This window comes from Isoptericola sp. Y541 (genome assembly GCF_059445465.1).
Genome location: NZ_JCAIUJ010000005.1, coordinates 277,129 through 326,522, shown reverse-complemented (window position 1 = coordinate 326,522; position 49,394 = coordinate 277,129). Strand labels below are relative to the sequence as shown.

Below are 49,394 nucleotides of genomic sequence, written 5' to 3'. Positions count from 1 at the left end.
TACGACTACAGCGCCCTGGAGCCGCACATCAGCGGCAAGATCATGGAGCTGCACCACGACAAGCACCACGCCGCCTACGTGGCGGGCGCGAACACGGCCCTGGACAAGCTCGCCGAGGCCCGCGAGTCCGGCGACCTCGCCGCCGTGAACCTGCACGAGAAGAACCTCGCGTTCAACCTCGGCGGCCACACCAACCACACCGTGTTCTGGAACAACCTCTCCCCCACCGGCGGCGGAGAGCCCGACGGCGAGCTCGCCGCGGCCATCACCGACCAGTTCGGCTCCTTCGCCGCGTTCCAGGCCCACTTCACCGCCACCGCCACCGGCATCCAGGGCTCCGGCTGGTCCGTGCTCGGCTGGGACTCCATCGGCTCCCGCCTCGCGATCTTCCAGCTCTTCGACCAGCAGGCCAACGTGCCCGTCGGCATCACGCCCCTGCTCATGCTCGACATGTGGGAGCACGCCTTCTACCTCGACTACCTCAACGTCAAGGCCGACTACGTCAAGGCGTTCTGGAACATCGCCAACTGGCAGGACGTCGCCGCCCGCCTCGAGCGCGCCCGCACCCAGACCGCCGGACTCATCATCCCCGCCTGACCCGATCCGGGCCCGTCGGTCGAGCCTGTCGAGACCACGATCGTGGTTTCGACAGGCTCAACCAGCGAGGTTTCGACAGGCTCAACCAGCGAGCTGCGTCTGCTGGTAGAGCGCCAGGCGCGGCTCGCAGTCGACGACGACGTAGCTGCTCGCCATGAGCGCGACGAACGGCGCGTCGTCCCCCCGCACCGCTCGGGCGCGGTAGACGAGCGCCGTGGCGCCGCGGTCCAGCACCGATCCGTCGACGAGGACCATGACTGCGTCCGCCGTCATCAGGGCACCGTAGAACGTGCCACCGCGACCTTCGCAGAGCGACGTCCACCCCTCGTGCTCCACGGACAGCAGACGGTCGAGCGTGACCTCATGCATCGTCCCAGGCTAGGGACCTCCCCGGCGGCCGCGCACCCGCGGATTCATCAGAGGAATCGGTGCGCCGCGCCCGGAACTGGGCCATACTCACGGCATGTCCCGCACGGAAGAGGTCGTCGACGGCGTCCGCCGCATGATCGTGGACGGGGAGCTCGGACCGGGCGACCGGCTGCCCGTGGAGAAGGACCTGGCCGAGCGGCTCGGCGTCTCGCGAGGCTCGCTCCGCGAGGGCGTGCGCGCGCTGACGGTGCTGGGCGTCATCGACACCCGCCAGGGCGACGGCACCTACGTGACCAGCCTCGACCCGGCGCGGCTGATGTCGTCGCTGCAGTTCGTCGTGGACCTGCAGGGAGACACGAGCGCCCGGCCGTTCCACGCCGTCCGGCGCGTGCTGGAGGTCGAGGCGGCGGGGCTCGCCGCGCACCGCATCAGCCCCGAGGCCGTCGCCGAGCTGCGCGCCGTGCTGGATCGCGTGACCGCCGTCGTCGCCGACGAGCCGGTGGACCACGAGGCCTTCATGGCCGCCGACGTCGCGTTCCACCGTCTCATCGCCGCGCAGGCCGGCAACCCCGTGCTCGAGGCGCTCGTCGAGGCGCTCGGGGGACGCACCGTGCGCGAGCGATGCTGGCGCAGCCGCCACGAGGCGGGCGTCGAGGCCCGCACCCTGCGCGACCACGAGGCCGTCTGGCGCGCCCTCGCCGCCGGCGACGCCGAGGCCGCGCGCGTGCGCATGGCCGCGCACCTGCTCGACGTCGAGGAGTCCCTCCCCGGCCCGGACGTCGAGCCCTGACCGCCGACCCCCGGACGGCACGCCACGTCGCTGGTTGAGCTTGTCGAAGGTCCCCGGGCTTCGACGAGCTCAACCAGCGGGGCTGGACCTGACGCCCGGGGGGAGCAGCAGGTTCGCGTACACCCGCTCGTCGCCGGTGGCGACGGGGACGGCGTCGAGCAGCACCTCGAGCACCTGGTCCACGCTCAGCAGGCCCGGGCGCAGGTTGAGGTGCACGCGCTCGGCGCCCGGACGGGCGCCCGTGGAGTGCGGGTAGTTCGCGTCCGCGAGGAGCACGCGCGAACCGTGACCGGCCGCCGCGAGCGCCCCGATGAGGCCGGGGTGCAGCAGCTCCTAACGCAGCACGGTCAGCTCGCCACGGCCGCGGGCACGGCGGCGAAGGCGTGCCGCTGGCGTCCCAGGCCCTCGATCTCCAGCTCCACGACGTCGCCGTCGGCCAGGTACGGGAACCGCCCGGACAGCGCGACGCCCTCGGGGGTGCCGGTGCAGATCAGGTCGCCCGGCTCGAGCGCCATGTACTGCGACAGGTGGTGGACGATCGCTGCGACGTCGAAGATCATGTCCGCCGTGGACGAGTCCTGGCGGGGCTCGCCGTTGACGAACGACCGCAGCCGCAGGCCGCCCGGGTCGACCTCCTCGGCGGGCACGAGCGCCGGACCGGTGGGCAGGAAGCCCGGGCCGCACTTGCCCTTGGACCACTGCCCGAGGGAGTCGTCGAGCTGCCAGGTGCGCTCGCTCACGTCGTCCACCACGGTGTACCCGGCGACGTGCTCGCGGGCCGCCTCGACCGACGGCAGGTAGCTGGCGCGCCTCCCGACGACGATCGCGAGCTCGACCTCCCAGTCGACCTTCTCCGCGCCGGGCGGCAGCGGCACGGTGTCGTCCGGCCCGACGACGGTGTTGGGGTGCTTGAGGAAGATGATCGGCAGGTGCGGCGGCTCGGCGCCGGACTCGCGCGCGTGCGCGGCGTAGTTCTGGCCCACGCATACGACGGCGGTGGGCCGCGCGATGGCGGCCCCGCGGCGCAGCGCGTCGGCGCCGTCGAGCACGGGCAGCTCGCCCGCGGCCAGCGCGGCCCGGGCGCGCGCCACGCCGTCGGCAGCGAGGAACCCGCCGTCCACGTCGGCGGTGAGGGTGCGTAGGTCGTAGGTGACGCCGTCAGTCGTGACGGCGGGGATCTCCTGGCCCACGGGGCCCAGGCGGAGCAGCTGCATCAGTGTCCTCGTTCTCTCGGGTGGCAGGTGAGGCGAAGGCGTCGGGGTGGGCGTCCGGGGCGAGCAGGCCGGCCTCGACGAGGGCGGTCCACAGGTCGGGCGGCACGACGGTGTTGTGCCGGGCAGCGGCCTGCCACACCTGGTCGGCGGTGCGCAGCCCCACCACGCTGCTCGCCACCGCGGGGTGCGTCCGCACGTAGGCGAGCGCCGCCTCGGGCAGCGTGACGCCGCGCGCGGCGCACACCTCGGCGACGCGGCGGGTGCGCGCCAGCAGCGTGGCGGGCGCGGGCGCGTAGTCGTAGGTGGCGTCGTCGGGCACGACGTCGTGGGCCAGCAACCCCGAGTTGTACACCCCGGCCACGACGACGGCGACGCCGCGCTCGGCCGCCAGCGGCAGGAGGTCCGCGAGCGCCGGCTGCTCCAGGAGGGTGAACCGCCCGGCGCACATGACGACGTCGACGTCGCCGTCGCGCACGAACCGCGTCAGCATCGCCGACTGGTTCATGCCCGCGCCGATCGCGCCGACCACGCCCTGCTCGCGCAGCTCCACGAGAGCCGGGAGCGCCTCGGCGAACGCCTGCTCCTCGTGCTCGTCCGGGTCGTGCAGGTAGACCACGTCGAACCGGTCCAGCCCGGTGCGCTCCAGGCTCGACTCGAGAGACCGCAGGATCCCGTCGCGGGAGAAGTCCCACACCCTGCGCACGTCCGCGGGCACGTCGAACATGTCGGGATCCTTCTCGCCCGCCGTCTCCGGCGACGGCACCAGCAGGCGGCCCGCCTTCGTCGACACGACGTACTCCTCGCGCGGGCGAGAACCGAGGCACGCCCCGAGCCGACGCTCCGAGAGCCCGAGGCCGTAGTGCGGCGCGGTGTCGAAGTACCGGATCCCGGCCGCCCACGCGGTGTCGAACGCCTCGGCCGTCTCCGCGTCGGTCGTCGCCCGGTACAGGTTGCCCGCCTGCGCCGCCCCGTACCCCAGGCTCGTCAGGTGCACCCCGGTCGACCGCACCTCCCGCGAGGTCAGACCCCACACGCCGTCCGGCACCGTCATGTCCGGCGTCGTCACGGCTGCTCGGGCGCGCGCACCCGCAGCTCGTGCATGCCGCCGTCGACGGCGAGCGCCGTGCCCGTGGTCGCCGTCGCGAGCGGGCTCGCGAGGTAGCAGACGGCGTGCGCCACGGCCTCCGGGCTGACCAGCCTGCCGGTGGGCTGGCGCGCCTCGAGCGCGGCGCGCTCCGCCGCCGGGTCGTCCGCGGCATCCAGCAGCCGACCCACCCACGGCGTGTCCACCGTGCCCGGGTTCACGCACGTCACCCGGATCCCCTCGCGCACGTGGTCGGCCGCCATCGCCAGGGTGAGTGCCTGCACCGCGCCCTTGCTCGCGGAGTACAACGCCCGCTGCGGCAGCCCCGACCACGACGCGATCGACGCCGTGTTCACCACCGCGCCATGCTCCGACGCCCGCAGGTGCGGCAACGCAGCCCGCGTCACCCGCACGATGCCCAGCACGTTCACGTCCAGCACCCGCAGCCACTCCGCGTCGTCGTTGTCCGCGACCGTGCCCTGCGCGCCGATCCCGGCGTTGTTGACCACGACGTCGATGCCGCCCATCGCGGCAGCGGCCCCCTCGACCGCCGCGCGCACCGCCGCATCGTCCGTGACGTCGGCGACCTGGGCGCCCGCGCCCTCTGGCACGCCCTCACGCGACCGGTCGATCGCCACGACATGCGCACCGCGCGCCAGCAGCGCCGTCACGACAGCAGCGCCGATACCCGACGCTCCCCCCGTCACGACCGCGCGGATGCCGGCGAACTCCGGCAGAGACTCGGTGGGGCTGCTCACGGGTGCTCCTTCTGGCTGGGGACGAGGTAGGGCCCGGGCGCCGCGCCGACGTCGAGCCCGTAGGTGGTCACGGCGGTGCGCCCGCGCACGGCGGCCCGCTCGGTGGCGGTGAGCGGCGCGAGGAGCTGGTCGACGGCGTCGAGCCAGCGGCCGTAGTCGGAGGCGAGCAGGCAGACGGGCCAGTCGCTGCCGAGCAGGAGGCGGTCGGGGCCGAGGACGTCGAGCGCGTGGTCGACGACGGGGCTCAGGTCGGCGACGGTCCACGCGTCCCACCGCGCCTCCGTGACCAGGCCGGACAGCTTGGCGACGACGTGGGGGCGGGCTGCGAGCGCGGCCAGGTCGCGGCGCCAGGCGTCGAGGGCGGCGGGGTCGCCGGCGCGCCCGTCGTGCGGCATGGTCGCCGCGATCGGCGGCTTGCCGAGGTGGTCGAGTACCAAATGCACGTCGGGCAGGGCCGCGGCGAGGCGGGTGCAGGCGGCGAGCTGGTCGTGCCGGACGACGAGGTCGAACGGGAGGCCCGCGGCGCCGACGCCGGCGATGCCCACCCGCACGTCGGGCCGGTCGAGGTAGCCGGGGTCGGTCTCGGACTGGACCATCGTGCGGATCCCGACGAGGCGGTCGCCGCCCGTCCCGGCGCGCAGCTCCTCGAGCCGCCGTGCGAGGTCGGGGTCCAGGAGGTCCGCCCATCCGACGACGCCCGCGAGGCCGGCGGCGCGTCCCTCGGGCGACGCGGCGGTGGCGAGCAGGTCGGCGGTCTCGTCCCAGCGGCTCGCGGTCTGCACGACGACGGTCGCGTCCACGCCGTGCGCGCGGGCGGGCAGGTCGCGGGGGGCGAAGTCGGCGTCGATGGCCGCCATGGTCACGGGGTCGACCCAGTCCTGCGGCGTCCGCGCACGGACCCACAGGTGGTGGTGCGCGTCGACGACGACTGGCATGTGTGTGCTCCCTTGCGCAATTCATCCAATCTATAGCAGCATCGGTGCCGCTCGGTCCAGACTCAAGGGGACGATTTCCTCGATACATCGGACCTTAGCGCTGGTTCCCGCCCGCTCGACGAGGAGTGATCCGCCCATGACTACCGCCCCGCAGCTCCGCCCGGAGCAGGCCTGGTTCACCGAGGCCAGGTTCGGCCTGTTCGTGCACTTCGGCCTCTACTCCGCCGCCGCCCGGCACGAGTGGGTGATGAGCACCGAGCGCCTGACCGCCGAGCAGTACGCACGCTACGCCGAGGTGTTCGACCCGGATCTGTTCGACGCGCGCGCGATCGCCCGGGTGGCCAAGGACGCCGGGATGAAGTACGTGGTGCTGACCACCAAGCACCACGACGGCTTCGCTCTGTGGGACTCCGCCGTCAGCGACTACAGCATCGCCCGCACGCGCGGGCGCGACCTCGTGGCGGAGCTCGCCGAGGCGGTCCACGCCGAGGGCCTGCACCTCGGGCTGTACCACTCGCTCATCGACTGGCACCACCCCGACTTCACCGTGGACCACGTGCACCCGCGTCGCGACGACCCGGACGCCCACGCGCTCAACGAGGGCCGCGACATGACCCGGTACCGCGAGTACCTGCACGCCCAGGTGCGGGAGCTGCTCACCGGATACGGGCCGGTGGACTACGTCTTCTTCGACTTCACGTTCGCCGAGGACAAGGGCGGCTGGCGCGGCAAGTACCCCGAGGACTGGGAGGCCGAGACACTGCTCGCCCTGGTCCGCGAGCTGCAGCCGCAGGCCGTGGTCAACGACCGCCTCGGCATCCCCGGCGACCTCGTGACGCCCGAGCAGTACCAGCCGGACGAGCCGATGCGCGACAGCTCCGGCGCCCTGGTGCCGTGGGAGGCCTGCCAGACCCTCAACGGGAGCTGGGGTTACGACCGCGACAACTCGAGCTTCAAGGACCCCGACCTGCTGGTGCGCATGCTCGTGGACACCGTGTCCAAGGGCGGCAACCTGCTGCTCAACATCGGCCCCGACGGCCGGGGCGCGATCCCCGCCCGCGACGCCGGCACGCTCGCCGCGCTCGGGGCGTGGACGCGCCTGCACGGCCGGTCGATCGTCGGCGCCGGGCCCGCCGACCCCGACCTCGCCGCCGCCGTCGCGCCGGGCCTGCCGCCCGGCGTCGTCCTCACGCAGCGCGACGACCGGCTGTACCTGCACCTGTTCGCCTGGCCCTTCGGGCACGTGCACCTGCGCGGGCTCGCCGACCGCGTCCGGTACGTGCAGCTGCTGCACGACGGCTCCGAGCTGCGCTCCACCCGCAGCGAACCCGACCAGAAGGCGTGGAACACCAACCCGGGGGGCCAGCCGCCCGGCACGCTCACGCTGCACCTGCCCACGGCGCGGCCCGACGTCGCGGTGCCGGTGATCGAGCTGTTCCTCGACTCCGCGAGGTAGTTCCACATCCCGCGAGGCAGTTCCACATCCCGCGAGGTAGTTCCACGATCGTGCAACCACCTCGCGGTGCGGCGGGCGCCGTCGGTCAGGGGCGGGACACGGGCTCCACGCCCGGCGCGAGCAGGTGGGGCCCGAGCTCGGCGACCGAGCCGGCGCCCAGCAGCTGCATCGTGGTGCGCACCTCCTGGGCCAGGATCTCCAGCGCGCGGTCGACGCCCCGCCGCCCGCCCGCCATGAGGCCGTAGAGGTAGGCCCGGCCGACGAGCGTGAAGTCGGCGCCCGCACAGAGGGCGACCACGACGTCGGCGCCGGACAGGATGCCCGAGTCCAGCACCAGCTCGACGTCCGGCCCGACGGCGGCACGCACGGCCGGCAGCACCCGCAGGGGCGCCGGCGTGCGGTCGAGCTGGCGCCCGCCGTGGCTCGACACCACGATCCCGTCCGCCCCGAGGTCCACGGCCCGCACGGCGTCGGCGGGGGCGAGCACCCCCTTGACGAGGAGCCGCCCGGACCACACGGTGCGGATCCACGCGAGGTCCTCCCAGTCGAGGGTCGGGTCGAACATCCCGTTGATGAGCGTGGGTAGGTCGGTCGCCGAGCCCGAGAGGGACGCGAAGGCGAGGGTCTCGGTGGTGAGGAAGTTGAACCACCACGCCGGGCGGTAGGACGCATCGAGAACGGTGCGAACGGTGAGCCGCGGCGGGATCGTCATGCCGTTGCGCACATCGCGCAGCCGCTGGCCGGCCACCGGGGTGTCCACCGTGACGAGGAGCGTGTCGTACCCGGCGGCCGCGGCCCGGTCGACGAGCCGCCGGGAGGCCTCGCGGTCCTTCCACAGGTAGAGCTGGAACCAGCGCCGGCCGTCCGGCGCCGCCTCCGCGACCTCCTCCACCGAGCGGGTGCCCATCGTGGAGAGCGTGAACGGGACGCCCGCGGCCCGTGCCGCCGTCACCCCCGCGATCTCACCCTCGGCCTGCATGAACCGGGTGAACCCCGTCGGCGCGATGCCGAGCGGCAGGGCGGAGCGCCGCCCCGTCACGGTCACCGACGTATCGACCGCCGCCCGGCCGCTCAGCACGCGCGGGACCAGCTCCGCGCCCTGGAACGCCGCCCGCGCACGCCGGTAACCGATCTCGTCGAGCGCCGCGCCGTCGACGTAGTCGAAAGCCGCACGGGGGGTCCGACGCCGGGCGATCGCCCGCAGGTCGGAGATGGCGGCGGCGCGGGCGAGCCGGGTGCCCGTGCGGTCGAGGCTCGGGGCCTCGACCCGCAGCAGGCCGGCGAGCTCACGGAGGTCCGGGAGCTGTCGTCTCATGGGTCTCCTCGGATTCGGTAGGGCGGCCGGTCAGGCAGCGGCGGCAGCAGGGCCGCGTCGCGGGGCGCCGAGCACGGCCACCAGCGCGACCCCGCAGCACACGACGAGGTACAGCGACACGTACAGAGTCCCGCCGTCGGCGGCCTGGATCAGCGCGACAGCGACGAGCGGGGTGAAGCCCGCGACGACGGCGCCGTTCAGCTCACGGGTCAAAGCGACCCCGCTGTAGCGTCTCTCGGCCGGGAAGAGTCCCGTGAGGAACGCGCCCTGGGCGCCGGAGGTCGCCGACATCACGAGGCCGAACCCGCACAGCAGCGCTGTGGTGGTCGGCCAGAAGCTGCCGCTGGACAGCGCCTGGAACAAGGGGAACGCCAGCAAGGCCCCCAGCACGCTTCCCCAGACCATCAGGACGCGCGCCCCGACGCGATCGGCCACGACCCCCGCCACGGGGGTGAGGGCGACGGCCGAGAGGGAGGAGACCGTCACGGCGAGGAGCGCCTGCGTGGGGCTGAGTCCGACGGCGTCGGACGAGAGGTACCCGACGGCGAACACCGCCATGACGTAGTTCAGCGCGTTGTGCCCGGTGATGGACAGGAATCCCGTGACGAGCGCACGCCTGTCGTGCCGGAAGAGCTCGGCCAGCGGCACCTTGCGCCGCCGCGGGTCGTGCTCGGCGCGGGCCAGCGCCTGCCGGTACTCGGGCGTCTCCTCGAGGTTGTTGCGGATGTAGAGCGCGACGACGAAGAGGACGGCCGAGGCCAGGAACGGGATGCGCCACGCCCAGCCGAGCAGCGCCTGCTCGCCGAGCGACGCCACACCCAGGAACGCGAAGGTGGCGAGGGCGATGCCCGCGGGCGGGCAAGCCAGCGGCAGCGAGGTGAGCAGGCCGCGGCGCCCGGGCGGGGCGTACTCGGCCACCAGCGTCATCGCGCCGGCCAGCTCTGCCCCCGCCCCGAAGCCTTGCACCAGGCGGAACAGGACGAGCAGCACCGGCGCCAGGAGCCCGACGGACCCGTAGGTGGGCAGCAGGCCGACGGCGACGGTTGCCGCGCCCATGAGCAGCACGGTGAACAGCAGCGCCGGTCGCCGGCCGAGCCGGTCGCCCACGTGGCCGATGATCACGCCGCCGACCGGACGGGCGACGAAGCCCACCGCGAAGGTCGCGAAGGCCGCGACGGACGTCGCGGAGGCGTCGCCGACGAAGAACAGCGGACCGATGACCAGTCCCGCGGCGGCGCCGTACAGCGCGTAGTCGTACCACTCGATGACCGTGCCGGTGATGGCCGCGACCACCGCCTTGCGCGCGCCCGGGGGCCAACCTGTGCCGGTACGCACCGCACGGGCGTCGTTGCCCGTGTCCACTCCTGTCATGGGTGCTCCTCCTTGAACACTCTGATCCAGCACTGAAATCTGTGAAATATATCTCTAGTGCATCTATCGTCTGTCTGGCAAGGGTCGGCTGCACCCGACCCTGAGCGCCCGTCCATCCCAGGAGGCCACGAATGCGACGGTCGATGACCGACCGGATCCTCGAACGCCTGCGCGAGCAGATCCTCGAGGGCGGGTTCGCGCCCGGCCAGGTCGTCATCGAGGGTTCGCTGGCGCAGGACTTCGAGGTCTCCAAGACACCGGTGCGCGAGGCCCTGCGCCAGCTCACCAGCGAAGGCCTGCTCACGGTGCTGCCACAGAAGGGCTATCTGGTGCGCGGCCTGGGCCTCAACGACCTGCGCGAGGTGCTGGATCTGCGGATGCTCCTCGAACCGCACGCCGCCGGCGCCTCGGCACAGCTCGTCGACGACCCGCTTCTGGGCGACATGCGCGCGGCCATCGAGCACCAGTCGTCGGCCGGGGCCGAGGGGATCGAGGCGATGCGCGCAGCGCGCCAGTTCCACCGCGCCGTGGCGCGCGGTGCCCGCAACGGCCGGCTCGCCGAGGCGCTCGACCGCTGCTTCGTCGACATGTCACGGGCACACCACCTGCACGTGGGCCTGCAGTCGTCCCTCGCCTCGTCCGACGACGTCACCGAGCACGAGGCCATCTTCACCGCGGTGGCGGCGGGCGACCCGGAGGCGGCCGAGCAGTCGATGCGGGCCCATCTGAGATCCGTCCGGCGCACCACGATGGAGCAGCTCCAGGAGGCCGGCCGACTCTGGTCGGAGTGAGGCCCGGCGCGTGGGCTATGCTCCCCGGGTCGAGGCGGACACGCGCCGCCTGCGCTCGAAAAAGGGGCGCGCGGCGGGCTCCCGGATGCCGACCAGCCACCGGGCCCGCAAGGGACACATACGGACCGCACCACTCATCCGTCACTGTTCCCTGGAGTCCCCGTGCCCACCGTCTCCGCTCATGTCGCCCGCACCCTCGCCCAGCACGTCGACCACGTCTTCGGCGTCATGGGCAACGGCAACGCCTGGTTCCTCGACGCCGTCGAGCGCACCACGACCACCCGGTTCACCGCCGTCCGGCACGAGGCCGGCGGGGTGGTCGCCGCCGACGCCTACTTCCGCGCGTCGGGCCGGATCGCCGCCGCGACCGTCACCTACGGCGCGGGCTTCACCAACACGCTCACCGCGCTCGCCGAGGCCGCGCAGGCGCGCGTGCCGCTGGTGCTGCTCGCGGGCGACGAGCCGACGTCCGGCCCCCGCCCGTGGGACGTGGACCAGATCGCCCTCGCGGCCGCCGTCGGCGCCCGCACCTACACCGTGGGCCGCGCGGACGCCGCCGCGACCACCGTCATCGCGATCGAGCACTCCCTCACCTATCGCGTGCCCGTGGTGCTGGCCATCCCCTACGACGTCGCGGCGCTCGAGGCCGGGCCCGTCCCCGAGGCGCCGGAGCCCGCGCTGCCCGGGCCGCTGGCCCCGGCGGGCCCGTTCGACGCGGCCGCCATCGCGGACCTCGCGCGCGCCCTCGCCGGCGCCGAGCGGCCGGTGCTGCTCGCGGGTCGCGGCGCCTGGCTCGCCGGTGCGGGCCCCGCGCTCGGCGAGCTCGCCGACGCGACCGGCGCCCTGACCGCGACGACCGCGCTGGGCCGCGGGGTCTTCCCCGACGGCCGGTACGACCTCGGCGTCGCGGGCGGCTTCGGGGCCGAGGGCGCGATGGCGCTGGTGCGGGAGGCGGACGTCGCCGTCGTGCTGGGCGCGTCGCTCAACCAGTTCACGATGCGCTTCGGCGAGCTGTTCGCGCCGGGCACGCGCGTGGTCCAGGTGGACATCGCGCCGGCCGCGACGCACCGGCACGTGGGCGGATTCGTGCGCGGCGACGCCGCGCTGGTGGCCCGCGCCCTCGTGGACGAGCTCCGCGACCTGGGCGCGGAGCCGTCCGGGTGGCGCGAGTCGGTGGACGTCGCCGCGGCCCGCGCGTACGAGACGGGGCCCGAGGACGGCCTCGCGCCCGACGGCCGGCTCGACCCGCGCACCGTGGCCCACCGGCTGGGCGGGGCGCTGCCCGCCGACCGGGTGGTCGTCTCCGACGGCGGGCACTTCATCGGCTGGGCCAACATGTACTGGCCCGTCGCCTCGCCCGACCGGATGATGATGGTCGGCACGGCCTTCCAGTCCATCGGGCTCGGCTTCCCCAGCGTCGCGGGGGCCGCCGCCGCCCGCGCGGGCTCCGCCGTCGTGCTCACCACCGGCGACGGCGGCGGCCTCATGGCGCTCGCCGACCTCGAGACCGCCGTGCGCACCGCCGGCGGGCGCGGCATCGCCGTCGTGTGGAACGACGCCGCCTACGGCGCCGAGGTGCACGTGTACGGACGGCAGGGCATCACCGAGGAGCCGATGCGCATCCCCGAGACAAACTTCGCCGCCCTCGCCGCCGCCGTCGGCGCGGAGGGTGTGGTCGTGCGCAACCTCGCCGACCTCGACCGCGTCGCGTCGTGGGCCGCCGAGCCGGTCGCCGATCGGCGCTTCCTCGTGCTCGACTGCCGCGTCTCGCCCACCGTCGTCGCGCCCTACCAGGAGGAGATCCTGCGGGCGAACCGCTCGAGGTAGCGGGGCGTCAGAGCCGCTTGCTCATCTTGATCGCGGCAGTCTCGTAGCCCAGCGACTCGTACAGGCCGCGCGCGACGGCGTTGAAGCCGAAGACGTTGAGCCCCAGCGTGTGCGCCCCCTGCCCCCGCGCGTACTCCTCGCCGAGGAGCATGGCCGTCCGCCCCAGGCCGCGGCCCCGCTCGTCCGCGTCGATCTCGATGTCCCAGACCCACCAGGCGCCCGCGTCGTCGCTCGTGTGCGGCCCGATCCAGAGGTTGCCGACGGCGTGCCCGGCGTCGTCGACCACGTCGAAGACCGCGTGGCCCGGGGTCGGGACCCCTCCGGGGAAGGCCCGCGCCATGCTGGCCTCCGCCTGCCGGGCGGCGTCCTCGGGGGTCTGCCCCATCGCGACGAGGTCGTCCGCGTACGCGGCGCGGCTGCGCTCGAGGTAGGCCGGGAGGTTCTGGGCGTCCACGGGGCGCAGGGTGACGGGCACCTGGGCAGCCTCCCACATCGCCGCCCCCCGGGTGCTCAGGCGGTAGACCCCGTATCCGGCGGCCCGTCGAGCACCGTCGGCGCGTATTCGAGCAGGGTCAGCCGGCCGTCGAGGGTCCGGCTCTCGAGGAGCTCCAGCCGGACGTCGGGCCAGCCGTCGTAGAGGCGGTCACCGCCGGTCGCGCCGTTGACCACCGGGAACACCACGACGCGCACGCGGTCCACGAGGCCCGCGACGAGCAGGGAGCGGGCGAGGCTGGGGCTGCCGATCGTCCGGAGCGGGACGTCGCCCTGCTTCATCGCGCGTACGGCCTCGACGGCGTCGCCCGCGACCAGCGTCGTGTTCGCCCACTCCAGCGGCTCGGTCAAGGTGCGGGAGAACACGGCCTTCGGCCGGGCCGTGACCTCGGCCATCTCTTCCTCGCCGGACTCGGCGAACCCCGCGAAGAGGCGGTAGGTCGTGGCGCCCAGGAGGGTCGTGTACTCCTCCTTGCCGTCCTCCTCGAGGAACGCGAAGTACTCCGGGCCGCCCATGCCCCACAGGCCGGGCCACCCCTCGGCGGAGCCGAAGCCGTCGAGCGAGGTGATGTAGTCGATCATCAGGTCAGCCATCGCGGATCCTCCCAGGCGGGCGCCCGCGGCGCCGCCTCAGATCCAGTATCCGCAGAGGTCGGGGACGCGCACGACGGCGGCGAGGGTGCAGACGCCCGATTCACACACGGTGCGGCAGTTTCGGTTCGGTGCGGCAGTTCGAACTGCCGCACCGAACCGAACCTGCCGCACCGTCGCCGTTCAGCGGCCGAGCGCCCCGGCGAAGAACTCGCCGAGCTCGTCGGTGGCCGTCAGCGGCAGCACGTGCGCCACGTACTGGTCGGGGCGCACGACGACGACCACGCCGCCGCGGTCGAGCCCCCGGGCGTCGAAGATGTCGTCCGGGACGTCGTCCGATGCGCCGGCGGCGTAGACCTTCTCGTAGTCGACCAGCGCGAACGGGCCGACGCGGGGCAGGAACACCTCGGGCACGCGGCCGATGTCGATCGCCGTGTGGTCCTGCTGGTAGACCACCTTGACGTCGAACCAGGCGTCGGGGTCGACCCCCTCGGGGGTGCGGGCCAGGGGCGACGACGGCGACGCCGCGAGCCAGTCAGCCCACGTCGCCAGCGCCGACGGCTCGCCCGGCGCCGGTGCGTCGGCGAACGCGTAGAGGCGCCAGCGCCCGTCGGCGCGGTGGTGGTGGCCCAGGTGGACCGGGTTGGTGTCCGCCAGGCGCACCACGGGCGCCGACCGGAACCGCTTGCCGACCGGGAAGCCGGCCGCGAGGGCCTGGTGCGACCGCTCCCCGACGATCATCGACGGCTGGTACTCGGTCATGAAGCCCGCCGGGAACTCGGCGGTGCGCACGTAGAAGTCCTCGAGCTCGGACGGGGAGTCGAACTCCTCCGGCTTCTTCGCCATCATCGTCGACCACTCGCGGTCGAAGTCGATGAGGTCCTTCGCCACCACGTGCCGCTCGGCGTTGTACGTGGCCAGCAGCTCCGCGGGCGCGCGGCCGTCGAGCACGTGCCCGAGCTTCCACCCGATGTTGAAGCCGTCCTGCATGGACACGTTCATCCCCTGGCCGGCCTTGGCGCTGTGCGTGTGGCAGGCGTCGCCGGTGATGAAGACGCGCGGCGTGCGCGTGCCGGCCTCCTCGACCGGCACGTCGTCGAAGCGGTCCGTCAGCCGGTGGCCCACCTCGTAGACGCTGTGCCACGCGACGTCCTTCACGTCCAGCGTGTAGGGCGTGAGGATCTCGTTTGCCCTGGCGATGATCTGGTCGATCGTCGTGGCGCGCACCGCGCGGCGGTCGCCCTCGGCAACCTCCCCCAGGTCCACGTACATGCGGAACAGGTAGCCGCCCTCGCGGGGGATCAGCAGGATGTTGCCCGCCTCGGACTGGATCGAGCACTTGGTGCGGATGTCGGGGAAGTCGGTGACGGCCAGCACGTCCATCACGCCCCAGGCGTGGTTGGCCGGGCTGCCCATGTGCTGCGCGCCGATCGCGTCGCGCACCCCGCTGCGGGCGCCGTCGGCGCCGACGACGTACCGGGCGCGCACGGTGCGGCGGACGCCGTCATGCTCCCCCGCGCAGCCCTGGAGCGTCACGACGACCGGGTGCTCGCCCTCGTCCTCCACCCGCAGGTCGACGAACTCCCACCCGTAGTCGGGCGTCGAGCGCGTGGGCGCGTTCGCGGCGACCTCGGCGAAGTAGTCGAGCACGCGCGCCTGGTTGACGATGAGGTGCGGGAACTCGCTGACGCCGGTCGGGTCGTCCACCGGCCGCGCCGCGCGCACGATGTGGTCGACGTTCGCCGGGTCCGGCTTCCAGAACGCCATCTCCGTGATGCGGTACGCCTCGGCGACGATGCGTTCGGCGAAGCCGAAGGCCTGGAACGTCTCGACGCTGCGGGCCTGGATGCCGTCCGCCTGGCCGATCTCCAGCCGGCCGGGGCGGCGCTCGACGAGGCGCGTCGTGATGTCCGGAAACTGCGCCAGCTGCGCCGCGGTGACGATGCCGGCCGGTCCGGACCCGACGACGAGCACGTCGACCTCGTCGGGCAGCTCGTCGGGACGGTCCACGCCGGTGCCGGCGGGCGGCAGCACCCGCGGGTCGCCGGACACGTAGCCGTGGTGGTGGAACTGCACGGACTCTCCTCATCGTCATCGATGCGCCGACTTCGCCGTCGGGCCTTGCACTGCGGCCAAGGTCTTGCACCGCGTCGTCGCTCGTTCTATATTCGAACGCGGCGTTCTACTATTGAATGCAGGCTAGCCCACGGGCGTCACGCGGCTCAATCCCCCCGGAAGCCCCAGAGAGGCCCCAGAGACTGGACGACGGCGACCGGAGGACGACGATGACCGAGCAGCCCCGCGGCGGGGCCGCCTCGCAGACGCTGAGCCGCGGCATCCGGATCCTGGAGATCCTCGCCGACGCGCGCGAGCCCCTGACGATCGACGGCCTCGCACAGCGCCTCGAGGTGCACCGCTCCAACGCCTACCGGCTGCTGCGCACGCTGGAGCACCACGGGCTCGTGGTGCGCGACGCGAACGGCCACGTGTCGCTCGGCGCCCGGATGGCCGCCCTTGCCGCGGGCGTCGCCCACGACCTGCAGGCCGAGGCACTGCCCGAGCTCACCGCCGTCGCGAACGAGCTGGGGATGACGTGCTTCGTCGCCGTGCTCGACCACGACGAGTGCGTCACCCTCGTCAGCGTGGAGCCGCGGCACGCCGTCGCGCCCGTGGCGCAGCGCCCCGGCACCCGGCACCCCGTCACCGCCGGCGCCCCGGGCAAGGCGATCCTCACGCTGCTGCCGGAGGCCCAGTGGCCGTCGGGCGCGTCCGACGCCCTGCACCGGACCGTGGCGGAGGCCGCCCGGCGCGGGTACGCCACCAGCCACGACGAGGTCATCCCCAGCCTGGAGTCCGTCGCCGTGCCGCTCGCGCTGCGCGGGCGCGGGCCGGCGGCAGTCGCCGTCGTGCACGTCGCGAGCCCGCTCGACCACGCGCACGTCGCCGCCCGGCTCACCGCGTCGGCGAGCGCGGTCCGCGACGCCCTCGGCGGCTGAGCCCTCCCCGTAGCGTGTCCGCCACCGGCACCTGGGGCCGCGCCACCGAGCGCACCTACAAGAGCCTGCGCAAGAAGCTGCGAGGCCGGGCGCCGGGCGTGCCCCGCGGCTCCTCAGGCCCGCGACAACCCGTAGATCGGGCTGGCCGCCTGCTCGTCCTCGTGCTCCGGCCCGAGCGGGATGCCGGTGCGGTCGCGCAGCAGCAGCGTGGCGGCGAACGCGACGACCATGACCCCGGCGATGTAGAACGCGACGGACGTGGCCGTGCCCGTGCTCTGCACCAGCCAGGCCGCGATCGTCGGGGCGAACGCGCCGCCGAGGATCGCGCCGAACGCGTACGTGATCGACACCCCCGAGTAGCGGATCGACGCCGGGAACAGCTCCGCGAAGTACGCCGCCTGCTGCCCGTAGGTGAACCCGTTGCCGATGGCGAACAGCGACACCCCCAGGAACAGCAGCCACGGGTTGCCGGTGTTCACCAGCGGGAAGAGCAGGAAGACGGTGGCGAGGAAGGCGATCCAGCCGATGATGTAGGTGTTCCGCCGGCCGATCCGGTCGGACACCGCCCCCGCGGCGAAGGTGCACGCCAGCCAGACGACGGAAGCGCCGGCCACGGCGAGCAGCACCGGGGTGCGGTCCATGCCCACGAGGCCGCCGTCGGCGAGCGGCGTGGTCGCGTAGTTCTGCAGGTAGCCGCCCGTGGTCATGTACCCGGCGGCGTTGTTGCCCGCGAACGTGAGCGCGGCGAGCAGCACGAGCAGCCAGTGCTTGCGGAACAGCGTGAGGATCGGCGTCTTCGCGGCCGCCTTCTTCTCCGCGATCTCCAGGAAGACGGGGCTCTCCTCCACCGAGCGCCGCACCACGAACCCGACCGCGATCAGCACCACGCTCAGCAGGAACGGGACGCGCCATCCCCAGGCGACGAAGGCGTCCCCCGGCGAGATGACGCCGGTCATGAGGGCGAGCATGCCGGAGGCCAGCAGGAGCCCGATCGGGACGCCGATCTGCGGGAAGGCGCCCATCCGGCCGCGCTGACCGGCCGGGGCGTGCTCGACGGCCATCAGCACCGCCCCGCCCCACTCGCCGCCGGTGGACAGGCCCTGCAGGATGCGCAGCAGGACGAGCAGCACCGGGGCCAGGATGCCGATCTGGTCGTAGGTGGGCAGCAGCCCGATGAGGGTGGTGGCGGCGCCCATCAGGACCAGGGTGACGACGAGCATGGACTTGCGGCCGATCCGGTCGCCGAAGTGCCCGGCCAGGAAGGCGCCGAGCGGCCGGAACAGGAAGCTGATGCCGACGGTCGCGAACGCGAGAAGCGTCCCGATCGACGACCCGGCCGGCTCGAAGAAGAGCGCCCCGAAGACGAGCCCGGCGGCGCTGGCGTAGAGGAAGAAGTCGTACCACTCGATCGTGGTGCCGATGACGGTCGCGAACGCGACGCGTCGCAGCTCGCGGCGCCGGGCGCCGTCGGCGGTGGTGGTCAGGGCGTCGGTGCCCGAAGTCATGGCGGTGACCTCTCTGTCGGTCCGCGGCGTTTCGAGGCATCGTATACGATGCGTGATACGACACGACGTGTTCGACACGACGAAGGGGTCCCCGTGGTCATCGACGACCAGCCCGGCAAGATCATCGCCGTCCACCTGAACTACCCCTCGCGCGCCGCGCAGCGGGGCCGGACGCCGAGCCAGCCGTCCTACTTCCTCAAGCCCGCCTCGTCACTCTCCGCGACGGGCGGCACGATCGAGCGCCCGCTCGGCACCGAGCTGCTCGCGTTCGAGGGCGAGGTCGCGGTCCGCATCGGGACGCCGGCGCGCTGGGTCTCCCCCGCCGACGGCTGGTCGCACGTCGACGCCGTCACCGCGGCCAACGACTTCGGCCTGTACGACCTGCGCGCCGCCGACAAGGGCTCCAACCTGCGCAACAAGGGCGGCGACGGGTTCACGCCGCTCGGGCCGCGGTGGATCCCGGCGGCCGACGTCGACCCCGCGGGCCTGCGGGTGCGTACGTGGGTGGACGGCGAGCTGGTGCAGGACGACTCGACGGGCACGCTGCTCTTCGACGTCGGGCGCCTCGTCGCCGACCTCTCGCAGCACCTCACGCTCGAGGCCGGCGACGTCATCCTCACCGGCACCCCCGCCGGCTCGTCGGTGGTGGAGCCCGGTCAGGTCGTGGAGGTCGAGGTGGACGCCCCGGACGCGCCCGGCGCCCCGACCAGCGGCCGCCTGGTCACCACCGTCATCGCCGGCACCCGCGAGTTCGGCGACTACGGCTCGAAGCCCGCCGTCGACGAGAAGCAGCGCGCCGAGGCCTGGGGCGCCCCGCCGCCGGTCGAGCCTGTCGAGACCACCGACGGGGTCTCGACAGGCTCAACCAGCGGGGTGCTCACCGACGCGATGCGCGAGCGGTTCGTCGGCGTCGCCGTCGCGACGCTGTCGGCCGTGCTGCGCAAGCGCGGGTACACCGACGTCTTCGTCGAGGGCGTGCACGGCAACCACGGGGGCGACCGGTTCGTCGGCACCGCCCGCACGCTGCGGCTGATCCCGTTCCGCCCCGACCTGTTCGCGTCGCACGGCGGCGGGTTCAACGCGCAGAAGCGCGCGTTCGACGCCGTCGAGCCGGGCGAGGTGATCGTGATCGAGGCCCGCGGCGAGCGCGGCACCGGCACCGTGGGCGACGTGCTCGCCCTGCGCGCCCACGTGCGCGGCGCCGCGGCGATCGTCACGGACGGCGGTGTGCGCGACGCCGACGCCGTGGCCGACATCGGCATCCCGGTGTTCTCCCAGGGCCCGCACCCGTCCGTCCTCGGTCGCAAGCACGTGCCGTGGGAGACCGACGTGACCGTCGCCTGCGGCGGGGCCGCGGTGCAGCCGGGCGACGTCGTGGTGGGCGACGGCGACGGCGTGCTCGTCATCCCGCCCGCCCTCGTCGCCGACGTGCTCGCCGAGGCCGAGGCGCAGGAGGCGGCCGACGCCTGGGTGGCGCAGCAGGTCGCCGGTGGCGCCCCCGTGGACGGGCTGTTCCCCATGAACGCCGAGTGGCGGGCCCGGTTCGAGCGCGAGACGGGCGCCGGGGGTGCCGGATGACGGTGACGGCCGCCCAGAGCAAGTCGCAGCGCGCCTACGCGTTCCTGCGCGAGCGGATCGAGGGCGGCACCTACGTGCCCGGCTACCGGCTCGTGCTGGCGCAGCTCGCGAGCGAGCTGGACATGTCGGTGGTGCCGGTGCGGGAGGCGATCCGCCGCCTCGAGGCGGAGGGCCTGGTGACGTTCGAGCGCAACGTCGGCGCCCAGGTCGCCCTGATCAAGGAGACCGAGTACCAGCACACGATGGAGACGCTGGCGCTGGTCGAGGGGTTCGCCACCGCGCTCTCCGCCCCGCACCTGACGCCCGCGCAGCTCGACGCCGCCCGGGCGGTCAACAAGCGGATGCGCGGGTGCCTCGACGACTTCGACCCGCACCGCTTCACCGAGCTCAACCTCGAGTTCCACGCGGTGCTGTTCGAGCCGTGCCCCAACCCGCACGTGCTCGACCTCGTGCACCGCGGCTGGCGGCGCATGACCGTGCTGCGCGACTCGTCGTTCTCGTTCGTGCCCGGCCGGGCGCGCGAGTCGGTCACCGAGCACGACCAGATCCTCGACCTGATCACCGACTTCCAGGCGGGGGGCCGGGACGCCATCGACGTCGAGCTCGCCGCCCGCCGCCACCGCACCCACACGCTCGACGCGGTGCTGGCGTACCAGGCCGAGCACCGTCCGCGCAGCGCCGTCGAACAGCCTGAGGAGAACTGATGACCGAGCAGAACTCGCCGCAGATCCAGCGTCCTGCCGACCTGCCGACCACCGTCCAGCACTACATCGGCGGCCGCTTCGTCGACTCGGCCGACGGCGCCACGTTCGACGTGCTGGACCCGGTCTCCAACGAGACGTACCTGCAGGCCGCCGCCGGCAAGCAGGCCGACGTCGACGCCGCCGTCGCCGCCGCCCGCCGCGCTTTCGCCGAGGGTCCGTGGCCGCGGATGCTGCCGCGCGAGCGCTCGCGCGTGCTGCACAAGATCGCCGAGATCGTGGACTCGCGCGACGCCCGACTTGCCGAGCTGGAGAGCTTCGACTCGGGCCTGCCGATCACCCAGGCGCTGGGCCAGGCGCGCCGCGCGGCCGAGAACTTCCGCTTCTTCGCGGACCTGATCGTGGCGCAGGCCGACGACACCTACAAGGTGCCGGGGCGGCAGATCAACTACGTGAACCGCAAGCCGATCGGCGTCGCCGGGCTCATCACGCCGTGGAACACGCCGTTCATGCTCGAGTCCTGGAAGCTCGCGCCCGCGATCGCCACCGGCAACACCGTCGTCCTCAAGCCCGCCGAGTTCACGCCCCTCTCCGCTTCCCTGTGGGCCGGGATCTTCGAGGAGGCGGGGCTGCCCCGCGGCGTGTTCAACCTCGTCAACGGGCTCGGCGAGGAGGCCGGCGACGCGCTCGTCAAGCACCCCGACGTCCCGCTCATCTCCTTCACCGGCGAGAGCAGCACGGGGCAGCTGATCTTCGCCAATGCCGCCCCGCACCTCAAGGGCCTGTCGATGGAGCTGGGCGGCAAGTCGCCCGCGATCGTCTTCGCCGACGCCGACCTGGACGCCGCGATCGACGCGACGATCTTCGGCGTCTTCTCCCTCAACGGCGAGCGCTGCACCGCCGGCAGCCGCATCCTCGTGGAGCGGTCCGTCTACGACGAGTTCGTGGAGCGCTACGCGGCGCAGGCGGAGCGGGTGCGCGTCGGCTACCCGCACGACCCGGCCACCGAGGTGGGCGCCCTCGTGCACCCGGAGCACTTTGCGAAGGTCATGAGCTACGTCGAGCTCGGCAAGGCCGAGGGCCGGCTGGTGGCCGGCGGTGGCCGCCCCGAGGGCTTCGAGACCGGCAATTTCGTGGCGCCCACGGTGTTCGCCGACGTCAAGCCCGACGCCCGGATCTTCCAGGAGGAGATCTTCGGGCCCGTCGTCGCCATCACGCCGTTCGACACCGAGGCCGAGGCGCTCGAGCTCGCCAACGGCGTGAAGTACGGCCTCGCCGCGTACGTGTGGACCAACGACCTCAAGCGGGCGCACAACTTCTCGCAGGCCGTCGAGGCCGGGATGGTGTGGCTGAACTCGAACAACGTGCGCGACCTGCGCACCCCGTTCGGCGGCGTCAAGGCCTCCGGCCTCGGGCACGAGGGCGGCTACCGGTCCATCGACTTCTACACCGACCAGCAGGCCGTGCACATCACGCTCGGCAAGGTGCACAACCCGACCTTCGGCAAGAGCTGACCCCACCGATCCGGCAAGGACGCCTGACATGACTCATCTCGAGGACCGCACCCTGACCTCCTCCGGCTTCTACGTCTCGCAGGAGGCCCCCATCCGCTGCGACAACCCGGTCGCGACGCCGCAGGCGGAGCCCCCGGACATCCTGCGCTGCGCGTCCATGGAGCTGGTCGTCACCGACCTCGCCGCCTCCCGCCAGTTCTACGTGGACGTGCTCGGCCTGGTCGTGACCGAGGAGGACGAGGACGCCGTCTACCTCCGCTCGATGGAGGAGTTCATCCACCACAACCTCGTGCTGCGCCGGGGCCCGGTCGCCGCGGTCGCCGCGTTCAGCTACCGGGTGCGCACGCCCGAGGACCTCGACAAGGCCGTCGCCTTCTTCACCGAGCTCGGGTGCCGCGTGGAGCGCCGGGGCGGGGGGTGGACCCGCGGCATCGGCGACTCGGTCCGCGTCACCGACCCGCTCGGCTTCCCGTACGAGTTCTTCCACGACGTCGAGCACGTGGAGCGCCTCGCCTGGCGCTACGACCTGTACACGCCCGGCGCCCTCGTCCGCCTGGACCACTTCAACCAGGTGACGCCCGACATCCCGCGCGCGGTGAGGTACATGCAGGACCTGGGCTTCCGCGTCACGGAGGACATCCAGGACGCCGAGGGGACCGTCTACGCTGCCTGGATGCGGCGCAAGCCCACCGTGCACGACACGGCCATGACCGGCGGCGACGGCCCGCGCATGCACCACGTGGCGTTCTCGACGCACGAGAAGCACAACATCCTCGCGATCTGCGACAAGCTCGGCGCCCTCCGACGGTCGGACTGCATCGAGCGCGGCCCGGGGCGGCACGGCGTGTCGAACGCGTTCTACCTGTACCTGCGCGACCCGGACGGGCACCGCGTCGAGATCTACACGCAGGACTACTACACGGGGGACCCGGACAACCCGGTGGTCACCTGGGACGTGCACGACAACCAGCGGCGCGACTGGTGGGGCAACCCCGTGGTGCCGAGCTGGTACACCGAGGCGTCGCTCGTGCTCGACCTCGACGGCAACCCACAGCCACTGGTGGCCCGCACCGAGGACTCCGAGATGGAGGTGACCGTCGGCGCCGACGGCTTCTCGTACACGCGCCGGGACGAGGACGGCGACGGGGCGCAGGGCTTCAAGCTGGGGGCGACGCTGTGAGCGGCGCACCCTCCGCCGACGGCGAGCGCACGCTCGACGACGCCGCCGTCGTCGCGATCGCGGACGAGCTCGCTGAGGCCGACCGCACCCGCACCCCGGTGCCCCTGCTCACCGCGCGCCACAACGGTATGACGGTGACCGACGCATACGCCGTGCAGCGCACCTGGCGCGACCGGGGCGTCGCGCGCGGCCGGCGCGTCGTCGGACACAAGATCGGGCTGACGTCGAAGGCGATGCAGGCCGCCACGGGCATCACCGAGCCGGACTACGGCGTCATCTTCGACGACATGGTGCTGGAGTCCGGCGGCGTCGTGGAGCACGCGGCGTTCTCCAACGTGCGCGTCGAGGTGGAGCTGGCATTCGTGCTCGCAGCGCCGTTGCAAGGCCCCGGCGTCACCGCGACGGACGTGCTGCGAGCGACCGACCGCGTCGTGCCCGCGCTGGAGATCCTCGACGCGCGCGTCGAGATGGCCGGCCGCACCATCGTCGACACCATCAGCGACAACGCCGCGATGGGCGCCATGGTGCTCGGCGGCCGGCCCGTGCGGGTCGACGACGTCGACCTGCGCTGGGTCTCTGCCCTGCTGTACCGGAACGAGACCATCGAGGAGACCGGCGTCGCCGCGGGCGTGCTGGGGCACCCCGCCACCGGGGTCGCGTGGCTGGCGAACAAGCTCGCCGCGCACGGCGATACGCTCGCCGCCGGGGAGACCATCCTGTCCGGGTCGTTCACCCGCCCCACGTGGGTGCAGCCGGGCGACACCGTGCACGCCGACTACGGGACCCTGGGGGCCGTGACATGCCGCTTCGCGTGACGACCGACGGACCGACCACCGACCGCTCGCTCGCCCAGATCCTGGCCGCCGCGGACGGGCGTCCGGTGGTGGGTGCCTGGTCCAGCCTGGGCAGCCCCCTGGCGGCGGAGATCCTGGCCGGCAGCGGCCTCGACGTCGTGCTGGTGGACGGCGAACACGGGCCCAACGACCTCACCACCGTGCTCGCGCAGCTCCAGGCGACGGCCGCGTACCCCGTCGCGACGCTCGTGCGGGTGCCGTCCGGCGACCCGGTCGGGCTCAAACGGGTGCTCGACCTGGGCGCCATGAACGTGCTGGTGCCCATGGTGGACTCGGCCGCCCAGGCCGCCGACGCCGTGCGCGCGGTGCGGTACCCGCCGGCAGGCGTGCGCGGCGTGGGCAGCGCGCTGGCCCGGTCGTCACGGTGGAGCCGGGTGCCGGGCTACCTGGGCGGAGCGGACGACGGCATCACGCTGGTCGTGCAGCTCGAGACCCGCGCCGCGATCGAGGACGCCGAGGCGATCGCCGGCACGCCCGGCGTCGGCGCGGTCCTGATCGGCCCCGCCGACCTCGCCGCGTCGCTCGGGCACCTGGGGAAGCAGGACCACCCCGAGGTGGTCGACGCCGTGCTCGGCGCGATCGCCGCGTGCGGACGCGCGGGCACGCCCGTCGGCGTCAACGCCTTCGACCCCGCGATGGCCGACCGCTACCTGGACGCCGGCGCGGCCTACGTCGTCGTCGGCGCCGACGTCACCCTGATCGCGCGCGGGGCCGAGCAGCTCGCGGCCCGCGTCGCCTCCCGCACACCAGCAACGACACGGCCGAAGGACGGTGGAACCCGATGACGACGGTTTCGACAGGATCGGTTTCGACAGGCTCAACCAGCGAGCGGCGCGAGCGTGCGGCGGCGTTGCTGCCCTCGACCCCGACCGGCCTGCTGATCGACGGTGCCTGGCGCGACGCGTCCGACGGCGGCACGTTCGCCGTGGAGAACCCCGCCACCGGCGACACGCTGACCCAGGTCGCCTCGGCGACCAGCGACGACGCCCGCGCCGCGCTCGACGCCGCCGCGGCGGCGCAGGGTGCGTGGGGCGCGACCCCGGCGCGCGAGCGGGCCGAGATCCTGCGCCGGGCGTTCGCCCTCGTGCAGGACCGGCGCGAGGACCTCGCACTGCTCATGACGCTCGAGATGGGCAAGCCGCTCGCCGAGGCGCGCGGCGAGGTCACCTACGGCGGCGAGTTCCTGCGCTGGTTCGCCGAGCAGGCGACGCACGACGAGGGTCGGTACGCGCACACGCCCGAGGGGTCGCTGCGCATGCTGGTGCAGCGCCGCCCGGTGGGCCCGTGCCTGCTCATCACGCCGTGGAACTTCCCCCTGGCGATGGCGACCCGCAAGGTGGCGCCCGCCGTCGCGGCCGGCTGCACCATGGTGCTCAAGCCGGCCCGGCTCACGCCGCTCACGTCGCTGCTGTTCGCACAGCTCATGGTCGAGGCCGGCCTGCCCCACGGCGTGCTCAACGTGGTGCCGTCGGCGTCGGCGTCCGCGGTGAGCGAGCCGCTCCTGGCCGACCCCCGGCTGCGCAAGATCTCCTTCACGGGGTCCACGCCGGTGGGCCAGAGCCTGCTGAAGTCGGCCGCGGACAACGTGCTGCGCACGTCCATGGAGCTCGGCGGCAACGCCCCGCTCGTGGTCTTCGAGGACGCCGACCTCGACGTCGCCGTCGACGGCGCGATGGCCGCCAAGCTGCGCAACGGCGGCGAGGCCTGCACGGCCGCCAACCGCTTCTACGTGCACGAGTCCGTGGCCGACGAGTTCGTGGCCCGGCTGGCCGAGCGCATGCGCGCCGTCGTCGTCGGGGACGGCCTGGACGACGGCACCACGCTCGGCCCGCTCGTCGAGGCGAAGGCCGTGGACTCCGTCGCCGCCCTCGTGGACGACGCCGTGTCCCGCGGCGCGCACGTCGTCGTCGGCGGCTCGCGCGTCGACGGCCCGGGCCACTTCTTCCAGCCCACGCTGCTGCGCGACGTCCCCGTCGACGCCCGCTGCATGCGCGAGGAGATCTTCGGCCCCGTCGCACCGGTCGCGACGTTCCGCACCGAGGACGAGGCCGCGGAGCTCGCCAACTCCACCGAGTACGGGCTGGCGTCGTACGTCTTCACGAAGGACGTGCGCCGCGGGCTGGCGTTCGCCGAGCGGCTGGAGTTCGGGCTGCTGGGCCTCAACGCCGGCGTCATCTCCAACGCCGCTGCGCCGTTCGGCGGGATGAAGCAGTCCGGCACCGGCCGCGAGGGCGGGTTCGAGGGCATCGCCGAGTACCAGGAGACCCAGTACGTCGGCATGCCGCTCTGACCCTCCGCGAGGTAGTTCCAGATCCCGCGAGGTAGTTCGAAAATCCGCGAGGTAGTTCCAAAAACGACGAGGTAGTTCGAAACCGGCCGAGGTTGTCCATCACCTTGCGCAGATTCGAACTACCTCGTCGTTTTTGGAACTACCTCGCGGATTTTCGAACTACCTCGCGGGATCTGGGACTACCTCGCGGGTGCTGCTCAGCCCCAGACGAGCCCGTGGGCGGGGTCCTCGAGCACCCTGGCGACGTCGGACAGGAAGCGGGCGCCGAGCTCGCCGTCGACCAGGCGGTGGTCGAAGGACAGCGAGAGCTGGGTGACCCACCGCGCCTTGATCTTGCCCTTGTGCACCCACGGCTGCTTCCGGATCGCTCCGAACGCGAGGATGCCGGCCTCGCCGGGGTTGAGGATCGGGGTGCCCGTGTCGGTGCCGAAGATGCCGACGTTCGTGATGGTGATCGAGCCGCCCGACATGTCCGACGGCGAGGTGCGGCCGGCGCGCGCCGTCGCGGTCAGGTCGGCGATCGCCTTCGCGAGCCCGAGCAGGTCGAGGGTGTGCGCGTCCTTGATGTTCGGCACGACGAGGCCGCGCGGGGTCGCGGCGGCAATCCCCAGGTTGACGTAGTGCTTGTAGACGATCTCCTGCGCGGCGTCGTCCCAGCTCGCGTTGATCTCCGGGTGCCGGTTGACGGCGAGCACCATCGCCTTGGCCGCGACGAGCAGCGGCGTGACGCGCACGTCGGCGAAGTCGCGGTCCTCCTTGAGCCTGGCGACGAGCTTCATCGTCTTCGTGACGTCGATCGTCTGGAAGACCGTGACGTGCGGGGCGGTGAACGCGCTGGCCACCATCGCCTCGGCCGTGCGCTTGCGCACCGACTTCACGGGCACGCGCGTCTGTCGCCCGTCGTGTGTGACGGCGCCCGAGGCGAGCCACGGCCGGTCGTCGTCGGGGTACGTGGCCAGGGCCTTGGGCGCCGCGCCCTCGGCGTGCGCGACGACGTCCTCCCGCGTGACGATCCCGCCCGGGCCGCTGGGGTGCACCGACGTGAGGTCGACGCCCAGGTCCTTGGCGAGCTTGCGCACCGGCGGCTTCGCGAGCACCCGCGCGCCGGGGGCCGACGACGCGGGCACGCTCGCCATCGCCCGCTCGATCCCCCCGCTGGTTGAGCTTGTCGAAACCCGACTCTTCTTGGTCTCGACAGGCTCGACCGACGAGGTGGTCTCGACAGGCTCGACCGGCGGGGTGGTCTCGACAGGCTCGACCGACGAGGTGGTCTCGACAGGCTCGACCGGCGAGCGGGTCTCGACAGGCTCGACCGACGGGGTGGAGGCTCGCCGCCGGCGCCGCCGACCGGAGCCGGTGTCGCCGCCGGTGCCGTACCCGACGAGCACGGCACCCGAGCCCTCGCCCGACCCGTAGTACACAGCCTCGTCGGAGGAGCCCCCCGAGGACCCGGGGGCGTCCGCGGGCGCGTCGGCACCGGTGCTGACCTCGATGATGGGCGTGCCGACGTCGACCGTGGTGCCCTCCTCGGCGAGCAGCGCCGTGACGGTGCCGGCCCACGGCGACGGCAGCTCGACGAGCGACTTGGCGCTCTCGATCTCCACGAACACCTGGTTGACCGCGACGGTGTCGCCGACGGCGACGCGCCACTCGACGATCTCGGCCTCCGTCAGGCCCTCACCGACGTCGGGCAGGGGGAAACGCTGCGTGGTCATCGGTCTCCTCAGAACGCCAGGGCGCGGTCGACGGCGTCCACGACGCGGTCGACGCTCGGCAGGTAGTCGTGCTCGATCTTCGCCACCGGGTACGGGGCGTGGAATCCGCCCACGCGCAGCACCGGCGCCTCGAGCACGTAGAAGCACTCCTCGGAGACCCGCGCCGCGACCTCGGAGCCCGCCCCGAGGAAGGACGGCGCCTCGTGCACGACCACGCAGCGCCCGGTCCGTCGGACCGACTCGGTCACCGTGGGGACGTCGAGCGGCGAGATCGTGCGGAGGTCCACGACCTCGGCGCTCGTGCCCTCGGCGGCCAGGGCGTCGGCGGCCTTGAGGGCCGTCGCGACCGTCGGTCCGTATGCGACCAGCGTGACGTCGGTGCCGGGCCGGGCGATGCGCGCACGGTTCAGCACGTCGGCCGCGCCGGCGGCCTCGGTGGCCGGGTAGGGGCCGGTCTCGACGTCGCCCTTGGACCAGTAGCGGGCCTTGGGCTCGAAGAACAGCACCGGGTCGGGCGAGCCGACCGCCGCGCGGATCATGTCGTACGCGTCCTGCGGGGTGGACGGCGAGACGACGCGCAGGCCCGGCGTGTGCGCGAACAGCGCCTCCGGGCTCTCCGAGTGGTGCTCGATCCCGCCGATACCGCCGCCGTAGGGGATGCGGATGACGACGGGCACCTGCAGGCGGCCGCTCGAGCGGTAGTGCAGCTTGGCGAGCTGGGTGGTGATCTGGTCGTAGGCGGGGAAGACGAACCCGTCGAACTGGATCTCGCACACCGGCCGGTAGCCGCGCAGGGCCAGCCCGATCGCCGTGCCGACGATGCCGGACTCCGCGAGCGGCGTGTCGACCACGCGGTCCTCGCCGAAGTCCTTCTGCAGCCCGTCCGTGACGCGGAAGACGCCGCCGAGCCGGCCGACGTCCTCCCCCATGACCAGGACCTTCTCGTCGGACTCCAGCGCGGAGCGCAGGCCCTCGGTGATGGCGCGGGCGAAGGTGAGGGTCTCGCTCATCGGGCCGCCTCCGTGCTCGTCTCGCTCTCGTACTGCTCGAACCACGCGCGCTCGGTCGCGACCTGCGCGTGCTCCGTCGCGTACACGTGGTCGAACATCGCGGTGGCCGGCGGGGCGCCGAGCTCGCGCACCTCGGCGCGCAGGCGCTCACTGAGCGCGTCCGCGTCGCGGTCGATCTGGGCGGCCCAGTCGTCGTCCCAGCTGTCCTCCGCCCGCAGCAGCGCGGCGAGCCGGTCGATCGGGTCGCGCTGGCGCCAGTACTCCTCCTCGGCCCGCTCGCGGTACCGGGTGGGGTCGTCGGAGGTGGTGTGCGCGCCCATCCGGTACGTGTACGCCTCGATGAACGTGGGCCCGCCGCCGGCGTGCGCGCGCTCGATCGCCTCGGCCGTCACGGCCCAGCAGGCGAGGACGTCGTTGCCGTCGACGCGCACGCTCGGGATGCCGAAGCCCTCGCCGCGCCGGTACAGCGGCACGCGCGACTGGCGCGTCGTGGGCTCGGAGATAGCCCACTGGTTGTTCTGGCAGAAGAACACCACGGGGGCGTTGTTGACGGCCGCGAAGACGAGCGCCTCGCTGACGTCGCCCTGGCTGGTGGCGCCGTCGCCGAAGTACGTGACGACGGCGGCGTCGCGCGCGGGGTCCCCGGTGCCGACCGCGCCGTCGCGCTGCACGCCCATCGCGTAGCCCGTCGCGTGCAGCACGTGGGAGCCGATGACGAGCGTGTACAGGTTCACGTTGAACTCGGCCGGGTCCCAGCCGCCGTGGTCCACGCCGCGGTACAGGCGCAGGCGGTCGACCGGGTCGACGCCGCGCACGTGCAGCACGCCGTGCTCGCGGTAGGAGGGGAAGACGTAGTCCTGCGGGGCCAGCGCGTACGCGGACCCGACCTGGGCTGCCTCCTGGCCACGGCCCTGCGCGTACAGCGCGAGCTCGCCCTGGCGCTGCAGGGCCGTGGCCTCGTCGTCGAACCGTCGCGTCAGCACCATGTCGCGGTACAGGGCGCGCAGATCCTCGGAGGTGAGGTGATCGACACGCGAGCGGTAGGTCGCGTTGTCGGGTTCGACGACACGCTCGCCGGTGGGCGAGACGAGCTGGACGAGGGGTGTGGCGTCGGCGGGCACGACGTCAGGCTCGTGGGTCACCTCGTCGGGTGTGGTGTGCGGCACGCGTTCTCCTTCGCTGGCGGCCCCGGGCGGGGCGGGCTGCACCGGCACGGACAAGGTCCCGACGGTCGCACCCGCCGGAACCTACGCCTACGTAGCCTACGCCAGCGTAGGTTGCTGCCCAGGGGGCGCACCCCCCGATATCGGTGCCAACGTCCCCCCGGTCATTTTGGAGGTTTTCTCCAAAACGGCGGGGTTCCGCCCGCTCGCCCGTGGCCCGTCGCGACAGCTCCCCCGTGGCCCGTCGCGGCAGGTCGGCGCAAGGGTTGGCGCGAGGGTTGGCGCGAGGTCAGCGCGCAGGTCAGCGCGGCGGGATCTGCCCGTCCCGCAACGCGTCCCGCTCACGCAGCACTGGCCAGCGCGAGAACGCGAAGACGAGGAACATCACGATGTTGAGGATCGGCACGATGCCGACGAGCACCCACCATCCCGAGTACCCGGCCTTCTGGATGATCCGGATGCAGGCGATCAGGATCACCACCAGGAAGGCGATGTACACGACGATGGCCGCCCCGCCGAACAGCCATCCGTAGTCCTCGGTGAGCTGGTCGTAGTCCCAGTTGTCCATGGTCAGAGAGTCTTCCGTGCCCCCGGACGGTCGCAACCCGAGGGCGTGTCGGTGGCGGGCGGGACGCTCGGCACACACCTCGACGAAGGGACCCGCCATGGCGACGCCGACGCCCGTCAACCCGCCGCAGCTGCACCAGAACCCCGCGTTCGCGTGGGGCATGATCCTGCCCGCCGGGCGCACGCTCTATGTGGGCGGGCAGAACGGCACCGACCCCGACGGCGCACTCGTCGACGGGGGCCTCGGGCCGCAGACCGAGCAGGCGCTGCGCAACGTCCTCGCCGTGCTCGCGGAGGCCGGCACCGATGCCGAGCACGTCGCGAAGCTGACCATCTACCTCGACCCGTCCGTCGACCCGAACGACGGCTACGCCGCCTCGGCGAAGGTCTGGCGGGCGCGCACGGCCGTCACCGTCCTGGCCCTTGCGCCCGCGCGGCCCGGCGCGCTCGTCGAGGTCGAGGCGGTCGCCTCGATCCCCGAAGACTGACGCGGGCGCGCCCTAGGGTGGGCCCGTGCCCATGAGACGTCGCCACCAGGTCGCCCGGTGGCTCGCAGTCGTCGCGCTGTGCCTCGCCGTCGCCGACGGGTTCCGGTGGGGCAACCGCTGGTACGTCTCGACGATGTTCGACGGCCCCGGCGAGGCGGGCCTGTCCGCCGACTTCCTGGCGAAGGCGCACGGCGCGCTCCTCCACGGCCTGGGCTGGCTCGCCCTCGCGATCCTCGCGGCCGGCGTCGGCTGGCGGCTCCAGGTCGTCCGGCGTCCCGCCGCCTGACTTCGCCGACGGGTGATGGGGGACAACCGACGCGCGTCCGGTGGGCCTGCGTCCCTGTGCGCCGCCTTCCGTCTGCGTGAAGACGACGCGCAGGGACGTTGGCCGAGGACTGCGCATGACTTCCGTCCCTGGACGTCGCCTTCCGCCGGCCGAAGACGACGTCCAGGGTCGTGGGTCGGCCACGCCGGCGGGCCGCCGCCACCTCGATCGGGTTCGACCGCACCGTGAGCGCGGGCTCGGCCGGCGGCGGGGACCGTGGCAGGCTCGTCGGGTGCCTGTCACCTCCGGCCGCAGCGACGCCGCTGTTCGGTCACTTCGGGATCGAGTGGGACCTCACGCGCGCGACGCCCGAGCAGCGTTGCGCGGCCTCGACCCGGACCGGCGCTACCGCGTCACGCCGCTGCCGCTGAGCCGCGAGGTGTTCGGCGTCTGGACGACCCCGCCGTGGTTCCGCCCTGCCGTCGACGACTGAGAGAGCACACACCGTGAAGATCACCAGGCTCGAGACCTTCCTCGTTCCGCCCCGCTGGCTGTTCCTGCGCATCGAGACCGACGAGGGCGTGGTCGGCTGGGGCGAGCCCGTCATCGAGGGCCGCGCGCACACCGTCGCCGCCGCCGTCGACGAGCTGGCCGACCACCTGATCGGCGCCGACCCGCTGCGCATCGAGGACCACTGGCAGGTCATGACCAAGGGCGGCTTCTACCGCGGCGGCCCGGTGCTCTCCAGCGCGGTCGCCGGGATCGACCAGGCGCTGTGGGACATCGCCGGCAAGGTGCGCGGCGCCCCCGTGCACGAGCTGCTGGGCGGCCCGGTGCGCGACCGCGTGCGGGCGTACTCGTGGATCGGCGGAGACGACCCGTCCCAGGCCGCCGAGCACGCCCAGGCGCGGCGCGAGCAGGGGTTCACCGCTGTGAAGATGAACGCCACCGGGCCGCAGGGCGCCCACCTCACCACGAGCGACATCGACGGCGTGCTTGAGCGGGTCGCTGCCGCGCAGGCCGCCCTCGGCCCCGACGGCGGGGTCGCGGTGGACGCGCACGGGCGCCTCACGCCCGCCGCGGCACGCACGCTGTGCCGCGAGCTGGAGCCGCTGCGGCCGATGTTCGTCGAGGAGCCGGTGGTGCCCGAGCTGTCGTTCGAGCTGCCCCGGCTGTGCGACTCCACGAGCGTGCCCATCGCCACCGGCGAGCGGCTGTACTCCCGGTGGGACTTCCGCGAGGTGCTTGGCTCCGGCATCGCGGTGGCGCAGCCAGACCTCTCGCACGCGGGCGGCATCTCGGAGTCGCGGCGCATCGCCGCGATGGCGGAGGTGTACGGCGTGCAGGTCGCGCCGCACTGCCCCCTCGGCCCGGTCGCCCTGGCCGCGTGCCTGCAGCTCGACCTCGCGACCCCGAACACCCTCATCCAGGAGATGTCGATCGGCATCCACTACAACCAGGGCGCCGACCTCCTCGACTACCTGGTGGATCCCGAGCCGCTCACGCCGCGCGACGGGTACCTGCCCCGGCTCACCGGGCCCGGGCTCGGCGTCGAGGTGGACGAGGACGCGATCCGCGCCGCCGCCAAGGTCGGCCACCGCTGGCGCAACCCCGTCTGGCGCGACGACCAGGGCGCGTTCACCGAGTGGTGAGACCGACGACCACCACGAGCGGAGGGGACGACATGACCGAGGCACCTCGAGGGCCCCGGGCGCTGTGCGTGGGCGAGACGATGGCGATGCTCGCCCCGGACGGCCCGCTGCGCGGGGCGGGCGTGTTCACGCTGGCGCACGCGGGCGCCGAGTCCAACGTGGCCCAGCACCTGACGGACCTCGGCGTGCCGACGGCGTGGGCCGGCCGGCTCGGGTCGGACGCCCTCGGCGACCGCGTGCTCGACGCGCTCTCCGCCCTCGACACCCGCTGGGTGGCACGCGACCCGCAGGCCCCCACCGGCCTCATGGTCAAGGACCCGGCGCCCGGCGGCACGCGGGTGGCGTACTACCGCGCGGGCTCCGCGGCGTCCCGCCTCGCGCCCGACGACGTCGCGGCGTGGCCGCTCGACGACGTGGAGCTCGTGCACGTCTCGGGCGTCACGGCGGCGCTGTCCGACTCGGCGCTGGCCATGGTGCGCCGCCTGGTCCGCGACGCGCGCGCCCGCGGCGCGCTCGTGTCCTTCGACGTCAACCACCGGCCGCGCCTGTGGGAGTGCGAGAACCCCGCCCGCTCGGCGACCGCGGGCGACGCGCCCGCGATCCTCGCCGAGCTGGCCGACGCCGCCGACGTCGTGCTGGTCGGCCTCGACGAGGCGCAGCGGCTCTGGCCGGTCACGACGGCGCTCGACGTCGCCGCGCACCTCCCGTCGCCCGGCCGGGTCGTCGTCAAGGACGGTGCCCACGAGGCGGTGGAGATCGACCGGACCGGCGGCGAGGCCGTGGTGCACCGCGGCCCGGCCCGAGCCGTCGCCGAGATCGTCGAGCCGGTCGGCGCCGGGGACGCGTTCGCCGGCGGCTACCTGGCCGCGCTGCTGCGCGGCGACGACGCCGACCGCCGCCTCGCGCTCGGCCACTCGCTCGCCGCCTGGACCCTCGGCAGCGCCCTCGACCACCGGCCCGGGCACGGCCCCGACGTCCGGCCGCACGACAGCACACCAAGCACACCAAGCACTGGAGCCCCCGCATGACCCCCGCCGACAGCCAGCCCGACCTCGACCGCCTCCTCGGCGCCCAGCGCGTCATGGTGGTGCTGCGCGGCCACGGCACGGACCGCACCCTCGAGCTCGCGCACCAGGCGTGGGACCTGGGCATCCGGTCCGTCGAGGTGCCGATCGGCCGCCCGGAGGACGTGCCCGTCCTGGCCGAGGTGGTGCGCGCGGGCGCCGCGCGCGACCTCGCCGTGGGCGCGGGCACGGTGATCACGACCGGCCAGGTGGACGCCGCTGCCGGCGCGGGCGCCGCCTACACGCTGGCCCCCGGCCTGGACCTCGACGTCCTCGCCGCGAGCGTCGCCGCCGGTCTGCCGCACGTGCCGGGCGTCAGCACGCCCAGCGAGCTGCAGCAGCTCGTGGTGCGCGGCGTGCGCTGGGCCAAGGCGTTCCCCGCGTCCGCCCTCGGCCCGGCGTGGCTGTCGTCGATGCGCGGCCCGTTCCCCGGCCTCGCGCTGGTGGCGATGGGCGGCCTCGACGCCAAGAGCGCCGGCGACTACCTGCGGGCCGGCGCCCGCGTCGTCGCGCTCGGCAGCGCGCTGTCCGACGCCGCCCAGCTCCCCGCCCTCGCCGAGCTGCTCGCGCCGAACCGCCCCGCCTGAGCCGCGCTGGAGACCTCTGATGCTGCCCGCCTCCCTACGACGCCTGGTTCCCCGACAGCGAGCTCGACGGGACGTACGGGTATGGCGTGACGCGCTGCTCGCCGTCCTGCCCGCCGACGTCGTCCTGGACGAGCAGACCGCGCGGCGCGGCGTGGGCTGGTCCGGGTCGCTCAGTTCCAGTCGTCGATCTTCACGTCGCCGGGCGACGGCGCGCCCGCACCGTCCTCCACCAGCGCCTTGAGGCTCAGCAGGAACGTGGCCCACTTGGTGCTGCAGTGGTGCATGAATTCCACCGGCTCGCGCCAGCCGCGGTGCGCGAACAGCAGGATCGTCCAGGCGCCGTCCTGGCGCAGCTCCCACTCGATCGTCGTCCCGATCCACTCGTCGGCGCCGCCGACCACCCGCCACACCACCCGCTGCTGCGGCCGCAGCTCGACGACCTCCATGTCGAACCCGCCAGCCGGGAATCGGAACTCGAGCGTGCCCCCGAGGCCGGCGTCCCCCGTCGTCTTCTCGGTCCACCAGCCGGCGAGGCCCTCGACCGTCGTCAGCGCTTCGTACACCTTCTCCGGCGTCGGGGTCGTGACCCCGATCCTGTGCAGGATGTCCACCATCGTTCCGCTCCTTGTCTCGTGGGCCGACGGACGTCAGCCCCGGTCCCGGTCCTGCCGGGTGCTTTCGATCGCCTCGGCGAACCCCTTGATGCGCTGCATTCGCGCGTCCCACGCCCTACCGACCGACGCGAGCTGGTCCGCGGCCTTCGCGAGCTGGGCGGCGTCCACCTGGCACTGCTTCGCCGGCCCCACCGCCGTCGAGCGCACGAGACCCGCGCGGTCGAGCACGTCCAGGTGCTTCGCCACCGCCTGTCGGGTCACCGGCAGCTGCCGGCTCAGCGACGTGGCGGTGCCGCCGCCGTCGGCGAGCAGCAGATCGAGGATGCGGCGCCGCGTGGGGTCCCCGATCGCGGACCAGAGGTCGTCGTCCACTGGCGATGCCGGCCCTGTCACGGCCGGACCCCCAGCGACTCGGCGTATGGCGCCAGGCGGGGCAGGTAGAAGGCCCAGCCGTCGACGTGCTCGCGGTAGCGCTGCTCGAGCACCGCGATCTCCCAGCCCATCTCGCGGAAGCCGGTCTCGGTCATGCGCAGCAGCGTGCCGCCATTCTGCGGCACGAGCTCGAAGGTGACGAGGAGCGAGTTTCCCTCGGCCGCCCGTTCCCCCGCCGGGTGCGTCCAGCGGAACGAGAACGTCCGCGGCGGCAGCGACTCGACGACGGTGAACTGCTCCACGTTCCCGTCGGCGGGGTCGCCGAAGACGATCTCTCCCGTCCCGCCGGGCGCAGGGTCGTAGCGGGCGTCGTCCGGCCACCACTGCTTGACGTGCTCCGGACTGCTCACCACCTCGAAGACGACCTCGGGTGACGCCTCGACGTAGATCTCGCGCTCGATGCTTCCCAGCTCCATGACCCCTCCTGCAACCATTGGTTGCACATCAAGGTAGCCCGGTCGGACGTGGAGTGCAACCATTTGTTGCGCGAACTGCTAGGAGACCTGGACCTTGCCGATCCCGAGGGTGTTGGTGCGGGGGAACAGGCCGGTCCGGAAGTTGGCCTCGCGAACGGGCTGGGTCAGCGCCGCGAGCCGGCCCGACTTCCGCGTGCCCAGCGCCGCCCACGGCCCGACGGCCAGCTCGTCGGTGGTCCGCTCGACGGTGTCGCGCAGCACGCGGCCCTTGTCGGTGGCCTGCCCGGCCGCGTCGACCAGCCCACGGGTGGCGAGGCGGTCCTGCGCTGACGCCCACTCGCTCTCGGTCCAGCCGCGCCCCGCGAAGGCCTCGACCGGCGCGGCACCGATCGCTGCGAAGGAGACCAGCGCCTCGACGGGGTCGAGGCCCGCGGTCAGCAGGGCGGCCACGTGCCCGTCCCCGCGGTGCTCCCGGAGGACGCCGATGGCGTGCCAGAGCGCCAGGTGGGGCTCGTCCGGCCACGGCAGGTCGGCGTTGGCAGCGGCGACCGGCCGGCCGGCGGTGTCCGCCGCCTCGGCCGCCTGCCGCGCCAGGTCGGCGGCCTCGGCCAGGTCGTCGACCCGCTCGTCGAACTGATCGCCGAGGACCGCGCGATACATGGCATCGGCGCCCCGCAGGCGGGCCTCGAGGATCCTCTCCGGCGACGCGATCGCCCAGGCAGCCGGGACATGCTCGGCCACGGCGCGAGGGCTGAAGCTGTAGAAGCCGGCGGCGACCGCCCGGGTGCCCGCAGCGCCGAGGGGGGCGGCGCGCCACGCGAAGTAGCTGGGCCAGCGCGTCTCGATGTCGAAGCCCAGGTTCTCAGCCTCCGCGAACACCTCGGGCGCGTACCAGTAGAGGGCGTGCACGGGCTCCAGCGCGTGCCACATCTGCCGGGCGAAGCCGGGCTCCGTCGCCACCGACGTCATGTCCCGAGCCCCTAGCCCTGGCGTCGGGTGGCGAGGAACTCGCCGATGCGGCCGATGGCCTCCTCGAGGATCTCCTCGTCGGGCAGCGTGACCAGCCGGAAGTGGTCGGGGGCGGTCCAGTTGAACCCGGTGCCGTGGGTGACCAGGATCTTCTTGGCCCGCAGCAGGTCGATGACGAACCGCTCGTCGTCGTCGATCGGGTACATCTGGGGGTCCAGCCGCGGGAAGCAGTAGAGCGCGCCGCGCGGCCGCACGGACGTGACGCCCGGGATCTCGTTGAGCAGCTTGTCGGCGAGCATGGCCTGGTCGTAGAACCGCCCGCCCGGCACGATGAGCTCGTCGATCGACTGGTACCCGCCCAGCGCGGTCTGGATGGCGTGCTGCGCGGGCACGTTGGCGCACATGCGCATGTTGGCCAGCAGGGTGAGGCCCTCGAGGAACTCGGTGGCGTTCTCCTTGGGGCCCGAGATCATGACCCACCCTGCCCGGTACCCGCACACCCGGTACGCCTTGGACAGGCCGCTGAACGTCAGGCACAGCACATCGTCGCCCGCGGCAGCCGCGGCGTGGTGGTGCGTGGCGCCGTCGAACAGGATCTTCTCGTAGATCTCGTCGGTGAGGACCACGAGGTCGTGGCGGCGGGCGATGTCGACCATCGCCTCCACCATCTCTTTGCTGTACACGGCGCCGGTGGGGTTGTTCGGGTTGATGATCACCAGGGCTTGGGTGTTCTCGGTGATCTTCGCCTCGATGTCCTCGAGGTCCGGCATCCAGCCGTTCTCCTCGTCGCACCGGTAGTGCACCGCCGTGCCGCCGCACAGTGTCACCGCACCCGTCCACAACGGGTAGTCCGGCGCCGGCACGAGGATCTCGTTGCCCTCGTCGACGAACGCCTGCAGCACCATCGAGATGAGCTCGGAGACGCCGTTGCCGATGAAGACGTCCTCCACCGTCGTGTCGCGCAGCCCGCGCGACTGGTAGTACTGCGCCACCGCGGTGCGTGCCTCGTAGATGCCGCGCGAGTCGCTGTACCCCTGCGCCTCCGGCAGGTGATGCACGACGTCGGCCTGGATGGCCGCCGGTGCCTCGAAGCCGAACGGCGCCGTGTTGCCGATGTTCAGCCTGAGGATGCGATGGCCCTCGGCCTCGAGGCGCTGGGCCTCGACGAGGATGGGACCGCGGACGTCGTAGCGGACGCCGCGGAGCTTGCGGCTCTGTCGGATGGTACGCACGGGGACCATCTTCCCCCGCCGGAGCCGTGCCGGACACGGCCATTCCGCGACGAGCGGACCTTCCTCGACGACGTCGCAGGTCAGCGGGCCACGTTGCCGCCGGTCGCGGCGGCGCCCGTCGCGGCGTCGTCCCGCGTCGTCACCGCGGGCGCGGCCCCGACCAGCGCGTCCAGACGCTCCAGGCGCTGGGCGGTGGCGTCGTCGGCGGGCGTCATGAGGATGATGCGGTCGCCGCGGGCGCGGTCGAGCCACAGGCTCTGGAAGTGCACGTCCAGGCGCCCGACCCGCGCGGACCGGTAGCGGCGCAACTGGGTGCGGTCGCCCGCGACGTCGTACGACTCCCAGTGCGCGCGCATCGCCAGAGCCGGATCGGACGAAGCAGGCGACCGGGCCGACGAACAGGACGTCCGGGGTGGCAATCCGGCCCCCGGTGAGCGACGGTAGAACCCCACGCTCGACGCTCGGAGGTCGTCATGAAGGTCGTCGTCATCGGTGCGCTCGGCAAGGTCGCACGCCTGCTTGTTCCCCTCCTCGTGGACGGCGGCACGGGGCCCGTCGTCGACGTCGTCGGCGTGGTGCGCAAGCCGGACCAGGTGGATCGCGTGGCCGACCTCGGCGCGGAGCCGCTGCTCCTGGACGTCGAGCACGCGAACGCCGACGAGATCGCCGCCGCGATCACCGGCGCCGACGCCGTGGTGTGGTCCGCCGGGGCGGGCGGCGGCAGCCCCGAGCGCACGTACGCGGTCGACCGCGACGCCGCGATCCGCTCCATGGACGCGGCCGCGAGCGCCGGGGTGCGGCGGTACGTGATGGTGTCGTGGATCGGCTCGACGCCGGACCACGGCGTGCCGGAGAGCGCGGGCTTCTTCGCCTACGCGGACGCGAAGCTCGCCGCCGACGACCACCTGCGCACCACCGACCTCGACTGGACGATCCTCGGGCCCGGCACCCTCACGGACGACCCGCCCAGCGGCCGCATCACCCTCCTGCCCGAGGCGGGCCCCGTGCCCGCCGGGTCGGACACGAGCGTGCCGCGCGCCGACGTCGCCCAGGTGGCCGCCGCCGCGCTGCGCGAGCCCGCCACCGTCGGCCGCTTCGTCCGGTTCTCGGCCGGGGACACCCCGATCCCCGCCGCCCTGCGCAACCTGGAGTAAGCGCCGCGCCTTGATCAAGGTTTCGCCGAAACCTTGATCAGCGTGGCGGTCATGGTCAAGGTTCCAGCGTTCGGACACCCTGACGCCGCGCGCTGATCGCGCCGTGCGGGCGCGCGCCCCGTTCCGTGCGGGTGCGCGTCTCGAGGACGTCGAACCCCGCGTCCGCGAGGCGGGAGCCCAGCTCGTCCGCCGGCCAGTACCAGGCGGTGGTGACCGCGTGGTCGAACGGCTCGACGCGCGGGCCCCGGAAGAACCCGACGAGCAGGCCGCCGCCGGGCGCGACGACGCGGGCGAGCTCGGTCAGCACCACGTCGAGCGACTCCGGCGCGGTGTGGATGAGCGAGTACCAGGCGAGGACGCCGCCCAGGCTTCCGTCCGGGACGCCGAGGTCGGCGAGGCCGGCCCGGCGGAACTGAATGTCCGGGAACCGCGACCTCGCGTGGTCGAGGAACGGGGCGGCGAGGTCCACGCCCTCGGCGTCGAGCCCCTGGCGCGCGAGGAAGTCCGTCCAGTGCCCAGGCCCACAGCCCGCGTCGACCACGCGGCCGTCGAGGCCGGCGGCCCACCCGGCAACGAGGTCCCGGTCCCGCTCGTCCGCCGCCTCGATCGTGCCGAACAGGTCGATGTACTCCGCCGCGCGCGCCGCGTAGGCCGCGCTGGGGTGCTGGCTGGTCACGACCCTCAGCCTAGGAACCCCTCCACCCGGCGGCGGATCCCCGCGGCGTCGAGGCCGTGCGCGGCGGCATGGTCGCGCGGGGTGCCGTACCGGCGCAGCTCGACGTCGCCGGGCACGCCCACGTGCAGCACGCGGCTCGGCCGGTCGACGAGGGCCGCGGCCACGGCGCCGGCGCTGGTGCCCTCCAGGTACGGCTCGACGACGGCGAGCACCGACGCGGGGCCACTTCCCGAGGGCAGTAGCGCCCGCAGCCCCTTGGCGTCGAGCGGGTGCGGGGTGGCGGTCCACGCGACGCGGACCGGCAGGTCGGCGGTTGCCTCCAGCACCGTGTCGAGCATGGGACCGACGGCGACGACGAGCGGCCCGCCCTCCCCCGCTCCCACGCCGTCGCGCAGCAGGTGCAGGCGCCCGTCCACCGGGTGCGGCCGGGAGTTGCGCTGCCCGGACAGGCGCACGTAGACGCGGCCGGTACCCGCGGCCTCGCGGTGCAGGATCTCGGCCACCTCGTCCGCGTGGCCCGGCACGTGCACCGTCCACCCCGGCAGGGCGGAGATCAGCGCGACGTCCGCCGGCGACTGGTGGGTGCGACCGCCGGCGCTCACGTCGTACGACCCGCCAGCGCTCACCAGCACGGCACCGACGTCCTGGTGCCCGAGGTCGAGCTTGACCTGCTCGTACGGCCGCTCGACGAGGAACGAGGCGAAGGTGTGCACGATCGGGCGCCGGCCGGCCAGGGCGAGCCCGCCCGCCACGCCGATCAGCGCCTGCTCGCGGATCCCCACGTCGATCACGCGGCCGGGGTGGCGCGCGATGGCGCGGCCCATGTAGCCGGAGCCGATGACGGCCAGGACGACGTCGACGTCGGGGTGCGCGTCGAGCACCGGGTCGAGCTCGTCGTAGAAGCGCGTGCGCAGATCGAGTGCCTGTGGGGCCGGCGCGATGGCGGTCATGCGGTCTCCTTCATGGTGGTGTCGACGACCACGACGGTCGGCCGGTCGGGCTCCGTGCGCCGCAGCGCGCCGGCGAGGGCGGCGGGATCCCGGGTGCCGACGTCCGCCGCCGACCACCCCTCGACGTCGAACCGGGCGCCGATACCGCCGGGCCAGCCGAGCGAGTCGCTGTGGTTGTCGACCACGACGCAGGTGAGGTTGCCCAGGCCGTAGCGGCCGGCGACGGCGATCGCCTCGGCGTTGCTGCCCTCGTCGAGCTCGGCGTCGCCCACCAGCACGACCACCCGCGCGGGCGACCGGTCGCGCAGCCCCAGCGCGAGCCCCACCGCGATCGGCAGCCCGTGGCCGAGCGACCCGCTGCCGATCTCGATGCCGGGCACCAGCGTGCGGTCGGGGTGGTGCCCGAGGGGCGACTCCCACGACGCGACGTCGTCCAGCCAGGTCTCCGGGAAGAACCCCTTCGCGGCCAGGACGGCGTACGTCGACGCGGGCCCGTGCCCCTTGGAGAGCAGGAACCGGTCCCGATCGGGGTCGTCGGGGCGCTCGGGATCGACCCGCAGCACCTGGTCGTACAGGGCCCACACGACGTCGAGCGTCGAGTGGGCGCTCGGGTCGTGCTTCTCATCGCCCGTCTGGCGGGCGACGAGGCGCCGTACCTCCCGGGGGACCGCGGTGGGGACGGTGTCTGTCGGCGTGGTCGTCGTCATCCCCCGATGCTGTGACCTCAACCACGCTTGAGGTCAAGGCCGATGTCACAGCCGCGGAGCCTGTCTCGTCCCGTGGACATGCACACCATGACGAGCACCCACGTCCTGATCGTCGGCGCAGGGTTCGCCGGCAGCATGGCGGCGGTCCGGCTGGCGGGACGAGCCCGCGGCCAGGTTCACGTCACCGTCGTCAACCCGCGCCCGAGGTTCGTCAACCGGCTGCGGCTCCACCACCTCGCCATCGGGCGACAGGTTGCCGCCCCGAGCATCCGCGACCTGCTGGGCTCCGACGTCACGTTCGTCGAGGGCCGGGTCACCGCCCTCGACCCCGACGGAGGTCGGGCCACCATCACGAGCGAATCCGATCCCCGCACGACCCGCGACCTGCGCTTCGACCAGGTCGTCCTGGCCACGGGCAGCACCACCGAACCGGTGCCGGTCCCGGGCGGCGAGCATGCCTACGCCGTCGGGTCCCTGGAGTCCGCCGAACACCTGCGCCCTGCCTTCGCCGAGCTTCCCGCCGGCGCGGACGTCGCCGTCGTGGGCGGCGGGTTCACGGGTCTCGAGACCGTGGGCGAGCTGTCCGAGGCCCGGCCCGACCTGAAGGTCCGCCTGATCACCTCCGGCGAGGTCGGCGGCTGGTTCGGGAGCCGCGCCGCCCGGCACGTGCGCGCGAGTCTCGACCGGCTGGGCATCGAGACCGTGAGCGGGGCCCGCGTCCGCGCCGTCGAACGCGACCGGCTGCTTCTCGACGACGGCGCCGAGGTGCCGTCCGCCCTGACCGTCTGGTGCGGCGGGTTCACCCCGCCGCCGCTCGCCCGCGAGACCGGCCTCGACGTCGACGCGGCCGGTGCCGTCCTGACCGACGCCGCGCTGCGGTCCGTGTCCCACCCGCAGGTGCTGGCCGTCGGCGACGCCGGTCACACCACCGCGCCGCACGGCGGTCGATACAGCATGTCGTGCCAGTTCGCGTTCCCGTCCGGCGCGCACGCCGCGGACGTGCTGCGCGCCGAGGCCCTCGGACTGACCGACGGCGGACGGGCGCCCTTCGATCTCGGCTTCCTGGGGCGCTGCGTCAGCGTGGGCGGCCGCGCCGCCGTGCTGCAGCTCACGACCCGCGACGACGTCGCCACCGAGCAGGCCTGGACCGGTCCGGGAGTGACCGCGTTCAAGCGGTTCCAGGTACGCGGCGTGGTGTCCACGATCGGTGTCGCGCGCCGCCTGCCCGGGCTGATGCGCTGGGCCGGTTCGGGGCGCTCGTCCGACGCCGCGGAGGCCCGGCTGGCAGGCTGATCGGATGGCCCGCACCGAGGAGTTCACCGCGCTGCGGCCACTGCTGTTCGCGATCGCCTACCGGATCCTCGGCAGCGTGAGCGATGCCGAGGACACCGTGCAGGAGACCTGGCTGCGCTACGAGGGCACGACCACGGAACCGGCATCGGTCAAGTCGTTCCTGTCCGCCGTGGTGACGCGGATCTCGATCGACGTGCTCCGCTCCGCGCGGGTCCGCCGCGAGGAGTACACCGGCACCTGGCTCCCCGAGCCCCTGCTGGACGACCCCTACGACGACCCGCAACGCTCCGCCGAGCTCGCCGACTCGGTGTCCGTCGCCGCGCTGCTCCTGCTCGAGCGGCTCAGCCCCCTGGAGCGAGCGGTGTTCGTGCTGCGCGATGTCTTCGACTTCGACTTCGCCGAGGTCGCCGCGGCAGTGGACCGCTCCGAGCCCGCCTGCCGGCAGCTCGCGGTGCGGGCGCGCCGGCACATGGCCGAGGGGCGCCCCCGGTTCGACGCCGACCGCCGGGAGCGCGACGAGCTCACCTCCCGGTTCATCGAGGCGTTCCGAGAGGGGGACGTCGACGGGCTCGCCGAGCTGCTCGCCGCCGACGTCCAGGTGATCGGCGACGGCGGCGGCAAGGCGCCCGCGTTCGCCCGGCCGGTCGCGGGCAGGGACAACGTGCTCCGCGTCTTCGCGGCCTTCGCCGACCGCCTGCCCGGCACGGGCCTGCTCTTCGAGATCCATGAGGTCAACCGCCAGCCGGGCATGGTCATGCGCACCGCCGACCGGCACGTCGTGGGCGTCATGGCCTTCGACGTGCTGGAGGGTCACATCCAGACCGTCCGCGCCGTCATCAATCCCGACAAGCTCACCCATCTGGGGCCGGTCGCCGACGCCTGGGCGGTGCACGAGCAGACGATGCGCGCGCGACGCCACCGGCATCCCTGAGGTCCCCTCGGCGGGGCCGAGGACCCGTGGCGACACGACGGGTATCTTCGGTCCAGCCCCTCCCCCCACTTTCCCCGCGCGCGCCCGACCCGGCTGGGGCAGCATCGCAAGAGACCGGCACCCCGACCCTGGAGGCCCCCGTCATGGCACGCTCCGTCGCTGAACACCTCGTGGACCAGCTCGTTACCGCCGGGGTGAAGCGCATCTACGGCATCGTGGGCGACTCGCTCAACCCGATCGTGGACGCCGTGCGCCGCACCGAGGGCATCGACTGGGTGCACGTGCGCCACGAGGAGGCGGCCGCCTTCGCCGCGGCCGCGGACGCGGAGGTGACGGGCGAGCTCGCCGTCTGCGCCGGGTCGTGCGGGCCGGGCAACCTGCACCTCATCAACGGCCTGTACGACGCGAACCGGTCGCACCTGCCCGTGCTCGCGATCGCCTCGCACATCCCGTCCCCGCAGATCGGCACGCAGTTCTTCCAGGAGACGCACCCGGACCGCATCTTCAACGAGGCGTCCGTGTTCTCGGAGATGATCTCGTCGGCGGCCCAGCTGCCGCGCGTCACCCGGTCCGCCATCCAGCACGCGCTCGCCGCGCCCGGCGTCGCGGTGCTCACCCTGCCGGGCGACGTCGCCGACGAGCGCGTGCCCGACGACGCCGCGCCGATCCTCGTGCCGGGAGCCCGCCCCGGGCGCCTCGTGCCGCACGACACCGACGTCGAGGCGCTCGCCGAGGCGATCAACACGGCGAACAAGGTGACGCTGTTCGTCGGTGCCGGTGCACGCGACGCCCGGGACGCCGTGCTCGAGCTCGCCGACCTGGCCGCCGCGCCGGTGGGCCACTCGCTGCGCGGCAAGGAGATCATCCAGTACGACAACCCGCACGACGTCGGCATGTCCGGCCTGCTCGGGTACGGCTCGTGCCACGAGGCGGTCCACTCCGCCGACCTGCTGATCCTGGTGGGCACCGACTTCCCGTACGACTCGTTCCTGCCGGCGGACGTGCCGACCGCGCAGATCGACGTCGACGCCTCGCACCTGGGCCGGCGCACGCGGCTCGACCTGCCGGTGCACGGCGACGTCGGCGCGACGCTGCGGCTGCTCAACCCGCTCGTCAAGCGCAAGCGGGACCGCAAGTTCCTGCGGTCGATGGTCGACAAGCACGTCGGTCTCATGACCAAGGTGGTGGGCGCCTACACGCGCAACGTGGAGAAGCACACGCCCATCCACCCGGAGTACGCGGCGGTGCAGCTCGACGAGACGGCCGCGGACGACGCCGTGTTCACCGTCGACACGGGGATGAACAACGTGTGGGCCGCGCGGTACATCACGCCGAACGGGAAGCGGCGCGTCATCGGGTCGTTCCTGCACGGCTCGATGGCGAACGCGCTGCCGCACGCCATCGGCGTGGCGTTCGCCCAGCCCGGCCGCCAGGTAGTGGCGCTCGCCGGCGACGGCGGCCTGTCCATGCTGCTGGGCGAGCTCATCACCGTGCGCACCCACGACCTGCCCGTGAAGATCGTCGTCTTCAACAACGCGACGCTCGGCATGGTGAAGCTCGAGATGCTCGTGGAGGGCCTGCCCTCCTACGGCACCGACTCGCCCCCGGTCGACTACCGCAACATCGGGCTCGCCGTCGGCATCCCGTCAGTGCGCGTCGAGCGGCCGAAGGACCTGCGCCGGGCGCTCCAGGACGGCCTCGACCGCGAGGGCCCCGCCCTCATCGAGGTGGTCACCGACCCGAACGCGCTGTCGATCCCGCCGTCCATCACGTCCGGCCAGATCCGCGGGTTCGCCACCGCCATGACCAAGCAGATCTTCGGCGGCGGCATGGGCGAGGTGATGTCGATGGCCCGGTCGAACCTCCGCAACCTGCCCCGCTAGGACGTCCCGTCGGTCGAGCCTGTCGAGACCCGGGTTTCGACAGGCTCAACCAGCGGGTCAGCGCCAGTCGGCGGCGACGTCGAGGAACGCGTCGTTCGCCTCGATCTCGCCGATGGTCACGCGCAGGCCGTCGCCTGCGAACGGGCGCACGAGGACGCCCGCGGCGGTCGCCTCGGCGGCGCGGTCCATGGTGGCGTCGCCGAGGGGGAACCACACGAAGTTCGCCTGTGTCTCGGGCAGCGCCCAGCCCTGCCCGCGCAAGGCGTCGGTGACGCGGTCGCGCTCGGCGACCAGCGCGTCGACGCGCTCGCGCAGCTCGGCCTGCGCGACGGGCTCGAGGGAGGCGAGCGCGGCGCGCTGCGCGACGTGGTTGACGCCGAACGGCGTGGACACCGCCCGGATCCCGGCCGCGAGCCGGGGCTCCGCGACCGCGTAGCCGACGCGCAGCCCCGCGAGCCCGTAGGCCTTGGACAGGGTGCGCAGCAGCACCACGTTCGGGTGCCGGCGCAGCAGGTCGACGCCGTCGGGCGCCTGCGGGTCGCGCACGAACTCAAGGTACGCCTCGTCGACGATCACCAGCACGTCGCGCGGGACGGCGGCGAGGAGGGTCGCCAGCTCGTCGGCGTGCACCACCGGCCCGGTGGGGTTGTTGGGGGTGCAGACCATCACGACGCGGGTGCGCGGCGTGACGGCGGCGGCCATGGCCGGCAGGTCGAGGCGTCCTCCGGCGGTGACGGGCACGGTGACGGCCGTGCCGCCCGCGACGGCGACCGCGATCGGGTACGCCTCGAAGGAGCGCCACGGGAACACGACTTCGTCGCCGTGCTCGACGACGGCCTGCAGCACGTGCGCCAGCACCGCCACCGACCCGTTGCCCACCACGACTCGGTCGCCGGAGACCCCGACGTGCGCGGCGAGCGCCTCGACCAGCTCCGTCGCGTACATGTCCGGGTAGCGGTTCGCCTCCTCGGCGGCGCGGGTGATCGCCTCGAGGACGGACGGCAGCGGCGGGTACGGGTTCTCGTTCGACGACAGCTTCCACAGCTTCGCGCCCTGGCCGGCGCGCGCGCCCGGCACGTACGCGGGCAGCGCGGCGACGGCGGCGCGCAGGGGGACGGTCGACGAGTCGGCGGGGATGCGGGCGGGGGTGGTCACAGCGATCAAGGATGCCACCCGCTCAGAGCCGTGCGAAGAACTCCGCGATCGCGTCGGCGGCGGGCACCTCGACCTTCGCCTCCACGTCCGGGCTGTAGTTGGTGTTGGTGTTGATGTCGTACGGCACCGTGCGGCCGTCGACGGTCTCGAAGAACTCGACCCCGGCGATCTCGATGCCCTGCTCCGCGAGCAGCCGCTCGAGCGGGGCGACCAGCGGGTGGTCGGCCGTGATCTCGGGCCGCAGCTCGAAGAGCGGCGGCGGGGTCTCGCCGTCGGCGCCGGGCAGCGCGCACGCCTCGGCGGGGCACAGCTCGAAGCCGCCGGACGTGTCCACCCGCACGGCGTAGTGGAAGCGGCCGCCCACGAACTCGGCGCGGGTGACGAACGGCTCGGGCGCCACGAGCAGCTCCTGCAGCAGCCACACGCCGTCCACGGGCTCGTCCACCAGGCCCGCGTCGAGCGCCGCGGCGAACGTCTCGACGTCGTCGAACCGCTGCACCCCCAGCCCCTTTCCGCCGCGGTTGTGCTTGGTGATGAACGGCGCGGGGATCCGGGCGGCGGCCTCGCGCAGCGCGCCCCGGTCCGTGACGGCGATCGTGCGCGGCACGTCGAGGCCGGCGGCGCGCAGCAGCGCGTACTGCCGCACCTTGCTCACCTCGAGCGACGCGGCGCGGGTCCCGTTGACCACGCGCCGGCCCGCGGCCTCCGCCACGGAGAGCAGCGCCTGCGCCGCCTCTGGCGCGTGCGGCACTCCGCGGGTGTGGGCCGACGCGCTCAGCCGCGACCAGAGCACGACGTCGGCCGAGGGCGCGGTGAGGTCGAGGGTGACGTCGCCCAGATGCTGGGTCTCGAGGCGCAGTCCGGCGCGGTCGAACGCGCGGTCGAACGGCGGGAGCCACTCGGCGTTGTCGTGCAGGACGAGGACGGTACGTTCGCTCACCCGGCGAGCCTACGCGCGGGGGTTTCGACAGGCTCAACCACCGGTGGTGGGGCGTGATTCGACAGGCTCAACCACCGGTGGTGGGGCGTGATTCGACAGGCTCAACCACCGGTGGTGGGGCGTGACGTGCCACGATGGCACCATGAACTTCATCGTCCGCGTGATCGTCACGGCCCTCGCGCTGTGGCTGAGCGACCTGATCTTCACCAACCTCGAGATCAAACCCGAGTACGACGGCGACAACCTGCTGTCCTACGTCCTGGCCGTGCTCGGCGCGGCACTGGTGTTCACCATCATCAGCAGCTTCGTGAAGCCGATCGTCAGCGTCATCTCCATCCCGTTGCTCATCCTCACGCTCGGGCTGTTCTACCTCGTCATCAACGCCTTCGTGCTGTGGCTGACCACGTGGATCACCGACCAGGGGTGGTTCGGCGACTGGGGCGTCAGCGTGACCGGCGGCTTCTGGTGGTACATCTGGATCGCCCTGATCCTCGCCGTGCTGCAAGCCATCATCGGAGCGTTCGCGCCCAAGAGGGGCTGAGCACCTGCCCGCACCTGGCACAGCGTGAATTCATTGCAGCGTCGCCCCCGTCGGGACTCCCGGCGGGGGCGATGTCGTGCCCGCGGGCCCGGGCGCGAGCACGGCGGCGGGCTCGGAGCCGCCGACGCGGCGGGCCACGAACCACCGGGTCTGGGCCCGCGTGCCGCCGAGCAGCCGCTCCAGGCGCCCGGTCACGCCCGCCACCTGCACGTTTCCGGACGCGCGTGCCGCGGCCAGCGTGCGCAGGTGCGAGGGCATGGCGTGCGCGAGCGAGATGCTGCCCGCGGCCGCGAAGTCGGCCGGGTCGGTCGATGCGAGCAGCCTGCGGCCCACGGTGACGCGGTCCGCCGTCGCCGGGTTCTCGTCGCTGGAACGCCCGTCGACCGTCGAGACGAGCTCCTCGTCGTTCTCCAGGTGCAGCACCGGCACCCCGGTCGGAGTTGCGAACGTCGCCGTCGGCGAGCCCGCCGTCACCACCCCGCCCACCGGGTGCTTCGCTCGGAACGCCGGCGACGCCGCGAGCGCCGTCGCCGCGATCCCACCGAGGCTGTGCCCGACGAGCACCACCAGCTCGTCCGCCCCTGCGCCTGCCTGGTCGAGCGCCTGCTCGACGGCGACGGAGACGTCGGCCGTCTCGTGCGCCATGAGCTGCAGGTCGGTGGCGGCGTCGAACGGGTTGGCCGGCGAGATCAGCTCCTGCGTGCCGGGTATCAGCACGGTCCACGACGTCGTGCCGTCATCGTGCGCCACCCGCTCCACCGCGAGCGTGCCCTCGGGCGCCC

General features: G+C 73.3%; 52 protein-coding genes (1 of these 52 running past the window's edge). 24 read left to right on the top strand and 28 right to left on the bottom strand.

What is annotated here, in order from left to right:
- The coding region (locus tag AC1C2V_RS13585; RefSeq protein WP_495390153.1) for a superoxide dismutase at positions 1 to 597 on the top strand (597 nt) is incomplete at its 5' end.
- An 81-nt stretch (positions 598 to 678) separates the two neighbouring features.
- Here the strand turns inward: AC1C2V_RS13585 and AC1C2V_RS13580 are convergent.
- The gene (locus AC1C2V_RS13580) at positions 679 to 966 is read right to left on the bottom strand and encodes a DUF4440 domain-containing protein (protein ID WP_495390152.1); all 288 of its coding nucleotides are present in this window, start codon (positions 964 to 966) and stop codon (positions 679 to 681) included.
- A gap of 94 nt (positions 967 to 1,060) precedes the next feature.
- On the opposite strand from AC1C2V_RS13580, the gene AC1C2V_RS13575 reads away from it, so the two are divergent.
- Complete coding sequence (locus AC1C2V_RS13575) at positions 1,061 to 1,756, top strand: FadR/GntR family transcriptional regulator (protein WP_495390151.1); 696 nt, start codon at positions 1,061 to 1,063, stop codon at positions 1,754 to 1,756.
- Positions 1,757 to 1,825: 69 nt separating this feature from the next.
- Here AC1C2V_RS13575 and AC1C2V_RS13570 read toward each other — a convergent pair whose 3' ends face one another.
- From AC1C2V_RS13570 to AC1C2V_RS13550, 5 genes are read right to left on the bottom strand one after another with little or no spacing between them, the layout of a single operon-like run.
- Positions 1,826 to 2,083: an RbsD/FucU domain-containing protein gene (locus AC1C2V_RS13570; RefSeq protein ID WP_495390161.1), complete on the bottom strand. Its 258-nt coding sequence runs from the start codon at positions 2,081 to 2,083 to the stop codon at positions 1,826 to 1,828.
- A 20-nt stretch (positions 2,084 to 2,103) separates the two neighbouring features.
- Positions 2,104 to 2,970 carry a fumarylacetoacetate hydrolase family protein gene (locus AC1C2V_RS13565; protein ID WP_495390150.1) on the bottom strand — a complete coding sequence of 289 codons (867 nt, stop codon included), beginning with the start codon at positions 2,968 to 2,970 and terminating at the stop codon, positions 2,104 to 2,106.
- Entirely contained in the window at positions 2,915 to 4,021 is a 1,107-nt protein-coding gene (locus tag AC1C2V_RS13560) for an aldo/keto reductase (protein WP_495390160.1), read from the bottom strand. The genes AC1C2V_RS13565 and AC1C2V_RS13560 overlap by 56 nt, the downstream gene beginning before the upstream one ends.
- Positions 4,022 to 4,032: 11 nt before the next feature.
- The gene (locus AC1C2V_RS13555) at positions 4,033 to 4,812 is read right to left on the bottom strand and encodes an SDR family NAD(P)-dependent oxidoreductase (protein ID WP_495390149.1); all 780 of its coding nucleotides are present in this window, start codon (positions 4,810 to 4,812) and stop codon (positions 4,033 to 4,035) included.
- A complete protein-coding gene (locus tag AC1C2V_RS13550; protein WP_495390148.1) occupies positions 4,809 to 5,747 on the bottom strand; it encodes an amidohydrolase family protein in 939 nt (312 codons plus the stop codon). Before AC1C2V_RS13550 ends, AC1C2V_RS13555 begins: the two co-directional genes overlap by 4 nt.
- A gap of 136 nt (positions 5,748 to 5,883) precedes the next feature.
- Between AC1C2V_RS13550 and AC1C2V_RS13545 the strand changes: the two genes are divergently transcribed.
- Complete coding sequence (locus AC1C2V_RS13545) at positions 5,884 to 7,203, top strand: alpha-L-fucosidase (protein ID WP_495390147.1); 1,320 nt, start codon at positions 5,884 to 5,886, stop codon at positions 7,201 to 7,203.
- Positions 7,204 to 7,288: 85 nt separating this feature from the next.
- Here AC1C2V_RS13545 and AC1C2V_RS13540 read toward each other — a convergent pair whose 3' ends face one another.
- Both AC1C2V_RS13540 and AC1C2V_RS13535 read right to left on the bottom strand, forming a co-directional pair.
- Positions 7,289 to 8,518: an alpha-hydroxy acid oxidase gene (locus tag AC1C2V_RS13540; protein ID WP_495390146.1), complete on the bottom strand. Its 1,230-nt coding sequence runs from the start codon at positions 8,516 to 8,518 to the stop codon at positions 7,289 to 7,291.
- A 30-nt stretch (positions 8,519 to 8,548) separates the two neighbouring features.
- A complete protein-coding gene (locus AC1C2V_RS13535) occupies positions 8,549 to 9,889 on the bottom strand; it encodes an MFS transporter (RefSeq protein WP_495390145.1) in 1,341 nt (446 codons plus the stop codon).
- 143 nt (positions 9,890 to 10,032) lie between these two features.
- Here AC1C2V_RS13535 and AC1C2V_RS13530 point away from each other — a divergent pair, with 143 nt between their 5' ends.
- Both AC1C2V_RS13530 and AC1C2V_RS13525 read left to right on the top strand, forming a co-directional pair.
- Positions 10,033 to 10,680, top strand: a complete 648-nt coding sequence (locus tag AC1C2V_RS13530) for a GntR family transcriptional regulator (RefSeq protein WP_495390144.1) — start codon at positions 10,033 to 10,035, stop codon at positions 10,678 to 10,680.
- A 162-nt stretch (positions 10,681 to 10,842) separates the two neighbouring features.
- Positions 10,843 to 12,507 carry a thiamine pyrophosphate-binding protein gene (locus tag AC1C2V_RS13525; RefSeq protein WP_495390143.1) on the top strand — a complete coding sequence of 555 codons (1,665 nt, stop codon included), beginning with the start codon at positions 10,843 to 10,845 and terminating at the stop codon, positions 12,505 to 12,507.
- Positions 12,508 to 12,514: 7 nt separating this feature from the next.
- On the opposite strand, the gene AC1C2V_RS13520 is transcribed toward AC1C2V_RS13525, so the two are convergent.
- The 3 genes from AC1C2V_RS13520 to AC1C2V_RS13510 form a co-directional block, all read right to left on the bottom strand.
- Complete coding sequence (locus AC1C2V_RS13520; protein WP_495390142.1) at positions 12,515 to 12,982, bottom strand: GNAT family N-acetyltransferase; 468 nt, start codon at positions 12,980 to 12,982, stop codon at positions 12,515 to 12,517.
- A gap of 35 nt (positions 12,983 to 13,017) precedes the next feature.
- Complete coding sequence (locus AC1C2V_RS13515; RefSeq protein ID WP_495390141.1) at positions 13,018 to 13,593, bottom strand: dihydrofolate reductase family protein; 576 nt, start codon at positions 13,591 to 13,593, stop codon at positions 13,018 to 13,020.
- Positions 13,594 to 13,773: 180 nt separating this feature from the next.
- Positions 13,774 to 15,666, bottom strand: coding sequence for an FAD-binding monooxygenase (locus tag AC1C2V_RS13510; protein ID WP_495390140.1), 1,893 nt, complete (start codon positions 15,664 to 15,666; stop codon positions 13,774 to 13,776).
- A gap of 209 nt (positions 15,667 to 15,875) precedes the next feature.
- Here AC1C2V_RS13510 and AC1C2V_RS13505 point away from each other — a divergent pair, with 209 nt between their 5' ends.
- The gene (locus tag AC1C2V_RS13505; protein ID WP_495390139.1) at positions 15,876 to 16,586 is read left to right on the top strand and encodes an IclR family transcriptional regulator; all 711 of its coding nucleotides are present in this window, start codon (positions 15,876 to 15,878) and stop codon (positions 16,584 to 16,586) included.
- Between the two features lie 113 nt (positions 16,587 to 16,699).
- On the opposite strand, the gene AC1C2V_RS13500 is transcribed toward AC1C2V_RS13505, so the two are convergent.
- Positions 16,700 to 18,091, bottom strand: coding sequence for an MFS transporter (locus AC1C2V_RS13500; RefSeq protein WP_495390138.1), 1,392 nt, complete (start codon positions 18,089 to 18,091; stop codon positions 16,700 to 16,702).
- A 48-nt stretch (positions 18,092 to 18,139) separates the two neighbouring features.
- On the opposite strand from AC1C2V_RS13500, the gene AC1C2V_RS13495 reads away from it, so the two are divergent.
- Genes AC1C2V_RS13495 through AC1C2V_RS13465 form a run of 7 tightly spaced genes read left to right on the top strand, consistent with a single transcriptional unit; the run spans position 18,140 to position 26,208 of the window.
- Entirely contained in the window at positions 18,140 to 19,669 is a 1,530-nt protein-coding gene (locus tag AC1C2V_RS13495; protein ID WP_495390137.1) for a fumarylacetoacetate hydrolase family protein, read from the top strand.
- The gene (locus tag AC1C2V_RS13490; RefSeq protein WP_495390136.1) at positions 19,666 to 20,373 is read left to right on the top strand and encodes a GntR family transcriptional regulator; all 708 of its coding nucleotides are present in this window, start codon (positions 19,666 to 19,668) and stop codon (positions 20,371 to 20,373) included. Before AC1C2V_RS13495 ends, AC1C2V_RS13490 begins: the two co-directional genes overlap by 4 nt.
- Positions 20,373 to 21,884: a 5-carboxymethyl-2-hydroxymuconate semialdehyde dehydrogenase gene (hpaE, locus tag AC1C2V_RS13485; RefSeq protein ID WP_495390135.1), complete on the top strand. Its 1,512-nt coding sequence runs from the start codon at positions 20,373 to 20,375 to the stop codon at positions 21,882 to 21,884. Before AC1C2V_RS13490 ends, hpaE begins: the two co-directional genes overlap by 1 nt.
- 28 nt (positions 21,885 to 21,912) lie before the next feature.
- On the top strand, positions 21,913 to 23,064 hold the full coding sequence (gene hpaD, locus AC1C2V_RS13480; RefSeq protein WP_495390134.1) for a 3,4-dihydroxyphenylacetate 2,3-dioxygenase: 1,152 nt from the start codon (positions 21,913 to 21,915) through the stop codon (positions 23,062 to 23,064).
- Positions 23,061 to 23,879 carry a 2-oxo-hept-4-ene-1,7-dioate hydratase gene (gene hpaH / locus AC1C2V_RS13475; RefSeq protein WP_495390133.1) on the top strand — a complete coding sequence of 273 codons (819 nt, stop codon included), beginning with the start codon at positions 23,061 to 23,063 and terminating at the stop codon, positions 23,877 to 23,879. Before hpaD ends, hpaH begins: the two co-directional genes overlap by 4 nt.
- On the top strand, positions 23,864 to 24,703 hold the full coding sequence (locus tag AC1C2V_RS13470) for an HpcH/HpaI aldolase family protein (RefSeq protein ID WP_495390132.1): 840 nt from the start codon (positions 23,864 to 23,866) through the stop codon (positions 24,701 to 24,703). Before hpaH ends, AC1C2V_RS13470 begins: the two co-directional genes overlap by 16 nt.
- Positions 24,700 to 26,208, top strand: a complete 1,509-nt coding sequence (locus AC1C2V_RS13465) for an NAD-dependent succinate-semialdehyde dehydrogenase (protein WP_495390131.1) — start codon at positions 24,700 to 24,702, stop codon at positions 26,206 to 26,208. The genes AC1C2V_RS13470 and AC1C2V_RS13465 overlap by 4 nt, the downstream gene beginning before the upstream one ends.
- Positions 26,209 to 26,405: 197 nt before the next feature.
- On the opposite strand, the gene AC1C2V_RS13460 is transcribed toward AC1C2V_RS13465, so the two are convergent.
- From AC1C2V_RS13460 to AC1C2V_RS13445, 4 genes are all read right to left on the bottom strand, one after another.
- Positions 26,406 to 27,923 (bottom strand): dihydrolipoamide acetyltransferase family protein, encoded by a 1,518-nt coding sequence (locus AC1C2V_RS13460; RefSeq protein ID WP_495390130.1) that lies wholly within the window; start codon positions 27,921 to 27,923, stop codon positions 26,406 to 26,408.
- An 8-nt stretch (positions 27,924 to 27,931) separates the two neighbouring features.
- Positions 27,932 to 28,933 carry an alpha-ketoacid dehydrogenase subunit beta gene (locus tag AC1C2V_RS13455; protein ID WP_495390129.1) on the bottom strand — a complete coding sequence of 334 codons (1,002 nt, stop codon included), beginning with the start codon at positions 28,931 to 28,933 and terminating at the stop codon, positions 27,932 to 27,934.
- Complete coding sequence (gene pdhA / locus AC1C2V_RS13450; RefSeq protein ID WP_495390128.1) at positions 28,930 to 30,099, bottom strand: pyruvate dehydrogenase (acetyl-transferring) E1 component subunit alpha; 1,170 nt, start codon at positions 30,097 to 30,099, stop codon at positions 28,930 to 28,932. Before pdhA ends, AC1C2V_RS13455 begins: the two co-directional genes overlap by 4 nt.
- Positions 30,100 to 30,397: 298 nt before the next feature.
- Positions 30,398 to 30,664: a DUF805 domain-containing protein gene (locus tag AC1C2V_RS13445; protein WP_495390127.1), complete on the bottom strand. Its 267-nt coding sequence runs from the start codon at positions 30,662 to 30,664 to the stop codon at positions 30,398 to 30,400.
- 97 nt (positions 30,665 to 30,761) lie between these two features.
- Between AC1C2V_RS13445 and AC1C2V_RS13440 the strand changes: the two genes are divergently transcribed.
- From AC1C2V_RS13440 to AC1C2V_RS13415, 6 genes are all read left to right on the top strand, one after another.
- Positions 30,762 to 31,151 (top strand): RidA family protein, encoded by a 390-nt coding sequence (locus AC1C2V_RS13440; protein WP_495390126.1) that lies wholly within the window; start codon positions 30,762 to 30,764, stop codon positions 31,149 to 31,151.
- Positions 31,152 to 31,176: 25 nt separating this feature from the next.
- A complete protein-coding gene (locus tag AC1C2V_RS13435; RefSeq protein WP_495390125.1) occupies positions 31,177 to 31,437 on the top strand; it encodes a hypothetical protein in 261 nt (86 codons plus the stop codon).
- Positions 31,438 to 31,762: 325 nt separating this feature from the next.
- The gene (locus AC1C2V_RS13430; protein ID WP_495390124.1) at positions 31,763 to 31,909 is read left to right on the top strand and encodes a hypothetical protein; all 147 of its coding nucleotides are present in this window, start codon (positions 31,763 to 31,765) and stop codon (positions 31,907 to 31,909) included.
- 13 nt (positions 31,910 to 31,922) lie between these two features.
- Entirely contained in the window at positions 31,923 to 33,068 is a 1,146-nt protein-coding gene (gene dgoD, locus AC1C2V_RS13425) for a galactonate dehydratase (RefSeq protein WP_495390123.1), read from the top strand.
- Positions 33,069 to 33,100: 32 nt separating this feature from the next.
- Positions 33,101 to 34,096: a sugar kinase gene (locus AC1C2V_RS13420; RefSeq protein WP_495390122.1), complete on the top strand. Its 996-nt coding sequence runs from the start codon at positions 33,101 to 33,103 to the stop codon at positions 34,094 to 34,096.
- Positions 34,093 to 34,719: a bifunctional 4-hydroxy-2-oxoglutarate aldolase/2-dehydro-3-deoxy-phosphogluconate aldolase gene (locus AC1C2V_RS13415; protein ID WP_495390121.1), complete on the top strand. Its 627-nt coding sequence runs from the start codon at positions 34,093 to 34,095 to the stop codon at positions 34,717 to 34,719. The genes AC1C2V_RS13420 and AC1C2V_RS13415 overlap by 4 nt, the downstream gene beginning before the upstream one ends.
- Positions 34,720 to 34,889: 170 nt before the next feature.
- On the opposite strand, the gene AC1C2V_RS13410 is transcribed toward AC1C2V_RS13415, so the two are convergent.
- The 6 genes from AC1C2V_RS13410 to AC1C2V_RS13385 form a co-directional block, all read right to left on the bottom strand.
- Positions 34,890 to 35,333, bottom strand: a complete 444-nt coding sequence (locus AC1C2V_RS13410) for an SRPBCC family protein (protein WP_495390120.1) — start codon at positions 35,331 to 35,333, stop codon at positions 34,890 to 34,892.
- A gap of 33 nt (positions 35,334 to 35,366) precedes the next feature.
- Positions 35,367 to 35,726, bottom strand: a complete 360-nt coding sequence (locus AC1C2V_RS13405; protein ID WP_495390119.1) for an ArsR/SmtB family transcription factor — start codon at positions 35,724 to 35,726, stop codon at positions 35,367 to 35,369.
- Positions 35,723 to 36,181 carry an SRPBCC family protein gene (locus tag AC1C2V_RS13400; RefSeq protein WP_495390118.1) on the bottom strand — a complete coding sequence of 153 codons (459 nt, stop codon included), beginning with the start codon at positions 36,179 to 36,181 and terminating at the stop codon, positions 35,723 to 35,725. The genes AC1C2V_RS13405 and AC1C2V_RS13400 overlap by 4 nt, the downstream gene beginning before the upstream one ends.
- Positions 36,182 to 36,259: 78 nt before the next feature.
- Entirely contained in the window at positions 36,260 to 37,150 is an 891-nt protein-coding gene (locus tag AC1C2V_RS13395; protein ID WP_495390117.1) for an SCO6745 family protein, read from the bottom strand.
- Positions 37,151 to 37,161: 11 nt separating this feature from the next.
- Complete coding sequence (locus AC1C2V_RS13390; protein ID WP_495390116.1) at positions 37,162 to 38,382, bottom strand: pyridoxal phosphate-dependent aminotransferase; 1,221 nt, start codon at positions 38,380 to 38,382, stop codon at positions 37,162 to 37,164.
- An 80-nt stretch (positions 38,383 to 38,462) separates the two neighbouring features.
- Positions 38,463 to 38,738, bottom strand: a complete 276-nt coding sequence (locus tag AC1C2V_RS13385) for an MmyB family transcriptional regulator (RefSeq protein WP_495390115.1) — start codon at positions 38,736 to 38,738, stop codon at positions 38,463 to 38,465.
- A 117-nt stretch (positions 38,739 to 38,855) separates the two neighbouring features.
- Between AC1C2V_RS13385 and AC1C2V_RS13380 the strand changes: the two genes are divergently transcribed.
- A complete protein-coding gene (locus AC1C2V_RS13380) occupies positions 38,856 to 39,536 on the top strand; it encodes an SDR family oxidoreductase (RefSeq protein ID WP_495390114.1) in 681 nt (226 codons plus the stop codon).
- 55 nt (positions 39,537 to 39,591) lie between these two features.
- On the opposite strand, the gene AC1C2V_RS13375 is transcribed toward AC1C2V_RS13380, so the two are convergent.
- From AC1C2V_RS13375 to AC1C2V_RS13365, 3 genes are read right to left on the bottom strand one after another with little or no spacing between them, the layout of a single operon-like run.
- Positions 39,592 to 40,212, bottom strand: a complete 621-nt coding sequence (locus AC1C2V_RS13375; protein ID WP_495390113.1) for a class I SAM-dependent methyltransferase — start codon at positions 40,210 to 40,212, stop codon at positions 39,592 to 39,594.
- Positions 40,213 to 40,217: 5 nt separating this feature from the next.
- Positions 40,218 to 41,162, bottom strand: coding sequence for a transketolase family protein (locus tag AC1C2V_RS13370; RefSeq protein WP_495390112.1), 945 nt, complete (start codon positions 41,160 to 41,162; stop codon positions 40,218 to 40,220).
- Positions 41,159 to 41,869 carry a thiamine pyrophosphate-binding protein gene (locus AC1C2V_RS13365; RefSeq protein ID WP_495390111.1) on the bottom strand — a complete coding sequence of 237 codons (711 nt, stop codon included), beginning with the start codon at positions 41,867 to 41,869 and terminating at the stop codon, positions 41,159 to 41,161. The genes AC1C2V_RS13370 and AC1C2V_RS13365 overlap by 4 nt, the downstream gene beginning before the upstream one ends.
- 87 nt (positions 41,870 to 41,956) lie before the next feature.
- Here AC1C2V_RS13365 and AC1C2V_RS13360 point away from each other — a divergent pair, with 87 nt between their 5' ends.
- The 3 genes from AC1C2V_RS13360 (at position 41,957) to AC1C2V_RS13350 (ending at position 45,976) form a co-directional block, all read left to right on the top strand.
- Positions 41,957 to 43,162, top strand: coding sequence for an NAD(P)/FAD-dependent oxidoreductase (locus AC1C2V_RS13360; protein WP_495390110.1), 1,206 nt, complete (start codon positions 41,957 to 41,959; stop codon positions 43,160 to 43,162).
- A gap of 4 nt (positions 43,163 to 43,166) precedes the next feature.
- Positions 43,167 to 44,093, top strand: a complete 927-nt coding sequence (locus AC1C2V_RS13355) for an RNA polymerase sigma-70 factor (RefSeq protein ID WP_495390109.1) — start codon at positions 43,167 to 43,169, stop codon at positions 44,091 to 44,093.
- 143 nt (positions 44,094 to 44,236) lie between these two features.
- Entirely contained in the window at positions 44,237 to 45,976 is a 1,740-nt protein-coding gene (locus tag AC1C2V_RS13350; protein ID WP_495390108.1) for a pyruvate dehydrogenase, read from the top strand.
- Between the two features lie 57 nt (positions 45,977 to 46,033).
- Here AC1C2V_RS13350 and hisC read toward each other — a convergent pair whose 3' ends face one another.
- The gene (gene hisC / locus AC1C2V_RS13345; RefSeq protein ID WP_495390107.1) at positions 46,034 to 47,131 is read right to left on the bottom strand and encodes a histidinol-phosphate transaminase; all 1,098 of its coding nucleotides are present in this window, start codon (positions 47,129 to 47,131) and stop codon (positions 46,034 to 46,036) included.
- 22 nt (positions 47,132 to 47,153) lie between these two features.
- Positions 47,154 to 48,071 carry an ATP-grasp domain-containing protein gene (locus AC1C2V_RS13340; RefSeq protein WP_495390106.1) on the bottom strand — a complete coding sequence of 306 codons (918 nt, stop codon included), beginning with the start codon at positions 48,069 to 48,071 and terminating at the stop codon, positions 47,154 to 47,156.
- 142 nt (positions 48,072 to 48,213) lie between these two features.
- Between AC1C2V_RS13340 and AC1C2V_RS13335 the strand changes: the two genes are divergently transcribed.
- Positions 48,214 to 48,612 (top strand): phage holin family protein, encoded by a 399-nt coding sequence (locus AC1C2V_RS13335; protein WP_495390105.1) that lies wholly within the window; start codon positions 48,214 to 48,216, stop codon positions 48,610 to 48,612.
- A 30-nt stretch (positions 48,613 to 48,642) separates the two neighbouring features.
- Here the strand turns inward: AC1C2V_RS13335 and AC1C2V_RS13330 are convergent, their stop codons facing one another.
- Positions 48,643 to 49,394, bottom strand: partial view of a hypothetical protein gene (locus tag AC1C2V_RS13330; RefSeq protein ID WP_495390104.1) — the 3' end only. Its footprint extends 904 nt past the window's final position; 752 of the gene's 1,656 nt are visible here — the last part of the coding sequence; its start codon lies off the right edge, out of view — the gene reads right to left on this strand; its stop codon occupies positions 48,643 to 48,645.

Excerpts from the sequence above, each read along its gene's own strand:
- AC1C2V_RS13545 (WP_495390147.1), top strand. The coding sequence starts at position 5,884 with ATGACTACCGCCCCGCAGCTCCGCCCGGAGCAGGCCTGGTTCACCGAG.
- AC1C2V_RS13370 (WP_495390112.1), bottom strand. The coding sequence starts at position 41,162 with ATGACCGCCATCGCGCCGGCCCCACAGGCACTCGATCTGCGCACGCGC.
- AC1C2V_RS13460 (WP_495390130.1), bottom strand. The coding sequence starts at position 27,923 with ATGACCACGCAGCGTTTCCCCCTGCCCGACGTCGGTGAGGGCCTGACG.
- AC1C2V_RS13355 (WP_495390109.1), top strand. The coding sequence starts at position 43,167 with ATGGCCCGCACCGAGGAGTTCACCGCGCTGCGGCCACTGCTGTTCGCG.
- AC1C2V_RS13415 (WP_495390121.1), top strand. The coding sequence starts at position 34,093 with ATGACCCCCGCCGACAGCCAGCCCGACCTCGACCGCCTCCTCGGCGCC.
- AC1C2V_RS13540 (WP_495390146.1), bottom strand. The coding sequence starts at position 8,518 with ATGAGACGACAGCTCCCGGACCTCCGTGAGCTCGCCGGCCTGCTGCGG.
- AC1C2V_RS13565 (WP_495390150.1), bottom strand. The coding sequence starts at position 2,970 with ATGCAGCTGCTCCGCCTGGGCCCCGTGGGCCAGGAGATCCCCGCCGTC.
- AC1C2V_RS13365 (WP_495390111.1), bottom strand. The coding sequence starts at position 41,869 with ATGACGACGACCACGCCGACAGACACCGTCCCCACCGCGGTCCCCCGG.
- AC1C2V_RS13360 (WP_495390110.1), top strand. The coding sequence starts at position 41,957 with ATGACGAGCACCCACGTCCTGATCGTCGGCGCAGGGTTCGCCGGCAGC.
- AC1C2V_RS13350 (WP_495390108.1), top strand. The coding sequence starts at position 44,237 with ATGGCACGCTCCGTCGCTGAACACCTCGTGGACCAGCTCGTTACCGCC.
- AC1C2V_RS13490 (WP_495390136.1), top strand. The coding sequence starts at position 19,666 with ATGACGGTGACGGCCGCCCAGAGCAAGTCGCAGCGCGCCTACGCGTTC.
- AC1C2V_RS13530 (WP_495390144.1), top strand. The coding sequence starts at position 10,033 with ATGACCGACCGGATCCTCGAACGCCTGCGCGAGCAGATCCTCGAGGGC.
- AC1C2V_RS13495 (WP_495390137.1), top strand. The coding sequence starts at position 18,140 with ATGCGTGATACGACACGACGTGTTCGACACGACGAAGGGGTCCCCGTG.
- AC1C2V_RS13380 (WP_495390114.1), top strand. The coding sequence starts at position 38,856 with ATGAAGGTCGTCGTCATCGGTGCGCTCGGCAAGGTCGCACGCCTGCTT.
- AC1C2V_RS13465 (WP_495390131.1), top strand. The coding sequence starts at position 24,700 with ATGACGACGGTTTCGACAGGATCGGTTTCGACAGGCTCAACCAGCGAG.
- AC1C2V_RS13400 (WP_495390118.1), bottom strand. The coding sequence starts at position 36,181 with ATGGAGCTGGGAAGCATCGAGCGCGAGATCTACGTCGAGGCGTCACCC.
- AC1C2V_RS13575 (WP_495390151.1), top strand. The coding sequence starts at position 1,061 with ATGTCCCGCACGGAAGAGGTCGTCGACGGCGTCCGCCGCATGATCGTG.
- AC1C2V_RS13410 (WP_495390120.1), bottom strand. The coding sequence starts at position 35,333 with ATGGTGGACATCCTGCACAGGATCGGGGTCACGACCCCGACGCCGGAG.
- AC1C2V_RS13395 (WP_495390117.1), bottom strand. The coding sequence starts at position 37,150 with ATGACGTCGGTGGCGACGGAGCCCGGCTTCGCCCGGCAGATGTGGCAC.
- hpaD (WP_495390134.1), top strand. The coding sequence starts at position 21,913 with ATGACTCATCTCGAGGACCGCACCCTGACCTCCTCCGGCTTCTACGTC.
- AC1C2V_RS13580 (WP_495390152.1), bottom strand. The coding sequence starts at position 966 with ATGCATGAGGTCACGCTCGACCGTCTGCTGTCCGTGGAGCACGAGGGG.
- AC1C2V_RS13505 (WP_495390139.1), top strand. The coding sequence starts at position 15,876 with ATGACCGAGCAGCCCCGCGGCGGGGCCGCCTCGCAGACGCTGAGCCGC.
- AC1C2V_RS13385 (WP_495390115.1), bottom strand. The coding sequence starts at position 38,738 with ATGCGCGCGCACTGGGAGTCGTACGACGTCGCGGGCGACCGCACCCAG.
- AC1C2V_RS13335 (WP_495390105.1), top strand. The coding sequence starts at position 48,214 with ATGAACTTCATCGTCCGCGTGATCGTCACGGCCCTCGCGCTGTGGCTG.
- AC1C2V_RS13500 (WP_495390138.1), bottom strand. The coding sequence starts at position 18,091 with ATGACTTCGGGCACCGACGCCCTGACCACCACCGCCGACGGCGCCCGG.
- AC1C2V_RS13515 (WP_495390141.1), bottom strand. The coding sequence starts at position 13,593 with ATGGCTGACCTGATGATCGACTACATCACCTCGCTCGACGGCTTCGGC.
- AC1C2V_RS13455 (WP_495390129.1), bottom strand. The coding sequence starts at position 28,933 with ATGAGCGAGACCCTCACCTTCGCCCGCGCCATCACCGAGGGCCTGCGC.
- hpaE (WP_495390135.1), top strand. The coding sequence starts at position 20,373 with ATGACCGAGCAGAACTCGCCGCAGATCCAGCGTCCTGCCGACCTGCCG.
- AC1C2V_RS13445 (WP_495390127.1), bottom strand. The coding sequence starts at position 30,664 with ATGGACAACTGGGACTACGACCAGCTCACCGAGGACTACGGATGGCTG.
- AC1C2V_RS13550 (WP_495390148.1), bottom strand. The coding sequence starts at position 5,747 with ATGCCAGTCGTCGTCGACGCGCACCACCACCTGTGGGTCCGTGCGCGG.
- AC1C2V_RS13470 (WP_495390132.1), top strand. The coding sequence starts at position 23,864 with ATGCCGCTTCGCGTGACGACCGACGGACCGACCACCGACCGCTCGCTC.
- AC1C2V_RS13535 (WP_495390145.1), bottom strand. The coding sequence starts at position 9,889 with ATGACAGGAGTGGACACGGGCAACGACGCCCGTGCGGTGCGTACCGGC.
- AC1C2V_RS13440 (WP_495390126.1), top strand. The coding sequence starts at position 30,762 with ATGGCGACGCCGACGCCCGTCAACCCGCCGCAGCTGCACCAGAACCCC.
- AC1C2V_RS13420 (WP_495390122.1), top strand. The coding sequence starts at position 33,101 with ATGACCGAGGCACCTCGAGGGCCCCGGGCGCTGTGCGTGGGCGAGACG.
- AC1C2V_RS13560 (WP_495390160.1), bottom strand. The coding sequence starts at position 4,021 with ATGACGGTGCCGGACGGCGTGTGGGGTCTGACCTCGCGGGAGGTGCGG.